Genomic DNA, 56,911 nt, shown 5'->3' with positions numbered 1-56,911 from the left:
CTCGGTCGTCAACCGTTTAGCATTTGTCAAACGGGCTCAATCTTTGGGTTTAAGTTTAAGTGAAATTCGAGAGATTTTAAATATTAGCGATCGCGGTGAACTTCCCTGTGAGGAGGTTAAACAACATTTAGCGATGAAAGTTGAAGAGATTAATCACCAAATAACCGCCTTAGAAATTTTAAAAAGTGAGTTACAACAATTACTCAACCATTGGCAAGATCATCCATCAAACTATCACGAGGATACCACGATTTGTCCCAATATTCAAGGAGAATGTTAATCCTAAAAAAATCGGGAAGGTATCTGATTGATCCTTCCCGTTGCTTTGGTTTTGATTAAGTTTGTTTCTGAGGGTTTGCCGTTGTTTTTTCAGTTGTCGCGCCCTCGCCGACCCCCCTTTTCCTTTAATATTTCTGCCTTGGGAGCGGGGAGATTCCCAACGTTTTAGTTGTCGTGCCATTTTTCCCTATATTTTTTTACAGCTTTTATTAAGTATAGCTCAATTTTCTGGTTTGTGTCAAGCAAAAACAGAATTATTTTAAGGATAGTGCTGTGCGATCACAACTCATCACAAGGCTTTTCTATCCTGTTCTGAGCCGTTCTCCCGTTGCTGATTTTTTCAAAACTTAATATTTAATGTTCAATTCTTAACATTAACGTCTTGATTCTTAATCATTTTTCTTCGATTCTTAATACTTTATTTAGGAATTTATACTCCTCAAATATGATAAAAAAGAATCATTGTTCTTAAAAGTTTTAGCAAGAGGAGCAGGGATTAGTGCTTGATGTGTATATCGTTTCAGCAGTCCGCACCCCCCTCGGTCGTTTTGGCGGTTCCTTAGCAGGTTTTTCTCCTTCCGATCTCGGGGCCCACGTCATCAAAGCTGCATTGGAACGCGGAGGAGTTCCCAGCGATGCCTTAGACCTCTACATTTTGGGAAACGTTCTCCGCGCCGGACACGGACAACTCATTCCTCGCCAAGCTGCCCTGAAAGCTGGAATTCCCGCCCATGTGGATGGATATGCGGTGGATATGGTGTGTTCCTCCGGTATGATGACCCTGATTAATGCCGCAACCGCCATTCGGGCCGGAGAAGCCGATCTCGTCTTAGCCGGAGGCATAGAATCCATGTCTCAAACCGGATTTTATCTCTCCCAACGGGCGAGATGGGGATATAAATTCCTCATGGGTGCACCGGAACAGTTAATTGATATTCTGGTGTATGACGGGTTAACTGACCCCACCACCGGAGAGGGAATGGGGGATGAAACCGAACGAGTGGCTGCTGAACATGGGTTCACCCGGCAAAATTTAGATGAAGTGGCGTTTTATTCCCACAAACGCGCGACAGAAGCGACTCAACGGGGAATCTTTAAAGCGGAAATTGCCCCGATAGAAATTGTGAGTAAAAAAGGCACCCAAATTCTCGATCAAGATGAAGGAATTCGCCCGGAAACAACCTTAGAAAGTTTAGCTAAATTACGTCCAGCTTTTAGTAAAGAGGGAATATTAACGGCGGGAAATAGTAGTCAACTTTCCGATGGGGCTGCGGCTGTCGTTTTAGCCAGTGCTCAAGCGGTGGAAAAATACGGTTTAACGCCCTTAGCTAAACTGATGTCAGGAACTTTAGCCGGAGGTGAAACTTGGCGATTTACGGAAATTCCGATACTGGCAACCCAGAAACTTCTGACTAAATTGAATATGACAATTGCTGATTTTGATTTAGTAGAAAATAATGAAGCCTTTGCGGTCAGTAGTTGTTTATTCAATCAAATGTTAGGCGTTCCTTTTGACAAAATGAATGTGAATGGCGGTGCGATCGCTTTAGGACATCCTATTGGCGCATCAGGAACCCGAATTATTGTCACCTTGTTGAATGCCTTAAAAGAGCAGGATAAAACCCTGGGGTTAGCCGCCTTATGTCATGGAACCGGAGGCGGTACGGCTTTAGCCATTGAACGAGTTTAAAAGCATTGAGCATTCAGACTAATCACTTAAATTGGAGTAAACAGTATGGTTTCTTTAGGTTTAGAAGATAAAGTCATTTTTGTCACGGGTGGCGGTCGAGGAATTGGGGCAACAATTGTCTCTTTATTAACCGAATTAGGGGCAAAAGTTGCTTTTGTCGATATTAATATTCCCGATGATCATCCGGCTGCCTTTGCAACGAAAGCCGATGTCACGAATTTAGAAGAAATGGAGGCTGTTGGCAAAAAAATTGCTAAAAAATTAGGGCCGGTTTATGGGGTTGTGGCTAACGCTGGGATTACCCGTGATAACTTTTTTGGGAAACTGTCTCCCGCCGATTGGGATGCGGTGATTAATGTTAATTTAAAAGGGGTTGTGAATACGATTAAACCCTTTGTTGCGGGAATGTATGAACAAAAATCTGGGTCAATTGTTGCCATTAGTTCGATTTCAGGTGATCGCGGTAATGCGGGTCAAACCAACTATGCCGCAACGAAAGCGGCTGTGATTGGTTTAGTCAAATCTTTAGCTAGAGAAGCGGCGCGTTATAATGTACGGGCAAATGCGATCGCCCCTGGATTTATTAATACCGAAATGACCAAAGTGATCGCCGATAATATCAAAGAAAAAATTATTGCAGAAATCCCATTCCGTCGCTTTGGAGAACCCGAAGATATTGCTTGGGCTTGTGCATTTCTGTTATCTCCAGTTGCTAGTAGTTATGTAACCGGAGAAGTCCTCAGAGTTAATGGAGCCCATCATACTTAAACATCACTCAAGACAGTGGAACAGGCATATTGCCTGTTTCATACCTATTTTGTTTGATTCAAGAAAATGATTAAAAACTCCTCCCGTCTTCAAAGGGAGGGAGGGTGGGGTTCCTCTTAAACAATTGAATTCATGGTGAAAAAAATGGATAAAGAAACCGCAACTTGGAATGATTTAACCGGAAATTGGGTGAATGCTTGGACAGATGCAGGAACTCAAATTTGGAAAGCTTGGTTTAATCAAATGGGAGTAGCAACCGAAGAAAACGGAAATGCGGAAACCAAACCCAATATGACCGCTTTAACAGAACGGTTTACGCAGAATCAACAGTTATTAATGCGTTTTCTGAAGTTGTCTTTTGATGCTTGGCAAGATATTTTACCGAAAGTTCAAGCCGGAGAGGATTGGCAAAAAACCTTAACGAATTATACCGCCCAAATTCGCAAACAATTAGATGATTTTTCCCTCGGAAATCAAAAAATCAATCAAGATACCACTCAACTTTGGCAATTATATTCTCAACAAATCCAAAAATTTAATCAAGTTTGGATGGCTTATATGGAGTCTTCCCTTGGGCCATTAAACCAAACTTGGACAGGAAATAGCCAACCTTGGATCGAACTGAATAACCTGTATTGGGAGATGTTTTATCAACCCACCTTTGGGAATTTTCTGCAAAGTCCCACCCTAGGAATTACACGGGAATTTAATAATAAAATTCTCAAAGGATTTGATCAATGGACAAATCTTTATCGCGCTAGTAACAATTATCAAATTTTATTATCCGATATTCAAGTTAAGTCCTTTGAAGCCTTAATTCAAAAGTTAGTTGAGTTAGCTGAAAAAGGCGAACCCGTTACCGACTGGAGGAAATTCCAAGATCTCTGGAGTATCGTTTCTGATGATATTTTTGAGAAGACTTTTGTTTCGGAAGAAAATCTCAAAGTTCATGGAGATTTTCTCAATGCTTTAAATGCCTATCGCATTCAACAACAAGAATTAATGGAATCTTGGATGAAAGCGATGAATATGCCCTCTCGCAGCGAAGTGGATGAAATTCATAAAACCGTTTATGAACTGCGAAAAGAAGTTAAACGGTTGAAAAAAACTTTGGCAAAGTATGAACCAGAAAGTTAACGGTTGACCTGTTTTGTTAATAGGTTTTTAACAGGCAAGATGCCTGTTCCCCATTCCACAGTCCCTAACTTGAATTAAACCTATGTTACCTTTTTTAACTCAATTAAGTTTGGAAGATACCACCCACGAATATGTGGAGTTAACGCAAAAACTCGTGAAAGGTATGGAAAATTTAAGCCGTTTACGAGAAGAAGATATTGAAGTAGGTTTTTCTCCTAAAGAAGTGGTTTATAAGGAAGATAAAGTGATTTTATATCGCTTTAAATCCCAAGTTGAAAAACCCTTTCAAATTCCGGTTTTAATTGTTTATGCCTTAGTTAACCGTCCGTTTATGGTTGACTTACAGGAAGATCGATCCTTAGTTGCTAATTTGTTAAAATTGGGATTAGATGTTTATTTACTCGACTGGGGATATCCGACTCGCGCCGATCGTTGGTTAACCTTAGATGACTACTTAAATGGTTATCTGGATAACTGTGTCGATTTTATTTGCAAAACCCATCAATTAGACAAAATTAATCTGTTAGGAATTTGTCAAGGGGGAACCTTTAGTCTCTGTTATAGTTCCATGCACCCCGACAAGGTGAAGAACTTAATTGTGATGGTGACTCCCGTTGATTTTAAAATGAAAAATACCCTGCTCAATATGCGGGGAGGTTGTACCCTAGGTTCTGATGCGTTAGATGTCGATTTAATGATTGATGCGATGGGGAATGTTCCCGGAGATTTCCTCAATCTTGAATTTTTGATGCTCAAACCGTTGCAATTGGGATATCAAAAATATTTGGATTTACCAGATATTATGAGCAGTCAAGATAAATTGCTGAATTTTATGCGGATGGAAAAATGGATTTTTGATAGTCCAGATCAAGCTGGAGAAGCCTATCGGCAGTTTTTAAAAGATTTCTACCAAGGCAATAAATTAATTAAAGGTGAAGTTGTGATTGGGGAGAAACAGGTGAATTTAAAAGCGGTGAATATGCCTGTTTTAAATCTGTATGCGGAGAAAGATCATTTAGTAGATCCATCATCTTCTATCGCCTTAAAACAATATGTGGGTAGTAAAGATTATACCGTCCAATCTTTCCCCGTCGGACATATTGGAATGTATGTGAGTGGGAAAGTGCAACGGGATTTACCCCCCACTATTGCCAATTGGTTAAAAGCCAGAGGTTAAGAAAATGTTCTAGGATCTATTGGGGTGATGACTAATCCGTATTGATACAGATTTTAGGAACGAACCCTCCCCAAAAACACCAAGGGGATACTGACTAAAGTTTAAGTTCAGTTCCCCTTTTTGAATATATCTTTCCCAATATTAAGAACTGTAACTAAAAACCTTCACAATCAGAATATTATTTCATTAATATTCATAGTTTATCTTTAAGCAACACTGGATTGAATCGGTAGCAAGCAAACATTAAAAAAACTAATCTTAAAGGTTCATCAGGAACTTTTTTTTCAACGAAAGCAAGGCTAGACTAGATTCATGTTAAAACTAGCAGTTTAAATTCCCTAAAATAGGCATTCTGCCTGCTAGTCAGGGATTTTAATGTGCTAAAATTTAACGCCTCGGTTTCAATGTGACCTCAAAAGAAGGCTTGTATGCGAACCCTTTCTCCTCAATCTTTTTCCCATTTTCCTAAGCCTTATCACCCCCATCTTCCCATGAGGATTGTTGCTCTCGGAGACAGTCTAATTTATGGATTTGGTGATCCCGTTGGTGGGGGTTGGGTAGAACGCTTACGTCGCCTGTGGATGTCTCCCAACCATCCCGGTCATGCCCTCTATAATTTAGGGGTGCGAGGAAATGGTGTCGCTCAAGTTTCCCAACGGCTGGAAAAAGAATGGAGTCACCGAGGAGAATTCCGAAATCGTCAGCCTGAATTAATGATTCTGTCCGTTGGGGTGAATGATTCTCCCCGGTTAGGACGAGCAAATGGAAGGCCATTTACAGAATTTGAACACTTTCATACCCAACTGAATCATTTGTTAGATCAAGCCGTCAATTTGTGTCCGGTTTTCTTTGTGGGAATGGTGCCTGTGGATGAAAGTAAGATGCCATTTCTCGATTGTTTTTATTATAATCACGCTGACCAGTACCGCTACAAACAAGCCACCCAGTTAGCTTGTGAACAACGTCAGATTCCCTATCTCGATATTTTTGACCTGTGGTTGAAACGAGGAGAACATTGGCGACGGCTACACTTAAGTGCTGATGGTCTTCATCCCAATATCCGAGGCTATCAAGCCTTATTACACGATATTCTCAACTGGGAACCCATGTCTGGTCTTCACACCTATCTGCCTTCTTGGGAAACCAGCGCTTGATAGGGATTAATAAAACTAATCACAGAATAGCAAATAGGGGGAAAACTTAAGGTACAGACGTGAAAAAAAATTATACAATATAAGAGTAAGGAGAAAAGCTAAGTTGTTTAGATTCCAGAAGATTAAGTTGTTCAAAATTAAACCTACTTAATTTCTGAGTCACAACGTTCTATTTCTACTCCACTATGGGGTTAATTCTCCTCAACTAACACCCGATTAGAGATAAGGCGGTGAGCAAAACAGTAAAAATAGACGAATTTCCCGCAAACGCAATGTTCGGGGAATACTCCACAAACTAACAAGACTAACCCCTATCAGGAGTTGAAACCATGACTAGCAAATTAGAATTTCAAGTATTTTTTGAATCTGCCCTCCTATTCTTCGGCTTTTTATTACTTTCCTTGCTTTTATAAGAAGATATAAGGGTATAGCACTACGCATTAAAATTGTAGTAGAGAGACGCGCCATGGCGCGTCTGTTCCCTGTTCGGTGTTCCCTAACGCTATAGATGGCACAGGTAGCGATCGCTATTGCCAACTTTAGGGTTTGTTCGCAGATAATCGTAAACCCAATCACAAGCTCGATCAATCAGGTTATCCAAATCGAGATTCCACATAATTAAGGTTTTATCCCGACTGGCGGACACTAAAACCTGACCATCGGGACTGAAGCTAATCCCCATGACGCCATCCCGATGGCCGACTAATGTTTTTAATAATGTGCCATCCTGACGACTCCAGAGTTTAACCGTACCATCAAAACTGGCTGAGGCAATTAACTGACTATCGGGACTAAACACTACACTGGTTACACTATCACTTGATCCCTTTAATAATGTTTTGAGATAGTTCCCCTTGCTATCCCACAGTTTAACCGTATTGTCATAGCCGGCGGACGCAATGACTTGACCATCGGGGCTAAAACTGACGCTGAGAATCAAACCTTGATGGCCCGCAATCGTTTTTAACAAAGTTCCCTGATGATTCCACAGTTTAATCGTTCCATCGTCACTAGAAGTCACAATCACTTGACCATCCGGGCTAAACGTAACACTATTAACCCATAAATGATGTCCAATTAAGGTGTGTAATAATTCCCCCTGGCGGTTCCACAATTTCACTGTTTTATCCTTACTGGCTGTGGCAATCGTTTCCCCATCAGGGCTGAAGGTAACACTCATAATGCTATCATCATGAGCAATCCAACTGTTGAGCAATTGAATTGATTCTACGGAAACTCGCTTTTTCTGAACAGGTAACGCCGTTGTCCTGCGATTAAACAGCCAAGGAATTCCCCGGAACATCCCAAACTGAAATAACCGCCTAGAGGATGTTTGGGGGGTTTCGGCATCAGCACTGAGTTGCCACAATTTCACCGTATGGTCATAGCTGGCTGTTGCTAACAGTTCACCATCCGGGCTAAAACTCACCGTCGCCACCCGATCTTGATGTCCGGTTAATGTCGTTAATAATGCTCCTGTACGACTCCACAACTTCACGGTTTTATCCTGACTCGCCGAGGCAAATATCTCACCATTAGGGCTAAAACTTACCCCTAAAACTCGATGTTGATGTCCAGTCAGGGTTTTCAGAGGAATGTGATCAATATTCCATAGTTTTACCGTTTTGTCATAACTAGAAGACGCTAAAGTCTTGCCATCGGGAGAAAATTGAACATTCGTGACTTTATCCCCATGTCCTTGCCATTGTTTTAATAACGTTCCTTCCACTGTCCATAAATAAATATTCTTATCGTCACTAGAAGTCGCTAATAATTTGCTATCGGGAGAAAAATGAACCCCATAAACTCTGGAGCCATCTCCCTTTAAGGTTTTTAACAGTTGACCGCGACGGTTCCACAGTTTCAGCGTTTGATCTTGTCCCACCGTGGCTATGAATTTACCATTGGGAGAAAATTGGACTTTATAAACCGTTTCCTTCGGATCTTGGGTATGGTCTAAATTGTAGAGAATTGTTCCATCCAATTCCAAAATGGTTACCATGCCATTAGCAAGAGCGATGGCTAAAACGCCACCATCAGGGCTAAACGCCACGGACGTTAACGCCGCCCCATTCACAAACGTTCGTAATAATTTCCCGTCTCGACTCCATAATTTTAATTGATGATCTTCAGATACCGAAGCTATCAAACGGCCATCCGGTGAAAAGGTGACACAGGAAACGCTTTTGTGATGACCTCGGAGTGTTACTAAGGGAACAGACATCTGGCCCCTAACTTTTGTTACCTCCGCCTCTAAAGACCAAAGTTTAATTATTCCATCCTGAGATGCAGAGGCGAGTAATTGACCATCGGGACTGAAACTAACGCTCGTGACACTGGCGGTATGACCGACTAAGGTTTGTAAAAGTTGACCTTCAGGTGTCCACAATTTAACGGTTTTATCAAAGCTCCCAGAAGCCATGGTTTTACCATCGGGACTAAAAGAGACATCCCAGGCGACATCCAGATGTCCTTCTAAACGGTTGCGTTCTCCAATACCATACACCGCCTGCTGTAATGTGGCTGCAATTCGAGTTTCCATCGTGGTCAGTTCAGGACTCTGGGCTGTTGTGGCTTTCAATTGTTGAAATTGTCGAGCCGCCCTTAAAGCTTCCATTAAGGCATCAAACTTATATTGTGAGAAGAAAAGTGCTTCGGAAGAAGCCGTTAAGGTTGCTAAATCTGCCAGTTGTTTTTGTTGATCAGCCCGTCGCTGTTGATGAGTCGCTACTTTTGTTGTAAAACCCAATAATAGGGCAACCACCATCGAAACACCTAACAACTGTTGTAAGAGTTGATTGCGTTTTAACAATTGCTCTCGACTCATTTTTTCTAAAGCGGCTTCTGCTTGATATTTTTCAGCTTGAACTTGGTTTAAACGCTGCTGAATATCTTGCTGGCGCTGTTGTTCTTGCAAGGCATATCGTTGGCGAATTGGTAATACTAAATAATCATGCAGCAATTGATATCGATCTTCCGGTTCCTCCCGTCTTCGTAACAGCAAACCGGATTCTAATATTACATCAATAAAGGCTTCAGGTTCCTCCCGATCTTCAACAATTGTTGACAGCTTGGCACTGAGTTTGCAATGCCCTGAGCTTGCCGAAGGGTCGAAGTGTTGACCACCCGCTAAAATCGTGTTGATCCCCCCATCTCCTAGTCCCCTAGTCCCCCCATCCCCTAGTCTCCCCGTCCCCTTGTCCCCCCATCCCCTTGTCCCCTTGTCCGCCTCTTCTTGTCTCCTCCTAGCGGCTGTAATTAATTCAGCTTTTGTTTTAATGGGGCGAGTAAATTTTTCATCTGTTAAGGCAAATAACACTTCCCACGCCGCATCTTCGTTTTCTTGACCACAATCTTGAATCACTTGTTCAATGGAATGTTTAATTAATTCGGCTTTGGGATTAAGTCCCAATTTTTGATAAGCCGATAAGGTGGTAATTCCATGTTCTCCTTCTTCCTGAAGTTGAGCACCCACAACTTGCAATTCAATGGGTCTAACTTCTTGACGTTCATCCGCTAAATCGGCGACTAAAGCATTAATTAAAGCGGGTTCTAATTTTAATTTAGCTCGTTGCGTTAATCGGTCAATCACTGTTTTTGCTTCAGCTAAAGTAAAATCTCGCAAATGATAGCGGATTTTTTTGTCCAAAATGTTATTATTAATTGCTTCTAAATTTAATAAATAATCACATTCCAAAAGATAGTGAAGATAATCTTCCCTTAAAGAAAAAATAATTTTAACAAACGGTAAATCCAAGCAAATTTTCAAAAAATCATAAAATATTTTTCGTCTAGCTTGATGCTGAGAGACAAAAAAGAATTCTTCAAATTGATCAAAAATCAAAACCGTTAGTAAATTTCGATCTGCATTTTGAGTCAATTGTTTTAACACAAAAGAAGACGAATCAAGAATAAAAGAATTAGCTGTTTCTGCGGTTTTTTGGAAAAAGTTAATCGGTTTAGTTGAGGATTGAGCAATCACGTTATACCAGAGTTTTTTAATGGATTCATCAGGATATTTGAAGGTATCACAATTCAGTAAAGCATTGGCTAAATTACGTTCTAATTCTCTGGCCCAATCCGTATAACCCTGAATCACAACGGGTAAACAACCTCTAGCACTAATCGCCGTATTCTTCAAGGCTGGAACTAAACCTGCATTGACTAAAGAACTTTTGCCCACGCCAGAACGCCCATGAACAATAATCAATTTGTGATCATCTCGACTTAATCGATGCAGCAAATTCTGAATATCCTGTTGGCGACAGGATGCCATCATTTCTTCCGCAATAGTTACGATATTTTCCCCATGAAGACTAGAGGGATTTATCGCTTGTTTAGGCGGTTGAAGTTGGGCAGCCCCAATAAACGCTCGGAATCCATATTGATGCTCAAGTTCTCGTTGTTTTTTCTTGATTCTAAACGCTTTACGATACTGACCTTGATGATAGTAAATATTCCGTAATTCTCCCAAAATATCCAGATACAACTGTGGATTATATTGAGGTTTTGTTTGCTCTAAAGCTAATTCTAATTCTTGCCGCGCTTGTAGCCATTCTCGCTGCTGTTGATAACAGCGTGCTAATAATAATAAACATTGTCCTCGACTTGCTGTTCGATTCAATTCGGGTAAAATTGTTAACGCCAATTGCGCTAAAGCAAGGGCTTGATTCCATTGCGACCGTCGTAACGCCACCTCTGCCATAAACCCATAATCTTGAGCGAGTTGGCTAGCGGTTCCATAAATCAGGTGCATTTTTAACCCAGAGATGGCTAATTCTTGTAACTCCTCCCATAATTGTAAACGTTGTAAAACTTCTCCTAAATGGGAGAGAACTCCTGCTGCTAAATCCGGTCGTCCAGCTTGTTCAAAAATCTGCTGACTTTGCTCAAAATAATTTTTAGCTTCCAGTAATAATGTGTGTTTTATCCCTGGATTTCTTGTAGCTTGAATGCAATAAGTTAAGGCAATATGAAAGAGAACAATTCCCTGACGGTTGACCGTGAACCAACACCCTACATCTTTCTGAAGACATTCATGTTGTAGAAAAGCTAAACTTTGTTGATAATGTTGGCGAGCTTTTTCACTGTGGTCATTAGCATCGCAATCTTGAGCGAAAATAAACTGACGAAACGCTTCTAACGCTGGGTCTAATTCATAACCTCGATTTTGTAAATCTTGCCAATGGAGTTCAAGTTCTCGGCGACGATTAGAATTGATGGCAAAGTCAGACGGATAACTCCGAGAAACGGAAGATTGAAAGGTTTGTTGTGTTTCCGGTTCCCAAGCTTTAATTTTGAGTTCTGCCAAGGTAAAAAGGGTATTAGCTTGTAATTTTAAATAATCTAATAACTCCGCCGTTGTTAATTGAAATTTAATCGTTGCGGCTGCCCAACTTTTAAAATCCGGTGCTAGACGAATTAACTGTGTTGCTATATCATCGGTAATCCATAAAATCACAGGAAAATTAAATTGTTTACGAAATTCATCCCGAACTTGATTCGTTGAACTCAGAAGAGCATCGAGATTTTCAACGGTTTCTAACCCTAGAATCATCAATGCTGACGGGGAATGGGTTTGAACGTATTCTGATAAGGTTGTATACAGGGTTGACGTTTGAGCAGAGAGGATGAGAAGTTCAATTGTAATTTCAGAATCAGCTTGTACAGCCTGAAGCACTTGTTGTCTGAGTTGACTAGAATTGCATCGCACTAAGACTAAGGAAAATTGTCCTTGAGATAGGGAAACCGAGCGCACTAATCGATGTAAACCTTGTTGATTAACTGAGGCTACTGCTTGAGAATCCAATAGTCTATTCATAGGAAGATTGCACACTGAGGGTAAAAATACTATATTGACGCTCAATCTTTAATTCTGTCGAAGTTTGGGTTTCTCCTGCCGAATTTTCTGCTTCCTATCAAACTGAAATTAACGAGTCAAGGAAACAATCGGTTAAGGAGGTGATTATCCATCAAAGTTCTGGGGGGTTTACTGGTAATATTATTGAGATTAAAACCCAGAAACACCCTAGAGCATTTCGCCATAGAAACCTAAAATTCCCCATCTCGGAAATTAGGTTTCTCTACATCCCCAAAGTAGAGAGTTTGAAAAAATAGATTGAGTGTACGGAAGTAATCTATACTTCACTATACTTTATTCCCATGAGTCTACTGTAGCGTAAATCATCACAATTGGAAAGAAAAAAACAAAAAAAGCAACATTAAGTTGAATTTAAACTACAATTGGCTACTGATGCAGCTTTTGGGAAGGGAATTAAAGCCCTCCATGCTCTAACAATTATAGCAAAAGTATATCATTAATCAAATACAAGAACAGGTTGAATATAAATTTAACTTTCCTTTACAATATTAAAAAAATATTAAAAAAAGTTATCAAAACACAGAGATTTTGCGCTTCTCCCCAAAATTCATCAAAGAATGGGGATCAAAAAATCACCTTTGTCGAGACAGGAAGCACCGGGGAGTAGGATGTGAACCGTTGAAGGTGTTTACCCTAACACACCCTACACCCCCCTAGCCTCTGACCCCCTAGACTTGTTTCCAAATTTCTTGAATATCGTCTGGAAGCCACCCTGTAATTTCTTCAATTCGTTCTTTAGAAAGTTCAGCTTTTGTTGCAGAAAATACAGCTTTAATCACGGTTTCTGCATTGGTTGTTGGAGGTAAACCCCCTTCATTGGCCACACGAACTAAAAATTTTTCCGAATCAATTCCTGATAGACCAGGCCCTTTTAAAGGGGGACGAATCCGGCTTAAAAAACCGACAATCGGATTAGTATCTTCCCATAACTCGGCAATTTCCATTTGGAGTCTTTTATTAGAAGTTGGCATCACTTCTTTATGTAATTCTTCAGCAACATGGTCGGCGGTTTCTGTACTCATAACATCCCGCATGACCCGAAAGACAACTTCTGTAATATCTCTGGCATCATAGAGATCAGAAAGACCTCCTTCAGTCATAACTTTTTCTAAAAATGGCTGATGTTTTTCTGAAATTTCAACATTCGCATCCGGTTGTTTTTGTTGGGCTTGTTGTGTCGTCATACTTTAACCTCTTTTAAAAGTTTAACTGTATTTAAGACAGTAGAGGAGAAACTGTAGAAGTGAATCTTTCAAAAGATAGGTGTATTAAGTTTTTTTTAAATTATATCTTTGGATATAACATATTAATTTTGGGGTTTGTCAAGATGAAATTATGAATACAAACCAACGTTTAGCGACTTTAAACCGTATCCGTAAACTCAGCCGTTTAATGGATACTTCGATTCGCCTTCCGGTAATTGGTTTTCGGATTGGTTTAGATCCGATTATTGGTTTAATTCCCGGTTTCGGAGATATCATTGATACTGCTTTTTCAGGGTATTTAATTTATTTAGCTGCCCAATTTAAGTTACCGAATTCAGTATTAGGTTGGATGGTTTTTAATATTGTATTAGAAGCTATATTAGGAACAGTCCCTTTGGTAGGGGATATCTTTGATGCTTTCTATAAATCTAATATTCGCAACTTGAATTTATTAGAAGAACACCTGAACAATACAGAACCCGAATTAAGCCAAGTTGAGCCAATGAATTCAGCTAAGAAAGAAAAAATAACGGTCTGATTTTAGCAGAAATCCTCTATTTTTATGTTCATCAACTCCCAATATGATTCAGTAGAATGGGGATAGCCCATCCTACTTGTTGATTTTATTTAATGGTATGGGTTTCTTTGTTTTTTAACCCTTCTTTTCCATGCTCTAAACGCAATTCTCCTGAAGGTTCAGACCGTTTCCAGAAGGGAGTCTCTTTACCCATTGGGCCTTTTGCAGGAGTCACACCGCCATCGACTAACCATAATGCACCTGTAACATAACTGGCTTCATCGGAGGCCAGAAACGCATAAACATTAGCAACTTCTTCCGGTGTACCTCTTCGCGCTATTGGTGTTGCTTGAATTAAAGTTTTTTCCATTTTTTGATCCATTGGGCCAGTTTCTTTATGTGTCCAAGCGGTATCAATTGCCCCCGGACACACACAATTTGCCCGAATTCCATGTTTAGCTTGTTCAACTGCAACCCCCATCATAAAAGAGTGCATCCAGCCTTTTGTACCTCCATAAGGTGCATTTTGAGCGAGTCCATTAAATCCCGCTTCTGACCCAGCCGAAATAATATTTCCGGCGGTTTTTCTTAAGTGAGGAATAGCATATTTAGTCATTAAAAATGCTGACCGAATATTCATCCGAATAGTCTGATCAAAATCGGTAATGGGATAATCATCAATTTCTGCATTGGTTAAGAATACACCCGCATTATTCACTAGAATATCCAGCTTTCCAAACCCATCAATTGTCGCATCAATGCACCCTTGAGCCTGGGTTTCAACGGATACATCCCCAGCATAAGCCATTGCTGAACCGCCAGATTTCCGAATCAATGCAGCGACAGATTCAATCGGATCATCGGGTAAACCATTAACAATTACTTTAGCACCTTCTTTAGCAAATTTATGGGCGATCGCTTCCCCAATTCCAGTTCCAGCCCCTGTAACAATTGCCACTTTATTTACCAGCCGTCCTGTTAACCCATCCATAATTTATTCCTAATAAATTCTCCTCTCCCACTGTTGTTAAATAGCATCAAACTTTCCTCTATCTTCAGTTAGATTCTGGAAGTTTATTAATTCCTGATTGCTCTTGTTGCATCTTAAACAGCAATCAACTATTGTCAACCTCAAGGCATTGCTGTGATCGAATTAATTTAAACGTTTAACAGCCTCTGAGTTCAGATCCTCGGAGGCTGTTAAACTTGGGCGTTTTTACTTTTAGGATTGAATATTTTAATCCCCTTTTATCAGAGGATTATTTACAAAGTTATTATACTGTTGAAATTTTTCATCCTTTCGGATTGCTTCAATTATAAGCATAAAAACTTGGGATTTCCCCCATTTCTTAATAAAAACTTTACCTTTTACTTAAGTTTACAATTACTTGAAACCCCTATGGATAATAGGGTAACAGGAGAATTAGCATAAATAATTCCATGATTTCAAAGCAGCAATCTAAGTGCTTTTTTTCGTCAGACTTCCGTATTTTCTCGTAGTGTCATCCCTTGGAATGCTACGGACATAGGATTTAATTTCGTCCAAGGTATAGCGCGTCTCTACTAAATCCAGCAAACTCATTTCCTGTTCCCTGCGAAGCACTGAGCTTGTCGAAGTGTTCCCTGTTCAATTAGAATTGTCAGATAGGTTCACAGGGGGTGAAACCCTTGATAGATGGGCAACAGAAAGAAGCTGAACCAGAAAATGTAACAGAAAATCAATCCTGTAGAGGTATTCCTAAAACTTTCTAAAAATAGAATAATCAAGCTAAATCAAATTGATTGGCATTAATTGGTGAGTACCTTTCTTTACAATAGGCACTTACCATTTCTTAGGGAAATCCATACAATTAATAAATATAATAAATAAAAGGGTATGAACAATCAAGGCAAATTGCAAATTTTATATTTTGCTTTAGAAGATGTAGTATCTTCAATTTGTAGTCTTAAAGATTGTTATTATAGTTTTGATTATAATTGTGAAAATTTATTGAGTGAACTCATTAAAGAAGGAGAAAACGCTTATCAAAATAATATCACTCTAATCCCGACAAAAAGGGTGATAGAGGGATACATGGGAAAACTAGAAACAGAATATTTAGATATCATTTATCTGCTCTGGTTTGCCTTAAGTTTTGGATTAGCTAAATATTTTTCGATTAAAGCCAAAAAACCTAATTTACTTCAAGAAATAGATGACAGGTTGAGATTAGCATATCATAAATATTCGTCAGAAAAATCTCCTGAGACTTGGGAAAAAATTTATTCAATAGTTAAATTCAACCTACATAAAGATTGACTTAAGGGAATGGGGCAACCCCAGAGTTAAGGTTGATGACCTCATGGAATTGAGTAGGATTTCAACTCCATAAAAAACCCCCTGGGTTGCCCTCTAAATAACTAACTTTGAAAGTTCAGGACTTAGGCTTCCCCGTGTTCTGGGTAAAAATGACGAGTGCCTAACACTCTGCAAATAAACACTCGTCTTGCTACCGCAATGAACATACGAAAGGATTAATTCATTATTTCATTTCTACAACGGTGAAGACATACCCCTACAGTAACGGTTTTCTGTTACATTTTTTGGTTCAATTCCCAATCAGGTCAAGATAAAATACGGGCAGAAATTATTCTGATATCAACTCAAGAATAGCACTCCATCTCAAACCCAGAGGCTTTACAGTTCAGATGGACAACCATTGGGCAAAATTGTTCGATTTAAAATAGCATGGTTGAGATTAATATCAGGGGGGATAACTTTAGTTAAAGCTGCCCACTTGAGATTCGTTCCGTTGAGTTTGGCTCCTGTTAAATTCGCTCTTAAAAGAATAGCTCCTCTTAAATCAGCATCCGTCAAATCTGCATCACTTAGGTTACAATCAGACAAATCTGCACCTATCAAATTTGCCTGACTTAAATTTTGCCCCATCGAGATTGGCTTGACTTAATGAAGCATGATTCAAATTGGTGTTTGATAAATTTGCTTGAGTCAGGTTGGCATAGGTTAGGTTTGCTTCTGTTAAGTCTAAGCCACTAAAATTTTTTCCACCTTCTAAATAGCGCTTCCAAAATATATTAAAGCTCATATTCTTAGAGTCGATTTTTAGGTTTAGGTTTTAATGTTCAACTTTAGCTTGTATTCCATTGAAGAAATCGGCATAGTATTTAACTCCCAATGAGCAGTTATTTATCAAGTGATTACTTCTCTTGATAGTCTAAGATTTACTGATAAACTGAATCACACAAAAGAATTAAAGTGTATATCCTCAGAATGTATTCCTCAATACCAAGTCTGAACCCAAAGGGAACAGGGAACAGGGATAATACTTCTGGCTGTTTCATATCCGTTGTAAATGAGCACAACCTCCATCTCGAAGGCGCGGATTGCTATATTTAAGTAAAGTTTAATCTTGCTGAAAGTTTCTATCAAGAGATAGAGGTAATTCTCAACTAATATTTTTATATTGAAAGATGATAAATAAAAATAAAAAAATAGGAGAATGACAATGGGTTGGTTAAGCCGATTATTTGGTCGTCATGAAGAAGAAAAAGCTAAAACTGCTCAACCTGTACAAAATGTTCAGGCGAGTGCTCCCGCAACAACAGCAACCGCTACAATTCCACCTGAACGGATGGGTTTAGATGGGAAATATGATCAAAGTGGTTTAGCAAAACGAGTGGCTTATGCGTTTGATCAAGATTCTGAATTAGATGATATGGATAGCGTTTGGGTTGCTCAAACTGATAGTACAGTTGTGTTAAAAGGGAAGGTTCCCAGTCAACAACTGTTTAGTAGAATGGTGACAGTTGCTAAAGGCGTTAATGGAGCAACTTCAGTTGATACTAGCCAATTAACGGTTGGTTAATTCTTAATTTTTAAATTCCTAAAAGCAGCAAGGTTGAAGTAATGCTTTAATCTTGTTGCTTTTCGTTTAAAAACAATCCGTTATTTTATGACTTCAGGAAGATTTTTATTGCTTTCCTTGCTGGTAATCTGAATTTGTCCAGGTAAAAAAAGAGATTAAACCGTGATTAATACGAGTTTATTCAAGGGTGCAAAGCCTCGTAATCTGCAAAAAAATTCATTTTATCAAATTCTGAGCCAAAAACTATTTTCCTTAGTTTTATTTCGTCCCTTCATTTTTTTAAGTCTACTTCAGGGTTTAGCATTGGTTGAGTTGATTACATTTTTGGCTTCAAATCATAATCAACCTAATGTGGGTTCAGAACAACCTATAACTGTTAAAATAGTATCCACTTCTGAACCTAAAAATCCTGTTAAAATCTCGAATTTTAAGGCAAATGAATTATTTTTAACTCCTAATTCCTTGGGTGTAATTGCAATTGGACTAGCAGAAGGGACACGAACCGTTCAGGGAGGATTTACACCCCAATATTTTGGACATCGAGATTCTGGAAATGCAGCGTTAAATTTAGGAACTTTTGCCTATCAACATGAAGCTTCATCACCTTTAGAAGCTGATTTAAAACAAATTAAAAAATTAAGGAAATCCACAGAGCGACTTCAGCAGGAAGCTCAACTTAAAAATTTGCGATTAGGATTATTTGAACTGTTAGCAGGGATTGATTTAATTAACCAATCTCCCGCAGCCGGAAATGCTTATATTTCGTCTCTTCAAGATTGTAAAACCCAATATCTCTTAGAATATGATGTTGTATTATGCGCTCGAATTCAATCCTATCGGAATCCCGATACAGGTGAGATAGAAGCGGCAGGATTTAATAATGATTTAGAACAGTTAAAACAAGATCAACAGCGACGGCTTCAGAAGATTTCCATTGTCCTATCTCAACACAATCTTGAACCTGCTCAAAATTAAAATCCTTTCTAGCAAAAAGTGAACAAATGGCAGTATTATAGAGGCTGTCACCCGTGAATGATGAATTGAGCAGGACATGACTGAACCAAAAACTGAAAAGTTAACTCGTGCTTTAAATCAACTAATTGAGGAACATGGAATTAGAAGTGTTGTCCATTCTTTAGCGGATCATTGTTTTAATGAAGCTGAATTTCTACGCCAAGATCGCAGTACAGATTTGGCTCAAAATTGGCAAGAGATTGCTGAGGGATTACAACGGATCATTGATCAGTGGGAATCCTAAATTTTGACAGATTGAGGGTATTTAAAAATAAAGCTTTTCAACACATTAAAGGGTGGTTTTGTTCCTTAAACCGCCCTGAATTTTAAATTAAACGTTATCGACAGAATGTGACACTTTAAACAGAAAACTCAAAAACTCATACGGAATCAAAACTCAATCCGGTGAAATAATATAACTATATTTGCTCTCTCTTTCCTTCTTAAGCTAATAATATGACCAGTTTCCAACCTGTTTTTTTAGATATTACCCAGCATTGGGCACGTCCTTTTATTCAACGGTTACAAGCTCAAGGTTTAATTAATGGGTTTAAAGATAACACATTTCGCCCAGATCAAAACCTAACTCGTGCGGAATTTGCGACTCTTCTAAAAGCTGCATTTCCTACTCCTGCTAAACGTCAATATATCCAATTTAGTGATGTTACCAAGGATTTTTGGGCTGCAAAAGCCATTCAAACCGCTTACGAATCTGGATTTATTTCGGGGTTCCCTGATGGACGGTTTTATCCTCAAAATCCGGTAACTCGTTTACAAGTTTTATTAGCATTAGTATCAGGTTTAAACTTGGCTACAGGTGATCATTTAAACTTAGAAGATCTTTATACTGATGCGGATCAAATTCCTAATTATGCAACTCAAGCAATCATTACAGCAACTCGTTCTCAATTGGTAGTTAATCATCCTAATCCTGAAACATTCAATCCTAATTTAAACGCTACTAGAGGAGAAGTAGCTGCTATTATTTATCAAGCTTTAGTGTTGCTTAAAAAAGCTGATCCTATCATTTGTCAATATAGTATAGAATTATCTAAACCCGGAATTATCCGCACCGGAACCCATCTTTCTGTCAATGGTCGAAAATGGAAGTTACCCTGGAGTCAGTGGAGTTCAGGAATTGCGACAAATACCGGAATTAGTGATAAGGGAATTATACAGGTTTTAGGGATTAATCCCTTAAATACAACCGATGAAAACTCGCAAACTGTCAGTTGGTTTTCTTCAACTCCCTATAAATTCCAGACAACTTGGGATACAGAATATCGCTATTTAAAAATTAATCAATTAGCGGAATTATCAGGATGGGATTTAGAAATACAGGATCAAACCTTAAATATTGTTTCTAAATTGGGAACTGTTCAAGCTTTAACCTTTGAAGAACAGCCTAATCGTTCTCAAATGATGGTAACATTAAATCAACCGACTCCTTGGGAACTTTATCAACAAAATACCCCATGGGAAGTTGTGGTTGATGCGGTCACTTCTGCGACCGTTGCTAAACCGTTTCAAGAACAATCTCAACCCACACCCACTTCAGGAACTTCTGAACAACAAAATGAAGGCGAAACCGCAGGAACCACAAAAAAACCCTCTCGACCTATTGTTAAAATTGCCAATAATCAAACGGTGATTCAAGGAACCTTACCCGATGGTTATGGGGTAAAAGTTTTTACCTTAAATAATCCTAACCGAATTTTAATTGAACTCCGACAAGATGCGTTAATTGAACGGGATATTACCTGGACAAAAGGATTGCGTTGGCGACAACAATATATCACCTTAAATAATAGCCGTTTTCCGGTGGTTTGGTTAATGTTAACTCCGGGTTCAAGTTTGAATTTACGTCCGATTTGGGCAAATCTAACGGGAATGAAAGGGATTGACAGTTTAGCGAAAACTGTAGATAATTGTCAATGTCTAGCAGCAATTAATGGAGGCTATTTTAACCGAAATAATCTCTTACCATTAGGAGCAATTCGTCGGGATGGAAAATGGTTTTCAGGGCCAATTTTAAATCGAGGTGCGATCGCTTGGAATGATGCCGGACAAACTAAAATTGCTCGTTTAACTTTAAAAGAAACCTTAATTTTATCATCGGGACAACGGTTAGATTGTGAATTACTGAATACAGGTTATGTAAAAGCTGGAATTGCTCGATATACTCCCGAATGGGGTGAAAGTTATACCCCTTTAACGGCGAATGAAATTGTTATTGTTGTGGAAAATAATATTGTTAAACAACAAATTGAATCAACAAATACTACCACTGCCATTGCAATTCCTAAAAATGGCTATTTGTTAACCTTGCGATCATTTCGTAGCGCCTTAAGTTCGTTTTCAGTGGGAACATCTATTACGATAGAATCCCAAACCACACCCTCGGATTTTAATTTATTTCCCCATATTTTAGGCGGGGGGCCATTATTATTACAAAATGGACAAGTCGTAGTTGATGCAGTCGCTGAAGGGTTTAATATTTGGTTTGCGGATCAATCTGCTATCCGTAGCAGCGTCGGAATTACCGCCAAGGGAGAATGGTTAATTGCCGCCGTCCATAACCGTGTGGGGGGTGTGGGTGCTAAATTAACAGAAATGGCACTCCTGATGCAGCAACTCGGTGCCACAGATGCGTTAAATTTAGACGGAGGAAGTTCCACCAGTTTAGTCTTAGGAGGTCAACTGTTAAACCGAATTCCCGATACAGCCGCCCCGGTTCACAATGGTTTAGGGGTATTTCGCCGATAAACAATACTCAGGGAGAGAAGAGTATGTTAAGCTATAACGCTAATATAGATTACAGTTCCTATCTCCCCTTAAGTCTGTTTTAATTACATCACAAATTAGGACAAAATTAGGAATAGAAAACTTTTTCTTTTCTGATTCTTAATTTTATAGCAGTCGCGCCTAACAGTGATTGACCAAGACTGATGCAGCCAACCAAGGGACGTAAAATCTTTTCCTCCCTGTTCCCTGTTCCCTGCTATAACTGCTAAATTCTTAATTGCGGACTCCTGCCATGATAACTCCGGGTGAATTGAATTATTACTATAAAGTGTTAGATCTTAAGCCTGGTGCCTCCTTAGAATTGGTGGATCAGGCTTATAAAGACTTAGCATTTATTTGGCATCCCGATCGCATTCCTGAAGAAAATCAACGATTAAGAAAAATCGCTGAGGAAAAACTCAAAGAAATTAATCAAGCACGGGATAAATTACGTTCTTTATTGCGTCGTTCTTCATCGAATTCAACTCAACGCTCATCAACGGTTCAGCGTTCAGAATCCTATGCTAAATCGTCCTCTAATGGTTCAGGACATTCAACTTATAACACCCATCAACGTGCGTCTTCTTCCTATCAATCTTCGACCTATCAAAGCCGCGTAAAAACTCCTGGAAATGAAACTTTTCAACGTCCACAAACTCCTGTAAATTCCCAACCACAAACGCCTCCTCGTCCTCCTTCTCCTTCTCCTTCTCCTCCACCACCTCCCCCTAAACCCACAGAATTAAGTGGATTAAGTTTTAAAGGAGAAGACTTAAAAGAACGGGATTTTTCCAGTCGAAATTTAAGCGGTGCAGACTTCAGTGAAGCCAATTTAAGTGATGCGTTTCTGCATAAAGTCAACTTAAGTGGGGCTTGTTTATATAAAGCCAATCTATTTCGGGCTAATTTTTTACAAGCCAATTTAACCTATGCAAATTTACAAGAAGCCAATTTAATTGGGGCTGATTTAAGCGGGGCTGATTTAAGATGTGCTAATTTAACTGGGGCAAAAGTTGGAATTGGGGATAAAGTAATGGTAAAATTAACAGGAGCTAAATTACAAGGTACTATTTTACCGGATGGCAGTGTTCATCCTCAATAAGAATTTAACGATTAATAGGAATAACGGGACGTTGACCGTTTTGAAACTGTTTCCAGGCGGTTTTTACTGGACTTGGGGCGGGAAAATTGCGATCATAAACGACAATTACATTCGTTAAATTTCGCCCTGGATTAATATAAATATCTCCGTGATACGCTAACCCTTCCGACGCACCACCATCTAAATTCATCGCTTCATAACATCCAATAGCTTTCATCACTTCCGCTTCTTGTTGTAAAGTTAAACTGGCTAAAAAAGAAACTAAAAACAGTTCTTTTCCCGTTTGAGAAAAACCAATAGCGGTGCGATATCCTTTATCTAAAACATGAGGATCATTAAACCCTTCTGTTTTGGGTGCTAACCAAATTTTACCTTGTTTTATTAATCGGGGGCCACAGGTTAGAGAAAACCAATGTTGATTCCATTCGGGTTTTCCTTCAAGTCTAGCAGTGATCATTTCTGGGCGATTTCCAGTTTTTAACCCTAATGTTGTTCCGAAATTTTCCCAACGACTATATTTTAAAAATTTGCCTTCCCCAACCAAATTTCCCATGACTCGTTTTTGAGCATCTTTACTAAAAAAAGTGCCATTCGCAACGACCGCCGCCGGATACCGTTTGACAAAATTAGTAAAGGATTCATCACCGTAAGATTTTTGGCTACTATTGGCTTGAGGCGCGTTATTGGCTAACCCCATCGTGATTATATTTTCAGGATCAGTTAAATTAATAATGGTTTGATAAAAAGAAATTCCCAATAGATCTTTTTGCAAGATTTGTACAGGTTGTACTGAATTTAAGTTAAGGTTAGGAGAAGGAGAGTTTGGAATAATCAGGGGTTGGGATGTTGGAAGATTAAAAGTAGGCGTTTTAACAATAGTAGGGGGAGAAATTGCAGGTTGGGGTGTTGGAGAATTAACCGCAAATCGTTCTGAAAAATAGGTTTGTTTAATTTGGTTAATAAATTGTAACGTGCGATCGCGATTTTCAGCAATAGAGAAAAAACCTTTTAACGCCCTAAAAATCAAAAAACCAATAAATAATAAAAAGGTACGCCGCGCCATCGTTTGACACCCTTTTTGTTTTTTAGCATTAGGCATATTTTTGAATCAGGTTTGAACATTAAACCAGAACCTTATAATTAAATTATAGCAATTCTAAATCGGCATAGGTTGTAATATTCACCTGTACGGGTGGTGTTCCTCCCAACCCAAATACCTAAAGGGTTTGGAAACCAAACCCCTACAATACTTTTTAAATCCTACATTTAAACGGGATTAGGATTGATTCAAAATAATATTAATTTGTTTCTGAACATCATCTAATTTTTGACGTTGTTGATCAATCCAAGCTTTTTCGGCTTCCCGTTGTTCAGGAGTTTCTTGTTCATATCGGTTTTGTTTTTCTAAAAAATCATTGTAGAAATTAATAAGTTCTGTTGTAGTAGCCAAAGCAAAATCAAAGCATTCAGAAAATCTTGAAGCCATATTTTCTTCTATAATTTCTTTAACTCTATTAACAAAAATGTCAAATCTTCCTCTACTAATTACCATCAATCTTTGATTTAAAAATGCACTCCAAGTTAGTTTTATCCACTCCGATAAAAAATTACTATGATTTCCTTTAGTATTAATTAAGTAATTTTTTTGATAAGAGTATGAAGCTGGTTTGACTGAAATATTAGCTCGCTCGTTGAAATCCAGCAAATTAATTATATTTTGAACAGAATCAAAGTTTAAATCTGATAAAGTTTGGCTTAAAAAGCCTAAATTATTATTGATTAGGCTGATCATCTCCTTGTTGATAATTTTTATTGTTTTATCTAATCCTTGAATTAAGCCATCTTTATCCGAAAAACCCAATTCTTTTTTTAAATTTCCGTTTTTACTGTCTCTAAACCACTCTTGTTGAAGCTGTTCACATTGATTTAACCATAAATTTTTAATGTCTTGAATCACTTCTGTCTGACATTTCTTCTGCAAATCCCGAATTCTAAAATCAATCGCTGCTAGTTTTCCTATTTCTTCCCAGAGTTCAGATGTGGGCACAGACATAATTCTAGCTTTACTATTCCAGACATCCTCAGCATGATATAAATGTTTATAACTAACCGCCATTAATTCTTTTAATCTAGCAGCAGACTGTCTTAACTCCTCAGTACAGGATTGAATCGACTGATTTAACTCCGTTGCGGACTGTTTTAACTCTGAAGATTCACCCGGATTATTTTGTACAGAAATCGTTGATTCAGTAATAAACTCGAAGACCTTTAAAAATTCATTCATTGCAGCCAACCTCAATAAAGCATACAGTTATACTGTACAAGATTAGAGATACAATTCACTCACTTAGTAATAAACTATAACCTATTGATCTGTATTTATACGGTTGAAAAAAAACAAATTTTCATATATTAATTAATTTTCCGTAAAAATACTTAAATCATTTAAACAAAATTTTTAAGTTGTAAAAATTTAGCAATATTCGTTAATTTTTAGAGGATAATGAGTTTACAATAATTAAAGAGTTAGGTCAAAAATGATGTCTTTTTTCAGCCCCTCCATGCAATTTGTATTTCCCCCTGCAATTCAAGAAGGTTTAGCCAAGGGTGTCTATGAGGTAGTTTCTTCCAACTCAGGAGTACCTTTAAGCATGGTTAGATGGGCGAAAGGAACAGCCAATGCGGGTCAGTTTGCAGGTCACGCCATTGGTACAATCATGAATGATAGTCCCCTAGCACCCATAACCGCACCCGTGGAAGTGGGTATGGGTCTAGCTCAAATGTATCAAGTTCATCGAGGATTTCAGAAAACTTATCAAGGAATTAACCAATTACAAGCAAGTCTCGGAGTTCTACAATCAACGACTGCGGTTATTGGTGTCGGTGTAGCGGTAACGGGTGTTCTTACGGCTGTAAATTTATATCAAACTTTAAAGTTAAGAGAAGATATCAAACAGCTTAAATTAACGGTAACGGGAGGATTTATTGATCTAAAAGCAGCTTTAAAAGATCAAGGTGATAGTATTATTAAACGAATTGATGAAGTTGCAGAAGATATAAAATATAATAGTCATCGATTAAGTTTAATTACAGCCTATGGCAAATTTATAACAGCATTAGATTGGTTTAAAAGAGCGATGAACATTGAAGGCGTAAATGCTAGAAATGAGCAAATTAATGGGGTGTTAACGATGCTCTATAATGCTTTAGCTGATTACTCTAACCCCAATTTATTAGAAAATACCTGTGCTGCGGGTCAACTGCGTCGGATGGAATGCGCTTGGGCAATTGAACAAGCTATTATTGCCGCTTATCAAGCTCAAAATCAATTAACAGCAGTTAATGAACACCTTGAACAACTGCAAAATAAAATTCATCAAGAGTTAATAAATATTATTAATCAATGTAGTTCCGAGGAAGAATTGGATTTTCTGTTTCCTGAAATCGCCCGCATTAAAATCCATGATTGTACTGCCTTAAAATCTTGGCAAGATCATACCAGTTGGTTTAAAAGTTTATCGGCTGATGAACGAGAACAATTAGCAATGTTAGAACCCGAAACCTCAGAAGCGGTTAAGGTTCAACTTCCGCAAAATGACTTAGCTGTAAAACCCTTAGAAATGCAAATCTATGAAGCATTAAAACAAAAATCTCACTATTCGGCTTTACGAAATCAATTAAAATTTATTGTTAAACCTGAATTACGCCGAGATTATGAATCTTATATTTTGAATCAAGCGGTCGCCACAGGTTTAAATGGATTAGCCCCTAAAAATTGGGAAGAAGTACCCGATTTAACCGTTGCTAATCTTTACCATTATTTTCAAGTTCAAGCTTGAATTTTAATAACGATAAAAGTAATATTTCATGGTAGGGGTTGGGTCTCCCAACCCAGACCCTAGAGAGGGTTTGAAAACCAAACCCCTACAGTTATTTTTTAGAAATTAAATAGGATTGCCATCAATAAATTTATTGAGTTTTTAACCTAAATAAGCTTGTTTAACTCGTTCATCTGTTAATAACTCAGAAGCTTTTCCAGTTAACGTTAAACAACCCGCTTCTAAAACATAACCTCGATCCGCAATTTCTAAGGCTAAATGGGCATTTTGTTCCACTAATAAAATCGTAACACCCGATTGATTCAGTTGACGAATAACTGAGAAGATTTCTCGAACAATTTGGGGGGCTAATCCTAAACTGGGTTCATCTAATAATAATAACTGAGGACGACTCATCACCGCACGAGCGATCGCTAACATTTGTTGTTCTCCACCGCTTAAAGTTCCTGCTAATTGATGTTTTCGTTCAGCTAACCGGGGAAAGGTGATAAATTGTTTTTCAATATCTGTTTTAATTCCTAAGCGATCGCTGCGGGTATAAGCTCCTAATTCTAAATTGGTTAATATGGTTTGTTGAGATAGAATTCTCCGACCTTCTGGACTTTGGGCGATCCCCATTTTAACGACTTGATCCGGTCGTAAATTCGTGATATCTTTTCCTTGATAAATTAGTTTTCCTTGACGAAGATTAATTAAGCGAGAAATCGTTTTTAATGTGGTACTTTTACCCGCCCCATTTGCCCCAATTAAAGTGACAATTTCTCCTTGATTGACGACAAGATTAATATCTTTTAAAGCTTGAATCGAACCATAATTAACAGATACATTCACTAATTCTAACATTATTTATTCATCTCCTAAATAAGCTTCAATGACCGCAGGATTATTTCTCACAATTTCTGGTTCTCCTAATGCAATGAGTTTACCAAAATCTAAAACCGCAATGTGATCGCACAACCCCATCACTAACGGAACATGATGTTCAATTAAAATTACCGTTAATTGGAATTGTTTAGCAATTTGGCGAATTAAATCACTGAGTTCTTTTTTCTCACTGGGGTTCATTCCTGCGGCTGGTTCATCTAATAATAATACTTTGGGTTCTAAAGCTAACGCACGAGCAATTTCTAAGCGTCGTTGGTCACCATAGGCAAAATTACGAGCTTTTTGTTCCACTCGATCTGCTAATCCAAAAATTGCTAATAATTCTCTAGCTTTTTCATAGTTTTTTTGTTCAATTTGTACCGCTTGGGGTAAACCTAAAATCCCTGAAATCAGATTAGATTGGTTGTGTATATGACGAGCGATCGCTACGTTTTCTAAAGCGGATAAATTACCAAATAACCGGAGATTTTGAAAGGTTCGGGCGATTCCTTTTTCTGCAATTTGATAAGGTTTTAATTGAGTTATAGGATGATTTTGATAAATCAATGAACCCTTAGACGGCGGAATTAACCCAGTAATTAAATTAAATAATGTGGTTTTTCCGGCTCCATTGGGGCCAATTAAACCGAATATTTCTTGCTCTTGAACCGTAAAAGATACCTGATCAACGGCTAATAAACCACCAAAATATCGCGTTAAACCTTGTACTTCTAAAATCGGTTGTACTGTTGATGAACTCATCGGTTAACCTTTAATGGATTGTTTGTTCAAAATTCCCCGAAATGGATTTTTTCGAGCGATTTTATTTAATAATTCAGGAGTAATTAAGCCTTGCGGATAAAAAATTGATCCCACAACCAATAACACCCCAAAAATAATTAAACGACCATCCCGTAAAAATTGAGCGAACCATAACGGTAAACTACTAATTCCCCCCATTCCTCGTAATACTTCCGGTAACGCAGTCAGAATAATTCCCCCTAAAACGGGCCCCCAAAAGGTTCTTGACCCTCCAATTAACACAAAAGCTAAATAAATAATACTACTATCAAAGGTTCCTTGACGTGCATTCCAAGTATTGAGAAAATGGGCGCTAATCGTTCCCACTAATCCCGCTAAAATTGCCCCCAATGTAAAGGATAATGCTTTATAATAAGTGGGGTTAATTCCCATCGAATCGGCGGCTAATTCATCTTCCCGAATGGCACTAAATGCTCGTCCCGCTTTAATTTTTTCTAAGCGGTATAAGAAAACCATGCTCAGAATTAACAAGGGAATGGCTACCCATAAATATTCTAAGGGAGTTGTAAAGGGTTGAGGAATTCCAAAAATACCAACCGCCCCACCTGTTATCTCTAAATTTAACGCTAAAACCCTTAAAATTTCGACAAAAGCAATGGTTGAAATCGCTAAATAAATCCCCCGTAATCTTAGCACTGGAATTCCTAATGCTATGGCTAAAACAGCAGAAACCAGAGCCGTTATGATGAGTTCTAACACAAAAAATGTAAAAGGAAAAATAGTCCCCGTGAATTTAAAGACTTGAGTTGATAAAATGGCAGCAATGTAACCGCCTAACGCATAAAATCCAGGGGTTGCTAAGGAAAGTTGACCCGCCATTAAGGGTAAATAAACAGACAACCCTAGAACCGCTCCCAATAGCATGGAAACGATTAAAAAGCCATAGGTGTTGAAAAAATTAATCATGAATTTTAATTATACCTTTTGAATCCGTTTACGTCCTAATAATCCTTCCGGTCGAACTAATAGCATAATAAAGAGAATAGCAAAAGAAATCGCCTCTCGATAGCCGGAAAAATCAGGAGGAACAAAGGCTTCTGCTAATCCTAATAATAACCCCCCAATTACCGCCCCTGGAATACTTCCTAACCCTCCTAAAACAATCACCCCTAACCCTTTTAACCCAAAACTAATCCCAAAATACGGCCCTGCGATACTCACACTAGAACCCACTAATGTTCCGGCTAATCCCGCTAAAAGTCCACTGACAAAAAAGGTTATTTTAATAAATTGTTCGGGGTTAATTCCTAATAAACTAGCGGTGGTTTCATCTTCGGCGACGGCTTGTAACGCTTTCCCGATTTTTGTGCCATTCACCAGATAGGTTAATAAAGCCACCATGACTGCACAAACCGCAAAAATAATCACTTGTACGGTTCTAATCATAATCGGTCGAGTCGCAGTTCCGAAATTAATTGCGACGGGAATATTTCCGTAAATATTATCAGGAAAAGTGTAAATTTCTGCCCCAACTAAATATTGAATCACGTTGACAATCACCACCGCAGCCCCTAAACTAGAAACTAGGGTTAATAAGGGATCAGCCCCTCTTATTCTTAACGGTTTAAAGGCTAATCGTTCTAACAAAATAGAGGCAAATCCCGCTAGAATACAGCCTAAAATTAAGGCTAGAAAAAATGGCAATTGAAACGGTAATTTTCCATTGGCTAATAATCCATTAAATCCAAAAACTCCACCAGATAGGGTATATGTAAAATAAGCTCCCAAGGTAAAAATAGCTCCATGAGCAAAATTAATCACCCCTAAAATTGAAAAAACCAAAGTATATCCTAAAGCAAAAATAGCGTAAACACTACCAATTGATAGACCATTTAAAAAGGATTGTAGAAATACATTAAAATCCATAATTATTATCAATATAAGGTTGTTTTTCTCTCATCTCTCGTTGCTAGGTTCTACCTAGCAATGCCATATTGCAGGCTCCGCCTGCTGGTTTATTATAGGAGGCAGAGCCTCCTTAATGATGTTCCCTGGTAGAACCAGGGGAACGAGGATATCAGCGTTATTTTAAATAGGTGAATTTGCCATTTTTTCCCGTTTCATCCATTTTAATTTGAGCAACATAAAATTTTTCTTGTACCACTTCCCCTTCAGGAGTAAAGGAAATATTCCCTAAAACCGTTTGATATTTCCCTGATAAAATTGCTTGATTTAATTGTTCTCTTAGCTGTTCTAAGGATAAACTACTAATTTTATTTTTCTGGTCAACCGCTTTTAACGCATCTACAAACACTTGAATTCCAGCAAACGCTTGGGCGGTAAATTGAGGCGGTTCTTTTTTGTTTTCAGCTACATAGGTTTCTCGGAAAGTTTTATTAATCGGATTATCAATTTCAGGACTATAAGCTTGAGCAATAATCACCCCATCACATTCTTTTTGACAGACGGGTAAAATATTAGAGGTATTTAAACCATTTCCGCCAATAATTAATCCTTGATAACCGAGTTGTCGCAACTGTTTGATTAAATTTCCCCCATCGGCAGCGAGTCCTGAAATAATAATTAAATCAGGATTTAAGTTAATGGCAGCAGTGGCTTGGTTTTGAAAATCGGTGTCTGTGGTTTGGAACTTTTGAACCGTTACTAAATCTAGGTTTAAATCTTTAACCGTTTGTTGAAACGTTTCCGTTTCTGATTTACTAAACGCATCATTTTGGGCGAAGAAAACCGCAACTTTTTTTAAGTTAGGGTTGAGTTTTAATGCTGCTTGCACCGCGTTAGGAGCAACCACCGCAACGGGTGCAGAAACCCTGGCAATATAATCTCCAATTTGAGGAATTCCTTTAGCGGTATTAGAAGGGCCTAAAACCGGAACTTTTGCCCGTTCTGCAATGGGGTCAGCCGCAAAGGCTTGTTGAGATAAAGAAGGGCCTAAAATTCCGACAACTTTTTCTTGAGTAATTAAAGTATTAAAGGCATTAATAGCACTTTGTTCATCGCCGCCGCCATCTTGAAGGGCTAATTTTATCGGAGTTCCATTCACCCCTCCTTGTTGATTAAAATATTTTTCAGCCATTTTCGCGCCGATAACTTGTTCTTGTCCTAATAATGCGGCGTTACTGGTTTGAGCAAGAACAACTCCGATGGGGATTCCATTCGCATTTTGACTGGCCGTTGTAGTTGAATTTTGACTCGAAGTTGTGTTAGTTCCAGATGGTTGAGAGGAATTACAGGCTACTACTAAAGAAAAGGTAATTCCTGATAAAAATAGAGGAATAAATTGGCGTCTTTTGATCATTAGGGTGCAAACCAAACAAGGAATAAGCGATCTTGCACCCAGAATTGAACTCGTGAGTGCAAGGGGGATGGCTGCTAATTATACAACTGTCTGGGATCGGAGACAAGCTAATTTCAAAAAAGCGATCACAACCTAGAAATATGACAGTTTGATAGTTAAATCAATTTGAATGGCTGATTAAACTCATGATTTGATTTTTGGCAGCTTTTGAAACCTCTTATTCTGTGGCTTAATCCTGACTAGGAAGGTAAATTAAAGTCAGAATCAAGAAGCTTTCGCTCTTTGAATATTTGTTGATAAGAAATACTAGAAAAATAAAAAAACCAGGTTACAATTCCCATCAATTTACTCCCATCTTCTAATAAAAATAACTGGTTATTTTTAGATCCAGTATAATCAAAAGAAATAGGTAAAATATCTATAAAAACAGACAATCCAAAAAGAAGTAAAGCCGTTCCTAAAATTTGAAATTGAGTAGAGTTTAAGATGATATTTTTATAGTAAATTAGAAGTAAAGAAAGCAAAGCAAACTCAGCACCAACAATAAACTTTTCAGGGACTTTCAAAAAGTAAGGAAGTAGCATCTCATGGAGCATAAAGAAATCATCCAACATGAACCAAAATGAAATTAAACCGGATAACCCAATAAAATTTTTCAACTTTTTATCTTTGTTGTTAATCGGTGACAGAATAAAAAATGAAAAAATACAAATCACCCCACTACTACCCCAGGTAAAAACACTTAAATTCGATATAAATCCCGTAAAAGGAGATAGGTTAGCAATCGCAAAAATATCTCTTGTTAATAGGGGAACAGGAATACGATTTTGCAACCCAGCCCCAATTAAAATGCTCAGGAAAGGAACATAGAACTTCAGCAAATTTAAAAAAGCTTGATTCCGTTTTTTGGGAGAAATATCCCTGGTCAACCCATGAGCAGGAACACTTTGTCGTCCTCTGACACTCAAAAATTTATTAAAAAAGAATACATAGGATTTGAGTAACATTAATGTCGTTTGGGTGGGGATAATTTTTCTAAAATTAGACACAGTAAAATCTCCTGTCATGACAATAGCAGCGGCGGCGGAAAGTGTTAGAAAGGGTTATCGAAAAGTAGAGATGCGTGTTCGCTGGTTGTTCTCTGGCTTTGGAAGATCAACCTGATCTTAATCTTCTGTTTAACTGATTTTAACTATTCTGAGGTTAATTTTTCCAACAGAAAATATAAATCCCTCTGTAGATAGATATTGGGACTTTAACGCTAATATGTTAATTTGATGTACAAGATTTTAGTTTTCTTGTTTTATCGAGGGGCTGTTTATGCCCGATTAAACAGTCATCAATCGGCGATCGCGAATTTTAATCAAGCCCTGAAAATTAATCCTGAAAGTTCCGAAGCTTATTTATTGAGAGGAGAGCAATATTTAGGAAATAAAGATTATAGTCTAGCCCTCTGGGATTATACTCAGGTAATTAAATTGAATCCCAATAATACAAATGCTTATTTAGATCGAGGCTATATTTATCGAGAATTAAATGAAACAGAAAAAGCGATCGCTGATTTTCAGAAAGCATCGGAATTATTGGGAAATAGTGGAGATGCTAAGACGCAACAATTAACCCTATCAATTATTCAAGAATTAGAAGCTTCTCGCCCGGTCATTATTGTAGAAGAAGATGACGATGATCATGATCACAAGTTAAGACGGAAGAAAAATACTTATTCTACTTCTACGAGTTCGAGTCGGAGTCGCAGTCGGAGAAGACGATAATACACTTAAAACCCACAATTAGGGTTAATTGACAGTCGCCAAGTCCGGTGAAAACCTGAACCAAAGGTATCATAACTATAGCCTAATCGATAGGGAAAATGCCCCAACGGAACCGTTTTAGGATCACTTTTCTCGTAGGTCATATCACGAGGATCAATACGCCAACCCACTGCTTTTTCAAATTGTTCATAACGGTCTTCAAGCTTTTCTGAAGAATGACCGATGGATTTTAAAATTTTACCTTGAACACTTAAACCAAAGCGCCCCTTGGAATATTTTACCCATAGCTGATCAATTCCCTGGAGTTCCGAACAGGGAATTTCAGAAATTACCAAAGGCGCCGGAACATCAGGAGAATTTTCAATCGGAATTCGATAAACTTCAAACAATTCTAAGGTTTTCCAGTCCGCTTTTATCCATTCACCCATCGCTAACGCATCAATAACACCACAGTATTTAACTCGATGGGTGATGGAGGCGACCCCATTCCAAACCCCCCCACTGACACCATTTCCGGTGGTAGCGGGTAAATGTCCATCGGGAGCTCTATGGGAAAAATTCAGTTGATCGTATTTTAGCCACTGACCTCCCCGACGCCAACCCACGCGATCGCCAAATTTCTCAGCCATTCCCGGGGTATAGTTACCAATTATTCCTCCTAAAGATGTCCAAATTTTTTCCTGTTGACTAAACCCAAACCGACCATCACTATAATAATTCCACAATCGATTTATTGTTTGTAAATCCTCACAAGCTAAACCTTCGACATCAGCTTGACTTAACCAACCTTCAGCTTGTCGGTTACTCAGTTTGAGTAAAATTTTAAAGGTTTCTTGATCCGCTTCTTTCAAGCGGTTTTCCCTTAAGAATTGTTTGAGTTGTTGATAGTGTATATTGGCATTTGATGTGAGTTCAAAAACCGGATCGGGTTTAGGGGATGGAGACGAGAACAGACAAGCCTGAAGACCCCAGGAAAACATCACTACAATCCACAAATATCGCCAAGTTGAAGATTTTTTTAACATAAGCTGGAATCATGATATTATCAATAATAAGATTCAGGAGGTATTGAGTCAAGAATTATGTCTTTTTTGAGAAAAGGATTGATCTTTTTCCTGACATGCTTAGTCTGTTTTAGCGTTAGTATTACCCATCATTTTCATTTTTCTCCGGTTTCTGCAACGCAAATCACTATTATTGCTCAAATTCCAACCGTTAATTTAAGTCAACTGCCAGCAGAAGCCCGGAATACTTTAAAATTAATTGAGCAAGGAGGCCCTTTCCCTTACCCCGAAAAAGATGGCTCAACTTTCTTTAACCGAGAAAAATTATTACCCAATAAACCCAATGGTTATTATCGGGAATATACTATACCCACTCCAGGGGAAAGAAGTCGGGGAGCTAGGCGCTTTGTCGTCGGTAGTCAGGGGGAAATTTATTACACCAGCAACCATTATCAAAGTTTTTTTAGGGTTTTAAGACAATGAATCAAATATTAAACCTCATACAAGGTGAAAGTCAACCGAATATTTATCAGTTTCCCTTAGATATTTCTCCAGAAGAATTATCTCAACTTTGTCAAGAGTATAGCTGTGAGTTATTTTATTTTGACGGCAGCACAATTAACAATAAAGCTGATTTTCTAAAAACAGCCAGCACGGTGATGAATTTACCTGAATATTTTGGCTATAATTGGGATGCTTGGGAAGATTGTCTAACTGATCTCAGTTGGTTTGAAGCGTCATCTTATTTGATTGTTTATGATCAATGGCAAAATTTCGCTGAGAATTATCCTGATGATTGGCAAATCTTAAATGATATTTTTTCAGAAGCAATCACCTATTGGTTAAAAAGAAATAAGCGATTTTATGTATTATTAACCAGTCCTTAATCCTCCTTATCCCCTCGTTGCTAGGTTACACATAGCAATGCTATTTTGCAGGCTCCGCCTGCTGTTTACATTCCCAAGGGAAATAGGGAAGACATAATGATTGATTTATGTTATCGTTTATAATTAGTAGATACATTTTGTATATACTCAATCATGCAGTTTGAATGGGATGTAAACAAAAATGCTCAAAATCTCAAAAAACATGGTATTAGCTTTGAAGAAGCTCAAGAAATATTTGACGGACTTGTTTTTACCGCCATTGATGAACGTTTTGATTACGGCGGAGAGATTCGAGAAATTAGTATCGGTGCAATACAGGGTGTTGTTATCGTGACCGTAGTGCATACTGAAAGAAGTGGAGTCATCCGAATCATATCTGCAAGAAAAGCTACTCGTCAAGAAAGAAAAACCTATTATGACTATCTCGCAAAAACGACTTAAAGAGTTAGAAAATCTCCCAGAAAATGCGATTGACACATCAGATATACCTGAATTAGATGCCAGTTTTTGGGAAAAAGCTAAACTCGTTAAACCGATTACCAAAAAAGCTATTTCTTTAAGAGTTGATAGTGATGTTTTAGATTGGTTTAAAAGCCAAGGAAAAGGCTATCAATCGATGATGAATTCCGTACTACGTTCTTATTTTGAACATGAGGTAAACACGACTAAAGAATAAGTCATTACTAATCAATACCTTGGTTTAATTAGGAGAATTAATAGAGTTAAATATCAAACTAATTTAGATTATTCTCAACAGCAAGTTATCAAGAATGATCCTTAATCCAAGTAAAGATGAGGTAATAATAATGGAGTTTTATAGCGTTGTTCTTAGGAAAAGTTCAGGATATTGGGTTGCATTATGTTTAGAAAATGGAATTGTTGCTCAAGGGGACAATCCTGAACAATCCATTAGTAAACTTCAAGAAGCGATTGAATCTTTTTTATTAGTATGTGAAACCGAGGAAAAAGTTGATCAATCTCCTATTTCGATTTTAGAACTTCATGAATTTTTAACTATTGATGAGGATAATAAATCAAATAGTTATGAATTAAGGAAGGTTTATGCCTAAAAACATCCCTTCATTAAAGCCGAGAGAATTGATTAAAATTTTAGAAAAAGGTGGATGTAGGTTTGATCGAGAAGGGAAAGGAGATCATTGCTTATATATTCGTTTAACTCCAGAAAGTAAACATATTGTTCCTATTGATATGGGTGCGAAAGAAATGTCACCTGCTTATGTATTAAGGATTTTTCGGCAATTTGGCTTTACTGATGAAGAAATCGATCAACTGTTAAAATAAAACCCAACTTTAAATCTTTTTAACATATTCTTTTAACAGAGGATTCACAATAAAAAATGTCACGTTATCTTGTTCTTCTCTGACCACTAAAAAACGCCTGATTAGAGATTGAATAGTATTTAATAACTCTGAATTTGATAGTTTAGTCTGAGTTGCAAGAGACTGTAAATTCATGATTTCTGAAGAATGAGAAAGAACAGTAATTACAGTTTTTTCCTGGGGAGATAAACGTTGAAAATGTAGCTTAAGTTGCTCTTGCAGGGAGTCGCATAAAATCGGCTCATCATAGTACAAAAACTCAGTTACTCTACTATTAAATAATTCTTGAATCAGAGTTGCTATCATTCCTAACCATAAAGGGTTGCCTTGATAAGTATTAATTAAGATATCCCATGTTTCAGGATTAGATAAATTTTTATCTCTAAAAATATTTTGAGCAGCTAGACCTAAACTTCCTAATATCAAAGTACGAACAGGAAGATTTTCAAATTCAATTTTTTCAATTTCTCTAGGTTTTTCCCAACTGTTTAAGATCACGCAACTCTGATGACAAACCTCGGCAATTTTTTTATAAAATAGTTGATAATTCTCATAACCAGATTGATAGTGACCTGCCAATTGTCCCTCAAAAAACAGCATTTGGATATCATCTAGGATGAGAAGACAGCGATATTGACGCAGATAATTAAACAGTTGAGAAAGTTTTGTTTCTAGCTTTAAAGGAATTTCTATTTTATCTGGATTGCCGAATATTTCTAACAAGTTCGTTAAGGTTTCATCTAGGGTAGGAGCAAAACCAAGGCTGCGATAAATTATATAATCAAAGTTAGTTTTAATTTCATCTATCAAATGAAGGGAAAGGGTTGTTTTGCCAATTCCACTTAAACCTAAAAGGGTTATTAACTGAACTCCATCTTCTATAATCCATTTTTCTAGGGTAGAAAGTTCTTGAGTGCGATCGTAAAATTTTGTTATTTTTGGTGCGTCGTTTAAATCGATATAGGGTTGATTAGGAGTTATTTCAGGATCATTTAGATGGGATTGCTTTTGTTGTTGAGCTTTAGCTCTTTCTGATTCAGAACAAATATTAATATGATGAACTGTAACTGTCTCACCAACAATAGCTGATGAAATTTTATTCTTATAAATTTTCCCTTTCTCAAATATAGCTCTAAAATTAGATTTTTTAACCGTTTCTCCTAACTCTTCAGAGATCATTTTCCATAATTCTGAACCGACCCATTTAACATGACTTTCACTGGCATAATGATCTTCAGCAATTTCCGAGTATGTACAGTTTTGTATAGTACCTCGCAGAATCGCTTGTTGGAGATGATCTAAGTGTTTTCCTGTCTTGGTAAAAATGAGATGATCTGCCAGTTCTAGGACTTCTTCAATATCCATAACCCAAGAAGATGTTAAAGGTGATCACATTTTACCCTACTTTTAATACTATTCGTACTTTGCGTACTTTTGCAACTTTGTCAAAATTCCTACTTTTCAGACTGACATTGATTTGAGTCTAACCTATTCTTAAATTAAAATTGAGTAAAGTAAAAATGAAAATATGGATATAGAAACTGTACCTGTAAAAATGTCGGATATTAGGATTCCTAAGAGAAGCGAACTTAATGAGCTTAAAATACGCGCATTAGAAAATTCTCCTAATTCGCTATCCAGTTTGCTTCATGACAAAAAAGAGCCTATTGTACTATACAGAGGAACACGACCTTACGAAATTTGTAATGGGAGACATAGAATTTATCTAGCTGCTCAACAGGGGATTAAGGTAATCCCAGCAGGTTTTAATTAATCAGCGACTGCCTTTTTCTGATGCAAATATTCAGATTTTTAGAAAAAGGCACTCTCAATAATCCCTGATTTCTAGGTAGAACCTAACAATACTAGATTCCACACTCCGCCTGCTGTTTTTTAATCGGAAGCAGAGCCTCTTTTTGCATTTATTAAGTCCTATTATCAAAATTTAAAATTTACAGCCGAATTTTTAGCGATTATTTCCAAAAATAAAACAACCTTGTGATTTACTTATGTCTCAGTTAATTCAATGTGCTCGATGCGGAAAATTATTTGACAGTAGTTTAAGAAGTTGTTTTCACTGTGGTGAAACAAAATTTAGATATGTTAATTGTAAAAAATGTCAAACAGCAATCCCAGAGTTTGAAGCGCAGTATTGGCAAATCCTTGACTATCCTTCTGACACTACAAGGAAGGTACCTATCGCTCTCTGTAAGAGTTGTAAACACAAGGCTCCAGAAATTATAAGTGATCTAGATGTCATATTTAATTCTGTTAAATTTACTTGCCAAACTTGTAAACATAATTTTACCAAGACTGCTAAATTTTGTAGTGAAGATACGAGGAGTAATAGTCGTAATGTCCATGCTCGTATCTGTTTAAACCCAAAGCTTGAAGATATGATTAGGTCAAAATCCGAGCTAGAAGATATGATTAATTTACCACGAAATTATGATGTTTGGAAATTAACTCCTGTTAGAAGTCATCGCTATCCTTTGCGTATCCAAGATACTGCCCAATGTCCTAAATGCGGTGGCCAAAGTGTTTCTACTTTGATGGATTATCCTTATGTTCGATGTAAATTTTGTGGAGGACTTACAGAAAGAAAAAATAGTTTTGTTAAATCTACTTATTTAACTAGAAAAAGATTTAATGAAAACACAAGTTGGAAAAATAGAAAATATTATTCTATTTATATAGATGGTTATTTGAAAGTGGAACCTTACTTTTTAGATTATTATCATAAATTTTGTTATGATTTTTCTCCCGAAGAACCATTGGTATCATTTGACGAAATCAACTTTTTTATATCTAAATACTATTCTAAAAAATGTCTTACAGAGAATTTTTACTTTGCTATAAGGTGCATTTTATATTATTCCCTGACAGGTATAATTTTAAGAAATCCTATTTATTTATTTTTAATAGGTAGTGCTTTGGTATTTTTCGATTATAGCGTTTTTTATAAAGAGCAAATAGACGAATTAAAAAAATACAATAAATCGATTGATATTCAAGAAATATATTTTATAGTTTCATTATATCATCCTGATGAACCTATTAGCTTTCCTAAAGTATGAATGGACAAATGAGCCAGAATCAAGTTCCCGAAATTATTCAAGGTCGCACTAATGTATTTGAAGATTTAGGCTTCGCACCTGAAGAAGCTCTCAATCTCAAAATTCGCGCTGATCTCATGTTAACAATTAAACATTTTATTCAGACAAAAGGATGGACTCAAAAGCAAGCTGCTGTATTTTTTGGTGAAACCCAACCTCGCATTAGTGATTTGATGAATGGCGATATCGAAAGATTTAGTATTGATAAATTAGTAATAATGATAGCTAAAGCAGGTATGGATATTCGTGTTGAAGTCAATATAAAAGCAGCCTAAAAGTTCTGTTAATCTCGTTGCTAGGTTCCACCTAGCAATACTATTTTGCAGGCTCCGCCTGCTGTTTTAATTGGAGGCAGAGCCTCCTACTTTAATTCCCTGGTAGAACCAGGGAATCAGGGAATTAGGGTACAGAATGATTGGGTTGATGTTATCGTTTATAATGAGTAGATACATTAGTTTAATCAGGAGCGTTGATATGGTTGTTCTTGATATAGAAAATATTAGAGATACAATTAAGGGGGTAACAATTCCCTTGAAATCATACCCTGATGATTTTCTGGGATTTTATCAAAGGATTAACAACAGTATTTATGCTGAAATAAATATCATTAAGCAGTTACATGGGATTGATTTAATTATTGTTGAAAATTTGTATAAAAATTATTATCGGTCAGAAATTAGTCCTCATGTCATTATCCAAAAACATGAACAGGAAACAATTAATATTTGGATTTTAGGCAATTTTGAGCCTGAGAATCAAATTATTTGGGAATTATCAGAAGTTTTTGCAGACTTTTATGTTGAATTCTTGTTAATGCCTATTTTTCATATTTTTAACTATGCTGATATTAATTCAGAATTAATACAGGAATTTAAACAGGGAATTATTGTCTATGAGTGCGAAGAAAATTTATCAAGAAATAGCGCAACGGTATATGGAGAGTGCTAAATCGAGAAAAGTTTCTCTATCCTGAGTTTCAATCTGATGATAGTTATAAAGCACCTCATGAGCAAATTACCATCACTCAGGCTAGATTATTAATTCAAGATGTTGATAGAATTGTTAATCAAATTATAAATCTAATTTAATACTATAAATCCAGTCACCCCTTTAGACGTACAATAGAAGAAATGAACCAAAACACTAACGCGGGGAAAGAATTGTCAGAATATCCTGACATTTTCCCCCCTTTGTCATGCTCTATCTGAATTGGAGACTTTAAACAGTGGTTGCACAATATCCTGACACTTACGAAGCCAAAACACAAGAGATTGCTAAACAACTTTTAGCAGCGACCCAAGAGAAAAAGCGCTCATTGTTCGGACAGTTACAAGACCAAATGCGCTTTGATGATAAACTCATGGACTGGGCAATGTCAAACCCCGGTTTACGAGTGCAATTGTTCCATTTTATTGATTGTTTACCCGCATTACGAAGTAAACCAGAAATTGCAGCCCATTTACAAGAATATCTGACCACAGAAGCAGTCGAACTTCCTGATGTTCTCAAAAAATTACTCAATTTTGCTAACCCTGACTCCCTCCCCGGACAACTAGCGGCGACAACGGTAGCGCCTGCGGTAGAAACCTTAGCCCAAAAATATATTGCAGGTGCTAATATTCCTAAAGTTATTAAAACTTTAGAACAGTTACGCAAAGATAAAATGGCGTTTACGGTTGATTTATTAGGGGAAGCCGTTATTACTGAAACTGAGGCACAATCTTATCTCAATAATTATTTAGAATTGATGGAAAGTCTCAGCGATGCGGCTAAAAAATGGTCAACTATTCCCCAAATTGATGAAGCCGATGGACAGCCCATTCCTAAAGTTCAAGTTTCCGTTAAATTAACGGCATTTTATTCTCAATTTGATCCCTTAGATGCAAAAGGAAGTGAAGAAAAAGTCGGAGAACGTATCCGAATTTTATTGCGTCGGGCGAAAGAATTAGGGGCGGCGGTGCATTTTGATATGGAACAATACGCCTATAAAGATTTAACCTTCAGCATTTTAAAAAATCTGTTGATGGAAGAAGAATTCCGCAGCCGCACGGATATTGGCATGACGGTGCAAGCTTATTTACGAGAGTCTCAAAAGGATTTAGAAGGCATTATTGAATGGGTAAAATTACGAGGTTATCCCGTTAGTATACGATTGGTGAAAGGTGCTTATTGGGATCAAGAAACCATTAAATCGATGCAAAATGACTGGCCCCAACCTGTTTATAATGATAAGGCCGCAACGGATGCTAATTTTGAACGATTGACTCAATTGATGTTAGAAAATCATCAATATATTTATTCTGCTATTGGTAGCCATAATGTTCGTTCTCAAGCCAGAGCGATCGCCATTGCAGAAACCTTAAATGTGCCTCGTCGTGCCTTTGAAATGCAGGTTTTATATGGCATGGGCGACCAACTCGCTAAAGCCTTAGTTCAAAAAGGATATCGGGTGAGAATGTATTGCCCCTATGGAGATTTATTACCCGGAATGTCCTATTTAATTCGGCGGTTATTAGAAAATACGGCCAATAGTTCTTTTGTGCGTCAAAGTTCAGAAAATCGCCCTGTTGAAGAGTTATTATCTGCCCCTAAAGATAACCCGAATAGCAATATTTTTGAGACTTGGAAACCCGTATTTCCAAATTCAGCCGATACGGATTTTTCTAATGCTGCGTTACGGGATAAAGGGTTACGGGCGTTAGAAATGGTGCGTCAACAATTAGGACAAACCTATCAACCGTTAATTAATGGTCAATATATTAATACCGCCCAAATGATAGACTCCTTAAACCCCTCTAACCCCTCAGAAATTGTGGGGAAAGTCGGGTTAATTAGCGTTGAACAAGCGGAAACCGCCATTCAAGCCGCGAAAGCTGCCTTTCCAGCATGGCGGCATACTCCAGTCCGAGAACGGGCAGGTGTGCTACGAAAAGCCGCCGAACTGTTTGAACAACGGCGGGCGGAATTATGTGCTTGGATGGCGTTTGAAGTCGGAAAACCCCTACATCAAGGGGATGCAGAAGTGTCCGAGGCGATTGATTTCTGTCGTTATTATGCCGATGAAATGGAACGTTTGGATCAGGGCTACCAGTATGACACTGCTGGCGAAACCAACCGTTACAACTATCAACCCCGTGGCATTTCGGTGATTATTTCCCCCTGGAATTTCCCCCTGGCCATTCCCGTTGGGATGACGGTCGCATCCTTAGTTACGGGGAACTGCACGTTATTGAAGCCTGCGGAAGTGTCATCGGTGATCGCCGTGAAAATTACCGAAGTATTAGTAGAGGCGGGTATTCCGGCGGGTGTGTTCCAATTTGTACCCGGAAAAGGCTCAACGGTGGGTTCCTACATGGTACAACACCCGGACGTTCACATGATTACCTTCACGGGTTCCCAGGAGGTGGGATGTCGCATTTATGCTGAAGCGGCACTACTCAAACCCGGACAGAAACACCTGAAACGGGTGATTGCGGAAATGGGGGGCAAAAATGCCATTATCGTTGATGAAAGTGCCGACCTTGACCAAGCAGTGGCAGGTGTGGTGTATTCTGCCTTTGGGTATACGGGTCAAAAATGTTCCGCCTGTTCCCGTGTGGTGGTGTTAGAACCTGTTTATGAGGCATTTGTCAAGCGGTTAACAGAGGCAGTGCGGTCTTTAAATGTGGGGAATGCGGTGTTACCCAGTACCCAGGTTGGCCCGGTGATTGATGCCAATGCTCAACAGAAGATTAAAGAGTATATTGAGATTGGCAAACAAGAAGCAGAATTAGCGATCCAAGTTGCGGCACCGGAAACGGGTTATTTTGTGGGGCCAACGGTTTTTATTAATGTTTTACCGACGGCAAAAATCGCCCAAGAGGAAATTTTTGGCCCGGTTTTAGCGGTGATCAAAGCTCAAAATTTTGAGGAAGCGTTGGATATTGCCAATGGCACTAATTTTGCTTTAACGGGGGGTTTATATTCCAGAACTCCGTCCCATATTCAGAAGGCAAAAGCTGAATTTGAAGTGGGAAATTTGTACATTAACCGAGGCATTACGGGGGCTATTGTTTCTCGCCAACCCTTCGGCGGGTTTAAACTTTCCGGTGTGGGTTCTAAGGCGGGTGGCCCCGATTATTTATTACAGTTCTTAGAACCCCGTCACATCACCGAAAACATTCAACGTCAAGGTTTTGCCCCCATTGAAGGTGTTGAATAACCCCGTTGTTGCGCTTTAGCGCATTAAAAAGCGATCGCTTTTTTTTAAGGGCGATCGCGCTATAATTAATATAGGATTATTGAGGAATTGAAAGAATATGAACCATAAACTCATCGATTCTTTAGTTCAAATCATTTCTTCATTAACACCGGAAGAAAGGCAAACCCTAGAAAAACAATTAGCCAGTCAACAACCCTCAATTCAACAGTCTTTTATTTCTATTAAAGATGATCCTTGCGTGGGAATGTGGAAAGATCGAGAAGATTTACAAGATAGTTCAGCATGGGTTCGTCAAATGAGAAAGCAAGAATGGATGGGTTAGCATGAAGCAAATTTTAATTGATACAGATATCTTAATTGATGTATTTCGGGGAATTGAACCCGCTATTAATCGACTTCAAGATGAATCCCACACAGCCTTGTTGTCAATTAGTGTGGTGACAGAGATGGAATTAATGGTCGGTTGTCGCAATAAATCTGAACAGCAAAAATTAACTGTTTTTTTAAACAACTATGTAATTCTTAAAATTAATGAATCTATTTCGGATCAAGCTGTTGAACTATTGAGGCAATACCGCCTCAGTCATGGTTTATTAATTCCTGATGCGTTAATAGCTGCGACAGCCATTAGTTTTAATATCCCTCTCCTCACTAAAAATCAGAGTGATTATCGTTTTATTACAGAAGTAAATTTGTTACCTTATCCTTAACTTTAATGAACGCCGTCATATTACCAAAAACATTCAACGTCAAGGTTTTGCCCCCATTGAAGGTGTCGAATAACTTCGTAGTTGCGCTTTAGCGCATTAAAAAGTGATCGCCCTTTTTAAAAGAGCGATCGCGCTCTAATTAATATAAAATTATTGAGGAATTAAAAGAATATAAACCATAAAATCATCGATTCTTTAGTTCAAATTATTTCTTCATTAACACCAAAAGAAAGACAAAGCCTATAACAAGAATTAGTGGAAAAATCGAGAGGATTTAAAGAATTATAGTAAACCTAATGGTCAATAATAACTGTAAAGACTTGACGATACATTGAATAAATGGTACAATTAAAATAAATTCAGAGAAGTTATTTGGTAAGACTATGAAAAATATAATTGAATTTAAAGATTATGTTCCATTTAATCTCAATACGGAATCTGCGTACTGATACTGCAAAATATCCTGATGTGAAAAAGCAGATTGATGATTGGTATGCAGTTGTCAAAAAAGCCAATTGGAAGAACTTAGAAGATGTTCGTAAAATTTACCGAGATGCTGAAGCCGTGAGTAATTTTACTGTATTTAACATCAAAGGTAACAATTATCGATTAATTGTAGGTATCGACTACGAAGAACAGATCGTTTACTACAAATATTTTCTGACTCATGCCGAATATGACAAAGGCAAGTGGAAAAATGACCCTTACTATTGATAAAACTGTTTATAGCAATCTGTTAGCTGAAGTCACTCCTCAAGTGATTGAAACGGAGGAGGAGTATGATCGTATTTTAGCCATTGTTGAACGATTAACCTTTGCTAAAACTCGCACCCCTGAAGAACGAGCGTTATTAAAATTGCTGGTTCAGTTAGTTGAAACCTACGAATCAGAACAGTATCCCATCGATGAGTCTACACCCTACGAGATCTTACAACATTTGATGGAAATGAGTGGAACTTGTGAAAGCGATTTAGTTGGTGCTATTGGCTCAAGTGATGTTGTCTCTGAAGTTGTTAATGGTAAACGTTCTATTAGTAAGGTGCAAGCAAAAGCACTGGCTGATTATTTTCAAGTTTCGATCAACTTATTTATTTAGTTAAATTTTAATTCAATCTTTAGTGGCACTTAAGTGTGAAAACAAGGGAGCGATCGCGCTATAATTAATATAAGATTATTGAGAAATTGAAAGAATATGAACCATAAACTCATCGATTCTTTAGTTCAAATTATTTCTTCATTAACACCAGAAGAAAGACAAAACCTAGAAAAATGAAGCTCAATCTAACCTACTTTTTATAGTAAAATTAGAATTCTGGAATATCCAAAATATTTGCTTGTGATAGTAACCTTCGTTCCTCAACTCGCTCTGGACGATTTATCTGTAACAATTTTACGGTCACTCGTGCAATCGCAGTTAACGGGATAATTTCGCCTTTTTCTAATTTAAAATGCTCCCGCCAGCGATCACGACGAGGATGATACAATCTCACAATTTCCCCATTCATGGGATCGATTGAAGCCAGATCGCTTCCTTTATATTTGTTGCAGATTGTACAAGCCAACGCCAAATTATTTTCGTTCGTTTGTCCGCCGTGCTTTTCTGCAATAATATGATCGATTTCATGGGGTACAAAAACAGAAATTTCTGGCATCAAACAATACTCACAAGCAAAATTAGCGCGATTACAAACCAAGCGTTTGAGAGCAGCAGAAACATAAGCCTTACTCATTTTTTAGCTGTGTTAAGTTTTAGCAATGCTTTAGCCTTAGCCACCCGCACCAAATGTTCAATATATTCATATTGTTGCCATGATCGTTCCTCTTCAGCCGTCAACCCAACGGTTCTATTTTTTTCTAGCAAATTGTTAATATGTTGTTGTAATGCTTCCGACGGCTTCAACGCCAAAATTTCCTCTGGAGTCGGAAGATTTGCCAGGAATTCTAATACATCTGCCAACCCAGAAAATCCAGATTGAGCATCTGCACTCCATTCCCGCAAACCCAGTTCTAAAATTTGTGTTAACTGCTCTTGCAGTGGACTTAACCGCATCGCCAATTCATCGGGAACTTCGACTTTAATCTGCATGATCGAGCTTTGCAACACTTAAAGAGAAATGTAAGTTAATTATAGCATCTTAGTAAATTGTATCAGAGGCGATCGCATTCCAACACATGAACCAGTCAGAAAAGCGATCATTCTTTTTAAGGTAAACGGCGATCGCAATTGATAATTCAACTCTGCTTAAATAAAATGATAAAACCTTCTTGTTGAAAGTGCTTATCATGGGTTAAAACTTCAGTAATATTAAGTTGATTCATCGTTACCATAGAAATACAATCTGTTAAACTGTATCCTTTATCAAATCGTTGACTAAATAACTCTAAACCTGCGGTAAAAGATTGATGGCTTTGAGGAATAACAGTTATATTCTGATCAGCGAGAACTTGGGTAATTAACTGAAAAACTGCTTTTTTCATAGGGGATGGAAAAGAGGCAAAAAAATTAATCGTTTCTATTAATACTTCTTCTGTTGTCACCAATTTAATATTATTGAGATTGCGACTATAATCTCTAACGGACTGATGCCATGAGTCAGCCACATTAATTAAAGCGACCCAATAAAACGTATCGACAAAAAGAGTTTTCATAATTCTTGATGGAGGTTTTTAGACAAGTAAAAATCATGATTTTCTGCCCCGTCTTTTGGTAATTGACTTATAACTTCTTCAGGAATATCTTTAATAATATCATCTGCTACTTCCCAAATGGGTTTATAAGCTTTCTCAGTCGGTTTAACAGTTTGCTTAAGAGAGCGAATGAAATCTAATACCTCATCCAGTTGAGAAGGGGTAATTTGTTCTAATTCTTGTAGAATTACTTCTTTGGTTGTCATAGTGTTTTTATTGATTAATGTAAGTTAATTATAGTATCTTAGTAAATTGTAGCAGAGGCGATCGCATTCCTACACATGAACCAGCCAGAAAAGCGATCGCTCTTTTTGAGTTAAAGGGCAATCCCACCCCGTAGTTGAGCTTTAGCGCATTAAAAAGCGATCGCTCTTGTAAAAAGGGCGATCACATTATAATTGAAAAAAAAGGTGGATAGCTCATGAGACAAATGATCGCCTATTCAGGTGAAGATGCGTATTAAGTGGTTGAATGTCTGAGTTTACCTACCTTGTTTTTTTTAGGTAGATAACGTATAATCAAACTTGAAGCTAGTTTGAAATTGGTGCTATGAAAAACCTACTGATCCCACTAGGTACTTTATGGAAAGCTTACAAAGCTCATGGTGAGATGGCTTTTAGAGATGCAGCCCTATTGTTAGGATACTCTCACGTTGAGATTAGAAATTTTTTATATAAAGAAAGTTTGATCAAAAATGGCTATTTTTCAATAGCTGAAACCAAGAGTGCTTCTCTACAACTATTATTTAAGAATTATCCAGACAATTTTATAGAAGCTGCTTCTCACTACGGTTACTCTCCTATAGAAATTAAAAGGTTTTTAAAATCACAACAGCCAGTAGATTTAATTGAGCAAAACGATAAACAAAATGATCAACTTCAAGAGCAGTATGCTAGTTAATAGGAGTTTATCAACTTATGAGCGACGAAGTTGTTAGTAAGTTAACTTACTATAATGGTTATATCTTTAGATCACTTTTAGAAGCTAAATGGGCAATTTTATTTGATTATTTGAAAATTCAATATCAGTATGAAAGCCAGAGATTTGATACAAAATATGGCTGGTATCTACCTGATTTTCATTTAAAGAATGTAAATTTATGGATAGAAATAAAACCAAAATTTCCTTCAAGTGAAGCAATAGATAAAATTCAAACTGTAGCTGATCAAACTAATTGTTTTGCCTGCATTTTAATATCATTTCCTGAAATTGACCTTTTTGGAAAGGAATGGCAACCAACTCAGTCTTTTGTCTTTCTCTTTAGTCCAGGGAGTAAAAAATCTGCACACATATCAATTAATCAAATCTATAATTTTATTTTTAATTCACCTATAAATAAAAATCAATATTTCATGGGATCTTGTTTGACAACAGCTATATATAAAGCAAAAGCATATAGAAAAAATGAATTAATAAGTATAAAAGAGATTTTATTAGAGGTTTTGGAAAAAGAAGGATTTTTAGATCGATACTCACGACATAGAGAAATTAATGAATCAAAGTTATCAATCAATAATGAATTATCTATTTTTGAAGAATTAATAATTGATAAACTCTTTTGGCTTAGACAAGGTATTAATAATAAGCCGAGACCAAACTAGAAACCGACTTCATGATAATAAATCTTAATTGATGTATCTTTTCTATTAATATTGTAACATAAATGAAACTGCTGTTAAATCGATTTGTTTCCAATCCTGAAGTAGTTCATTAATTTGTTCAGGACTGTTAAAATTTCCTGTAAAATAATGAAAATCATGAGTATAAATATTTAGAAAGAAGTTTAGAATTGTACAATGATCTTTAACTCCAAATCCTAATTCACAATCAACTCGCCAGTTATCAACAGTTGTAGCATATTCATATAGGGCTTGGGATGCTAATTGAGTTTCTTGAGAATAGTTTTTTGCTAAACGTAAAAAATGACTCGGAGACTGTGCAACCTCACAAAATAGTTCAATGGCTTGAAAGGTTAAATCAGTGGGTTTAGATTTCCACTCTGTTAAAGATTGGCAAATATTGATTGCTTGTAAAAATTTATTTTCTAATAAAGTGTTCATAGATTTTAACGTTGATTAATTAAGTAGACCAGGGATGCTGTTCCTCTAAGCACGTTTCAATATAAAACGCAGTGTGTTTAGGATCTTTTAACAATTCAAGAGAAAATTTCCCCCCACCCGCTTAACATAGAAAATACCTATTCCACGTCTTTGTGACGATGCAATCCTGAACTTTTCTATCCTTTTCTAGCCTGACTTGCTGAGAAAGATTGTATCCCGTCACAAGAAGAATTTAAAAACTCCTGAACTTATCCCTATCGACGGTTTGACGGTTATAGAACACACTTAAGGTATAGATGGATAGATGAAATTGGGTTTATTGGAGGGGCAAGACCATGATGAGAACCGTTTTGGTGGTTGAAGACAATATTATTAATTGGAAAGTCTTTGAACGAATTTTAACAAGACGGGGTGGGTTAGTGGCTAAACACACCGAAGATGTGGAAACCGTGATGCAAATGGCGGTTAATAAACAAGCCGATCTAATTTTAATGGATGTGTCTTTAACGAATAGTTATTACGACGGGAAAGCCGTTGATGGGATTAAAATTACCCAAATGTTAAAAGCCAACCCAGAAACAGCAAAACTACCCGTTATTTTAGTCACTGCCCATGCGACAACAGGTGATCGAGAAAACTTTTTAGCCCAAAGTGGTGCTGATGATTATATTCCTAAACCTGTTGTTGATCATAAAGCCTTTGTCGAACAAATTAAATCTAAATTACCTGTAGACGATTAAAGGTGATGTTAATTTTTTAACGCCTAAACGTTGTCAACATCATGATCTTACCAGAGTGCATTATTCTTCAACATGAAGCAGCAAACCCGACAACTTCTGGCGAACGTTTAGTCGAACTTGCTCAACAAAGTATAGAATTAGCGCGACTGGTTGCCAATAATTCTAATGCCCCCCAGAGGTGTTAAAAGCCTTGGGAATGAGTGTGGACGTGGCAACTCGCCATCTGGTTGCGACTAATCCAAATACCCCTGGAGAAACCTTACTTGAATTACTCAATGAGTTTCCTAAACCGGTTTTGAGTAATTCTCAGTTTTCGATTTTATGTTCAACAGATTCCCCATTATTATATCAAATTCCCCTCTCAACGATTTGTCTTTTGGTTCAGTTGAAGACAGCCCCAGATAGTTTTTTTAATGGGCGGCTAACCATCCAAATCCCAATGTTTTAGCTGTATTAAAACTTTCATCAAATCCTCATTGATTCACTGAGAAATCAGGGAAGACTGAATTTCCTCTATCTCCCCCTTAATTTAATCCCTTCAGTCCTCAATTTCACACTAAATTAGTGGTATTGAAAGGTTAAATATAGACTTTTGTACCTCTAATAATCCTTGTTTTTTATCCTTCATCTTTTCTCTAAATTTAACACCATTTTTATGAATCCTAATCACACAAAGGGGTAGTATTATGATGTCAGGGTTTAATGAATCTGTAAAAAAAGAATTAATTGATCGAGCAGAACTCTATCACAATGGGTCGGAGGATAGCAATTATTTAGATCAGTTATTTCAACTAGAGTTACTCCCTAATTTTATGATTGATGGATTAAATCTTAACGGAAGAGTAAATAATATTCGCTATTTAAAACCATCACTAAGCTTGTTGGAAGCACCTCTTAAAAAGGTAGCAAAAAAAAATAATTTTTTGGATATCTTAGAAATTGCTACTGATTGTAATAAACCTGGGCTATTATGGAAACAACTATCAGAATGTTCCCATGAAAATCGTCTGTTATTAGCGGCTCATTCCCAGACCCCAACGGTAATTTTACAAGGGTTATTATATGATATTGAAGCCCAAATTAGGACAATTGCTGCTCAATCTTTAGCTCAAACTCCAGAAGGAGTAGGACATTTAATTGCCTATTATGCTAAAACTTCCCCTCCGGTGATTCGTGCGATTGTTTTATTAGATTCTCAAACGTCTCCATCACTCTTATCAACAATAATAGAACAGGTTCAATATTCTAATTCTTGGTTGGTTAAATATGCGATCGCTCAACACCCCAATACCCCCATTTCTGTCTTAAAAACCCTAGCTATTGATCCTCATTCTCAAGTTCAGGAAGTAGCTAAACTTCAATTACAAGGGTATTCAAAATCATCGATCATTCCTGCTTAAACTATTATAGCAGAATATCATTAATTATCCCAGGACTTCAAGATGATAGAAAGCAGTCTAGTGTAGAGACGTGCCATGGCACGTCTCTACGTGAAATTTGATGATGATCAACGGTTTAAAAGTTGTAATTCCTCTCGAATAGATAAGGGTTGATATCCTAAATTAAACGCTTTAGAACTTTCTAAAGAAACATCAGGAGGACGGGGTGCAGACATTTTAATCTCTGCTTGAGAACAAGGTTTAATCAAATCAGCAGGAAGCTCTAAAATCTCAGCCATGAGTTTTCCCAATTCATAACGAGAGAGACGTTCTTTCCCGCCTAAATGAAGAATTCCTTGAGTTTTTTCTAACGCTAATAATAATCCCTTTGCTGCGGTTGTTCCACTCACGGGAGTTCTAAATTCATCGACAAATAACTTTAACTCTTTTCCGTCTTTTAGAGCTTGAATAAACGGTTGAATAAAATTGGTTGCATGGGGAGGAACATTCCCAAACATTAACGGCATTCTGCAAATTGCTGTTCTGGGGTATCGTTCTAACATTCCCTGTTCAGCTAATACTTTTTGCTCTCCATAATAACTCACTGGAGAAACCGGATCAGTTTCCCGATAGGGTGGATTTAACCCATTAAAAACTAAATCTGTTGATGTAAATACACAAGGAATATTTAAATCTGCACAGAAGTTAGCAATTAGAAGGGAAACTGTAACATTAATTTGATGAGAGAGTTCAGGATATTGTTGACAAAAATTGGGTTGAGATTGAGCCCCCGCATGGATCACTGCATCCGGTTGTATCTCTTGAAACATGGTTTTAAGAGCTTGCTCATCTGTTAAATCAGCTTGAATTAAATTAATATTAGGAATATTAATAGTTTTAGAATGGGTAATTCCATAAACTTGCCATTGAGCTTGAGCCAGTTGGCAAAGATGCCATCCCAAAAAACCGCTTGCTCCTGTAATTAATAGTTTATTCATAACAGGTAAAATTAAAATTAAATACATTAATAAAATTGGCTTTAGGGGCAAATTCTGATCGCTTTCTTCCTCTATTAATTGATTAGAATCAAACCCTGATAATAATATTTTACATTATTTTTTATGAACAAGATACCTTGAATCAGCCAACTAGGATAAAATTGAAAATTAAGAATAACCCGAAATCTCATTCAGTCAACCGAAATAGAAATCGTTATTTTAATGATTAATCCCCATGAACGAATTAACCCTAACTTGGACAGAAGCAGGTCAGTCCTGTACCCGAACCCTGAATGATCAATACCCCACCCAACATCCGGGAATGGTTCGCATTGGACGAGATCCAACACGTTGCGATATTGTATTATCCCATCCAACGGTATCAGGATTACATATTGAAATTTATTTTAATCAAGCTAAACAGAATTTCTATTTGAAAAATCTACGAGATACAAATCCTCCTTTAATTAATTATCAAAAGTTAATAACGGGTGAAGTTCTTTTAAGCCTCGGCAGCCATATCCAATTAGGACAGCAACAACTGGAAGTTACCGCAGTTTCTTTAGAACCTTTTTTAATTCCCCCAACCCAATTATTTTCCCCAAATGAACCAAACTCTCAAGCAATTTTTTATCCAAATCCTGTACAATATGGTTTACAGTGTCCCAAATGTGATCACGTTTCCTCTTATCAACAGTTAAATTCAGGGTGTCCTTGGTGTGGAACGTCGTTAGCCTCAGCAATTAGCGTGGTTTTATCCACTGAACATTAAACTATAACCCTCGAAATCGAAACTAAAAAACGGATGCAAATTCGACTGAGTTGGCAAAACTTAGAAACAGGAGAATGGCGAACCCCAGTTCTAACGCCTCCCATCGCATTAGGACGGGTTTTTGAACGAATGCCTTCTACGGTTAATGGAGAACGAGTTTCTCGTCTTGTTTTAAATGGCGAAAGAGTGTCCCGTTTTCATGGGTTAATTACCTGGGAAAACGGAACGTTAATGTTAACGGATACGGGAAGCCGTAATGGAATTTTAGTCAATGGAATTCCTCAAACCCGTTGTGTGCTTCAAGATGGAGATCTCTTACAAATTGCTCACTATAATATTACCCTTTCTTTAGTCACCAATTCTTTTAACACTCTCCCCCAAAACCAATCTCAAATTTCGTTTTCTCCGCCTACGAAATTACCGGATACTGATCTCTCATCTTCCACGGTTTCATCAGCAAATCGAGAAAATTTCCCGCCTCAATCTTTTGTAAATTCCTTACAAATTTCTGTACAACAATTACAAACCCTAGGATTACCAACGGATGAAATCGATTATCTCACGATTGGGGCAGGATTAGGAAGTTTTATCTGGGTAGATTTATTAAGAATTTCTGGGATTAAATCGAATCAAATTATCGCATTAGGGATAGATAATAAACCCTATACCCATTATCAACAATTGTGTTTAAATTCTCAAATCCCTCCCCAGGAACGGTTACGCTCAAACTCTGATTCTTGTCCCGATAATATTTGGGGATGGCCGAGTTATGCCTTACGCGAAGCTTATACAGAAGCCAGACAAGGGCAATTTTTAACAGCCTTAAAACTGCTGTGGCAAGTGTTTGCAGAACCTACCTTTGCCGAAACCTATACCCCCCGTTCAGGAGATGTTTTTAATTCAATTGATCGAGAAGCGCATCGAATTCAGTGGTCACAAATGTATCGTTATGGACGAGTCAAAAGTATTCGGAAAATGACCGATGGCCGTTATGCGATCGCCTATTCCCGTTCTACCGAAAATCGTCGAGACCATGGCTTTATCCTCGCTAGATATGTTCAGATTGCCACAGGCTATCCAGCCATTCAATTTCTCCCGGATTTACAAGCTTATCGAGAACAAACTAAAGATTTTAAAACCGTTGTGAATGCCTATGAAAATCATGACTATATTTATGAGAAGTTAGAACAATCAGGGGGAACCGTAATTATTAGGGGTCGAGGGATTGTTGCCTCTCGAATTTTACAGCGACTTTATGAAGCTAGACAGAAAAATTCTCAAATCCAAATTCTTCATTTAATGCGATCGCCTAAAGCCCAAGGAAATCAATTTGAAAAGGCAAAACGAACCGTTGAAAATCATTTTGAATTTCAACCCTTTAACTGGCCTAAATCTTGTTGGGGAGGTGACTTACGGCAACAATTAGAAGCTGCTAACCCTCAAGCTCGGTTAAAACTTTTAGAACAGTGGGGAGGAACAACCACCGCCCCCCGAAAAGATTGGCAAAATATTGTTAATCAAGGGCTGCGCCAAGGGTGGTATCGCATTACATTTGGAACCGTTGAACGAGTGGAACCCACGCCTCAAGGTCGCACGTTAACCACCATTCGAGAACATGGGTTAAATGCTAACCTTCAGTTGGAAGCCGATTTTATTATTGATGCCACAGGATTAGATGCCAAAGTCAATACAAATCCTTTCTTAAATGATTTAGTGACGCATTACAATTTACCCTTAAATACTTTAGGACGCTTGAGTGTTGCCAATGATTTTGAATTAGTAGAAATGCGAAATTCTAATAGTTCTGGAGAGGGTTTTGGGGGTCGTATGTATGCCGTAGGTGCAATCACTTTAGGGGGGCCCTATGCGGCAGTTGATAGCTTTTTAGGGTTACAATATGCTGCCTTAGTTTCTGTTGAAAATTTAGCTTCTCTTTCAACACCAAGCTTACGCAAATTGACGGGATGGCACTCCCTGTGGCAATGGTTCAAATGGGTTAATAATCAACCCCCTAATTAAAAAAACACGCCCAACGAATGAAGGGCGCTTGCCAGGGTGCATCTACTTATGATCTTGAGTATAGCTTAATGATGGGTATAACCCCTCATATCGCTTAACAAACTGTAATCTTTTGAGGAAGATAGGGCAATATAATCTTTATCTTAGAGAAGATAAGGGCCAAAACCCCTGGAAGTGACATCAATCACAAGATAGTTTCCGAAGAATCACCTACGCAACGTTAATCAATCACTACTCTAATTTGACAAACGGGGGATGATAAAAGTGTCGAGTTCAATCTCTAACCATGATGCCTAACCTTAATCTTTTACCCGGTGCGATTATAGAAATGCTGGCAACCACAGCCCATACCCATTCCTTAACCCAAGCTGACCGCTATGGATTGATGGCTGCAATTTTAGACGAATCCTTATCCGAAGAAGAACGCCGATGTATTGACCGGATGTTGAGATCACTCCTTCGGGGAAAAATTGAAATCGTTAATGAAGTCTCTGCACTTGCCTAAATTCAACCTGAAATCAATAATAGAGCCATGTTTTGTGAACTCGACAAACCCAGAACATGGCTCTAATTTTTTGATCTCAAAAATTATTTCTATTCCTGTTCCCTGTTCCCTGTTCCCTGTTCCCTGCTATAGAATTAAACAGACCCTCATTGCGGCTAAATATGTTTCCGAGTTTTCTACCCCAGTCTGTACAAAGGTTAACTGAAGCAACTTCTATCGCTTTTGCTCAAAATCTCAAATGTAAGGCAATTTCTACCCCTCTACGAGAGCAACCGATTCAAACGGTCTATATTCATCAAGGAACGGGAGGAACCCCCATTTTATTAATTCATGGGTTTGATAGTTCTTCTTTTGAATATCGGCGATTATTGCCGTTGTTAGCCACAGAGCAGGAAACCTGGAGCTTAGATATTTTAGGTTTTGGATTCACAGAACGGGGCGCAGAATTTCAGTTTAAGCGATCGGAAATTGTGACTCATTTATATTCCTTTTGGGAAACCTTAATTAATCAACCTGTTATTTTAGTCGGAGCATCAATGGGGGGTGCAGTTGCGTTAGATTTTGCCTTATGGTATCCCGCAGCCGTGAAATCCATCGTATTATTAGATAGTGCTGGAATGAAACCAGGGCCAGTGATGGGTAAATTTTTATTACCTCCCTTTGATTATTTAGCGACAGAATTTTTGAGAAATCCTAAAGTTCGTCAAGCCATTAGTGAAAGTGCTTATTTTGATAAAAGCTTTGCGTCTTTAGATGCTCAACTTTGTGCTGCTTTGCATTTAGAAGCGATGGGCTGGAATCAAGCGTTAATTCGGTTTAGTAAAACGGGAGGATATGGAAAGTTTGGTAATGAGTTAAATGATATTCAACAACCAACCTTGATTTTATGGGGAGATAATGATAAAATATTAGGAACGGCTGATGCTTATAAATTTGAAAAAGCCATTCCCCATTCTCAATTAATTTGGATTAAAAATTCGGGTCATGTTCCCCATTTAGAACAACCTGAAATTACAGCACAACATATTTTAGATTTTGCCAAAAATTTAACTCCCTAGGCATAGGTTAGGCTGCTCTCGCCGGAAGATCCTACTTCTGGCAACTGAAGGGAGAGCAACAGTAGCTAAAAAGCTAATAATTGTTCATGTTAGGGCAAATACCTATATATATTGAGCTAATCTTCTGTGAGGTGTTCGATGTTGAGCAATATTACAATCTTGAACACAACAGCAATGATCGCTGGCAATGGCAGGTTTATGATCGTTTGGATCAGTCAATTCGTCTCCATAGGAATGAAAAACCAATAAGGTGACTAATTGAGAAATAGTTTACAGTGGATCAAGGTTTCCAGGGTTTAGTTG

Annotated in this window: 62 protein-coding genes (1 of these 62 cut by a window edge); 41 read left to right on the top strand and 21 right to left on the bottom strand. The window is 37.6% G+C overall.

Translation table 11 applies throughout. The features are described from left to right. The 6 genes from PL9214_RS00480 to PL9214_RS00450 all read left to right on the top strand — a co-directional run. On the top strand, positions 1–280 hold the 3' portion of the coding sequence (locus PL9214_RS00480) for a heavy metal-responsive transcriptional regulator (protein WP_072716892.1). It extends 152 nt beyond the left edge of the window; 280 of the gene's 432 nt are visible here — the last part of the coding sequence; its start codon lies off the left edge, out of view; the stop codon is at positions 278–280. A gap of 498 nt (positions 281–778) precedes the next feature. After that, the gene (gene phaA, locus PL9214_RS00470) at positions 779–1,969 is read left to right on the top strand and encodes an acetyl-CoA acetyltransferase PhaA (protein WP_072716890.1); all 1,191 of its coding nucleotides are present in this window, start codon (positions 779–781) and stop codon (positions 1,967–1,969) included. Positions 1,970–2,014: 45 nt separating this feature from the next. After that, positions 2,015–2,737 carry an acetoacetyl-CoA reductase PhaB gene (phaB, locus tag PL9214_RS00465; protein ID WP_072716889.1) on the top strand — a complete coding sequence of 241 codons (723 nt, stop codon included), beginning with the start codon at positions 2,015–2,017 and terminating at the stop codon, positions 2,735–2,737. 144 nt (positions 2,738–2,881) lie between these two features. Next, a complete protein-coding gene (gene phaE / locus PL9214_RS00460) occupies positions 2,882–3,874 on the top strand; it encodes a class III poly(R)-hydroxyalkanoic acid synthase subunit PhaE (protein ID WP_072716899.1) in 993 nt (330 codons plus the stop codon). 82 nt (positions 3,875–3,956) lie between these two features. Further along, on the top strand, positions 3,957–5,051 hold the full coding sequence (locus tag PL9214_RS00455) for a class III poly(R)-hydroxyalkanoic acid synthase subunit PhaC (RefSeq protein WP_072716888.1): 1,095 nt from the start codon (positions 3,957–3,959) through the stop codon (positions 5,049–5,051). Between the two features lie 428 nt (positions 5,052–5,479). Beyond that, the gene (locus PL9214_RS00450) at positions 5,480–6,205 is read left to right on the top strand and encodes a GDSL-type esterase/lipase family protein (RefSeq protein ID WP_072716887.1); all 726 of its coding nucleotides are present in this window, start codon (positions 5,480–5,482) and stop codon (positions 6,203–6,205) included. Between the two features lie 502 nt (positions 6,206–6,707). Here the strand turns inward: PL9214_RS00450 and PL9214_RS00445 are convergent. Both PL9214_RS00445 and PL9214_RS00440 read right to left on the bottom strand, forming a co-directional pair. Further along, positions 6,708–12,026: a WD40 domain-containing protein gene (locus PL9214_RS00445; RefSeq protein ID WP_072716886.1), complete on the bottom strand. Its 5,319-nt coding sequence runs from the start codon at positions 12,024–12,026 to the stop codon at positions 6,708–6,710. Between the two features lie 728 nt (positions 12,027–12,754). Then, the gene (locus PL9214_RS00440; protein ID WP_072716885.1) at positions 12,755–13,270 is read right to left on the bottom strand and encodes a DUF2267 domain-containing protein; all 516 of its coding nucleotides are present in this window, start codon (positions 13,268–13,270) and stop codon (positions 12,755–12,757) included. Between the two features lie 151 nt (positions 13,271–13,421). Between PL9214_RS00440 and PL9214_RS00435 the strand changes: the two genes are divergently transcribed. Continuing rightward, positions 13,422–13,829, top strand: a complete 408-nt coding sequence (locus PL9214_RS00435) for a DUF4112 domain-containing protein (protein WP_072716884.1) — start codon at positions 13,422–13,424, stop codon at positions 13,827–13,829. An 85-nt stretch (positions 13,830–13,914) separates the two neighbouring features. Here the strand turns inward: PL9214_RS00435 and PL9214_RS00430 are convergent, their stop codons facing one another. Beyond that, positions 13,915–14,799: an SDR family NAD(P)-dependent oxidoreductase gene (locus PL9214_RS00430; protein WP_072716883.1), complete on the bottom strand. Its 885-nt coding sequence runs from the start codon at positions 14,797–14,799 to the stop codon at positions 13,915–13,917. 885 nt (positions 14,800–15,684) lie between these two features. On the opposite strand from PL9214_RS00430, the gene PL9214_RS00425 reads away from it, so the two are divergent. After that, entirely contained in the window at positions 15,685–16,107 is a 423-nt protein-coding gene (locus PL9214_RS00425; protein WP_072716882.1) for a hypothetical protein, read from the top strand. Between the two features lie 378 nt (positions 16,108–16,485). Here the strand turns inward: PL9214_RS00425 and PL9214_RS00420 are convergent, their stop codons facing one another. Then, positions 16,486–16,737, bottom strand: coding sequence for a pentapeptide repeat-containing protein (locus PL9214_RS00420; RefSeq protein WP_072716881.1), 252 nt, complete (start codon positions 16,735–16,737; stop codon positions 16,486–16,488). After that, the gene (locus PL9214_RS32970) at positions 16,688–16,894 is read right to left on the bottom strand and encodes a pentapeptide repeat-containing protein (protein ID WP_072716880.1); all 207 of its coding nucleotides are present in this window, start codon (positions 16,892–16,894) and stop codon (positions 16,688–16,690) included. The genes PL9214_RS00420 and PL9214_RS32970 overlap by 50 nt, the downstream gene beginning before the upstream one ends. A 420-nt stretch (positions 16,895–17,314) precedes the next feature. On the opposite strand from PL9214_RS32970, the gene PL9214_RS00410 reads away from it, so the two are divergent. The 5 genes from PL9214_RS00410 to PL9214_RS00390 all read left to right on the top strand — a co-directional run bounded on the left by PL9214_RS00410 (position 17,315) and on the right by PL9214_RS00390 (position 22,574). Further along, entirely contained in the window at positions 17,315–17,674 is a 360-nt protein-coding gene (locus PL9214_RS00410; protein ID WP_072716879.1) for a BON domain-containing protein, read from the top strand. Positions 17,675–17,836: 162 nt separating this feature from the next. Then, positions 17,837–18,649 (top strand): hypothetical protein, encoded by an 813-nt coding sequence (locus PL9214_RS00405; protein WP_072716878.1) that lies wholly within the window; start codon positions 17,837–17,839, stop codon positions 18,647–18,649. Positions 18,650–18,725: 76 nt separating this feature from the next. Then, on the top strand, positions 18,726–18,932 hold the full coding sequence (locus tag PL9214_RS00400) for a hypothetical protein (RefSeq protein ID WP_072716877.1): 207 nt from the start codon (positions 18,726–18,728) through the stop codon (positions 18,930–18,932). 212 nt (positions 18,933–19,144) lie between these two features. Further along, positions 19,145–21,454, top strand: a complete 2,310-nt coding sequence (locus PL9214_RS00395) for an S-layer homology domain-containing protein (protein WP_072716876.1) — start codon at positions 19,145–19,147, stop codon at positions 21,452–21,454. A 271-nt stretch (positions 21,455–21,725) separates the two neighbouring features. After that, on the top strand, positions 21,726–22,574 hold the full coding sequence (locus tag PL9214_RS00390; protein WP_072716875.1) for a pentapeptide repeat-containing protein: 849 nt from the start codon (positions 21,726–21,728) through the stop codon (positions 22,572–22,574). 4 nt (positions 22,575–22,578) lie between these two features. On the opposite strand, the gene PL9214_RS00385 is transcribed toward PL9214_RS00390, so the two are convergent. Together PL9214_RS00385 and PL9214_RS00380 are read right to left on the bottom strand one after the other, a co-directional pair. Further along, positions 22,579–23,673 (bottom strand): phosphodiester glycosidase family protein, encoded by a 1,095-nt coding sequence (locus PL9214_RS00385; protein ID WP_072716874.1) that lies wholly within the window; start codon positions 23,671–23,673, stop codon positions 22,579–22,581. Positions 23,674–23,850: 177 nt separating this feature from the next. Next, positions 23,851–24,858, bottom strand: a complete 1,008-nt coding sequence (locus tag PL9214_RS00380) for a hypothetical protein (RefSeq protein ID WP_072716873.1) — start codon at positions 24,856–24,858, stop codon at positions 23,851–23,853. Positions 24,859–25,111: 253 nt separating this feature from the next. Here PL9214_RS00380 and PL9214_RS00375 point away from each other — a divergent pair, with 253 nt between their 5' ends. Beyond that, positions 25,112–26,413: a hypothetical protein gene (locus tag PL9214_RS00375; protein WP_245824127.1), complete on the top strand. Its 1,302-nt coding sequence runs from the start codon at positions 25,112–25,114 to the stop codon at positions 26,411–26,413. Between the two features lie 141 nt (positions 26,414–26,554). Here PL9214_RS00375 and PL9214_RS00370 read toward each other — a convergent pair whose 3' ends face one another. The 6 genes from PL9214_RS00370 to PL9214_RS00345 all read right to left on the bottom strand — a co-directional run bounded on the left by PL9214_RS00370 (position 26,555) and on the right by PL9214_RS00345 (position 32,407). Next, a complete protein-coding gene (locus tag PL9214_RS00370) occupies positions 26,555–27,256 on the bottom strand; it encodes an ABC transporter ATP-binding protein (protein WP_072716871.1) in 702 nt (233 codons plus the stop codon). Between the two features lie 3 nt (positions 27,257–27,259). Further along, a complete protein-coding gene (locus PL9214_RS00365; protein ID WP_072716870.1) occupies positions 27,260–28,039 on the bottom strand; it encodes an ABC transporter ATP-binding protein in 780 nt (259 codons plus the stop codon). Between the two features lie 3 nt (positions 28,040–28,042). Continuing rightward, positions 28,043–29,005: a branched-chain amino acid ABC transporter permease gene (locus PL9214_RS00360; protein WP_072716869.1), complete on the bottom strand. Its 963-nt coding sequence runs from the start codon at positions 29,003–29,005 to the stop codon at positions 28,043–28,045. Positions 29,006–29,014: 9 nt separating this feature from the next. Continuing rightward, positions 29,015–29,965: a branched-chain amino acid ABC transporter permease gene (locus PL9214_RS00355; RefSeq protein WP_072716868.1), complete on the bottom strand. Its 951-nt coding sequence runs from the start codon at positions 29,963–29,965 to the stop codon at positions 29,015–29,017. Between the two features lie 157 nt (positions 29,966–30,122). Beyond that, entirely contained in the window at positions 30,123–31,358 is a 1,236-nt protein-coding gene (locus tag PL9214_RS00350; RefSeq protein ID WP_072716867.1) for an ABC transporter substrate-binding protein, read from the bottom strand. Between the two features lie 239 nt (positions 31,359–31,597). Next, the gene (locus PL9214_RS00345) at positions 31,598–32,407 is read right to left on the bottom strand and encodes a DUF8692 domain-containing protein (protein ID WP_072716866.1); all 810 of its coding nucleotides are present in this window, start codon (positions 32,405–32,407) and stop codon (positions 31,598–31,600) included. Positions 32,408–32,635: 228 nt separating this feature from the next. On the opposite strand from PL9214_RS00345, the gene PL9214_RS00340 reads away from it, so the two are divergent. Beyond that, positions 32,636–33,130, top strand: a complete 495-nt coding sequence (locus PL9214_RS00340; protein ID WP_072716865.1) for a tetratricopeptide repeat protein — start codon at positions 32,636–32,638, stop codon at positions 33,128–33,130. Between the two features lie 5 nt (positions 33,131–33,135). Here PL9214_RS00340 and PL9214_RS31920 read toward each other — a convergent pair whose 3' ends face one another. Further along, complete coding sequence (locus PL9214_RS31920) at positions 33,136–34,155, bottom strand: GUN4 domain-containing protein (protein ID WP_072716864.1); 1,020 nt, start codon at positions 34,153–34,155, stop codon at positions 33,136–33,138. 57 nt (positions 34,156–34,212) lie between these two features. Between PL9214_RS31920 and PL9214_RS00330 the strand changes: the two genes are divergently transcribed. The 6 genes from PL9214_RS00330 (at position 34,213) to PL9214_RS00305 (ending at position 36,323) form a co-directional block, all read left to right on the top strand. Then, positions 34,213–34,617, top strand: a complete 405-nt coding sequence (locus PL9214_RS00330) for a guanyl-specific ribonuclease (protein ID WP_072716863.1) — start codon at positions 34,213–34,215, stop codon at positions 34,615–34,617. After that, a complete protein-coding gene (locus PL9214_RS00325) occupies positions 34,614–35,021 on the top strand; it encodes a barstar family protein (protein WP_072716862.1) in 408 nt (135 codons plus the stop codon). Before PL9214_RS00330 ends, PL9214_RS00325 begins: the two co-directional genes overlap by 4 nt. A gap of 153 nt (positions 35,022–35,174) precedes the next feature. Then, on the top strand, positions 35,175–35,462 hold the full coding sequence (locus PL9214_RS00320) for a BrnT family toxin (RefSeq protein ID WP_072716861.1): 288 nt from the start codon (positions 35,175–35,177) through the stop codon (positions 35,460–35,462). Continuing rightward, positions 35,437–35,697: a BrnA antitoxin family protein gene (locus PL9214_RS00315; protein ID WP_083579835.1), complete on the top strand. Its 261-nt coding sequence runs from the start codon at positions 35,437–35,439 to the stop codon at positions 35,695–35,697. Before PL9214_RS00320 ends, PL9214_RS00315 begins: the two co-directional genes overlap by 26 nt. 130 nt (positions 35,698–35,827) lie before the next feature. Beyond that, complete coding sequence (locus PL9214_RS00310) at positions 35,828–36,091, top strand: type II toxin-antitoxin system HicB family antitoxin (RefSeq protein ID WP_072716859.1); 264 nt, start codon at positions 35,828–35,830, stop codon at positions 36,089–36,091. Next, positions 36,084–36,323, top strand: a complete 240-nt coding sequence (locus tag PL9214_RS00305) for a type II toxin-antitoxin system HicA family toxin (RefSeq protein ID WP_072716858.1) — start codon at positions 36,084–36,086, stop codon at positions 36,321–36,323. Before PL9214_RS00310 ends, PL9214_RS00305 begins: the two co-directional genes overlap by 8 nt. 9 nt (positions 36,324–36,332) lie before the next feature. On the opposite strand, the gene PL9214_RS00300 is transcribed toward PL9214_RS00305, so the two are convergent. Beyond that, positions 36,333–37,727, bottom strand: a complete 1,395-nt coding sequence (locus PL9214_RS00300) for a helix-turn-helix domain-containing protein (RefSeq protein WP_072716857.1) — start codon at positions 37,725–37,727, stop codon at positions 36,333–36,335. 163 nt (positions 37,728–37,890) lie between these two features. On the opposite strand from PL9214_RS00300, the gene PL9214_RS00295 reads away from it, so the two are divergent. From PL9214_RS00295 to PL9214_RS00255, 10 genes are all read left to right on the top strand, one after another. Further along, positions 37,891–38,136 carry a hypothetical protein gene (locus PL9214_RS00295; protein WP_072716856.1) on the top strand — a complete coding sequence of 82 codons (246 nt, stop codon included), beginning with the start codon at positions 37,891–37,893 and terminating at the stop codon, positions 38,134–38,136. Positions 38,137–38,371: 235 nt separating this feature from the next. Next, complete coding sequence (locus tag PL9214_RS00290; RefSeq protein ID WP_072716855.1) at positions 38,372–39,439, top strand: hypothetical protein; 1,068 nt, start codon at positions 38,372–38,374, stop codon at positions 39,437–39,439. Then, positions 39,436–39,753 carry a helix-turn-helix domain-containing protein gene (locus PL9214_RS00285; protein WP_245824125.1) on the top strand — a complete coding sequence of 106 codons (318 nt, stop codon included), beginning with the start codon at positions 39,436–39,438 and terminating at the stop codon, positions 39,751–39,753. The genes PL9214_RS00290 and PL9214_RS00285 overlap by 4 nt, the downstream gene beginning before the upstream one ends. Positions 39,754–39,952: 199 nt before the next feature. Further along, positions 39,953–40,426, top strand: a complete 474-nt coding sequence (locus PL9214_RS00280) for a hypothetical protein (RefSeq protein WP_072716854.1) — start codon at positions 39,953–39,955, stop codon at positions 40,424–40,426. Continuing rightward, on the top strand, positions 40,420–40,566 hold the full coding sequence (locus PL9214_RS31025; RefSeq protein ID WP_186440268.1) for a hypothetical protein: 147 nt from the start codon (positions 40,420–40,422) through the stop codon (positions 40,564–40,566). The genes PL9214_RS00280 and PL9214_RS31025 overlap by 7 nt, the downstream gene beginning before the upstream one ends. 137 nt (positions 40,567–40,703) lie before the next feature. Continuing rightward, positions 40,704–43,679 (top strand): L-glutamate gamma-semialdehyde dehydrogenase, encoded by a 2,976-nt coding sequence (gene pruA, locus PL9214_RS00275; RefSeq protein ID WP_072716853.1) that lies wholly within the window; start codon positions 40,704–40,706, stop codon positions 43,677–43,679. Between the two features lie 97 nt (positions 43,680–43,776). Then, positions 43,777–44,001, top strand: coding sequence for a hypothetical protein (locus PL9214_RS00270; protein WP_072716852.1), 225 nt, complete (start codon positions 43,777–43,779; stop codon positions 43,999–44,001). A 1-nt stretch (position 44,002) separates the two neighbouring features. After that, on the top strand, positions 44,003–44,389 hold the full coding sequence (locus PL9214_RS00265; protein ID WP_072716851.1) for a type II toxin-antitoxin system VapC family toxin: 387 nt from the start codon (positions 44,003–44,005) through the stop codon (positions 44,387–44,389). A gap of 411 nt (positions 44,390–44,800) precedes the next feature. Beyond that, the gene (locus PL9214_RS00260; RefSeq protein WP_072716850.1) at positions 44,801–45,103 is read left to right on the top strand and encodes a type II toxin-antitoxin system HigB family toxin; all 303 of its coding nucleotides are present in this window, start codon (positions 44,801–44,803) and stop codon (positions 45,101–45,103) included. Beyond that, positions 45,087–45,485, top strand: coding sequence for a helix-turn-helix domain-containing protein (locus PL9214_RS00255; RefSeq protein ID WP_072716849.1), 399 nt, complete (start codon positions 45,087–45,089; stop codon positions 45,483–45,485). Before PL9214_RS00260 ends, PL9214_RS00255 begins: the two co-directional genes overlap by 17 nt. A 208-nt stretch (positions 45,486–45,693) precedes the next feature. On the opposite strand, the gene PL9214_RS00250 is transcribed toward PL9214_RS00255, so the two are convergent. The 4 genes from PL9214_RS00250 to PL9214_RS00235 all read right to left on the bottom strand — a co-directional run bounded on the left by PL9214_RS00250 (position 45,694) and on the right by PL9214_RS00235 (position 47,283). Continuing rightward, positions 45,694–46,119 (bottom strand): HNH endonuclease, encoded by a 426-nt coding sequence (locus tag PL9214_RS00250; RefSeq protein WP_072716848.1) that lies wholly within the window; start codon positions 46,117–46,119, stop codon positions 45,694–45,696. Further along, positions 46,116–46,475: a restriction endonuclease subunit S domain-containing protein gene (locus PL9214_RS00245; protein WP_072716847.1), complete on the bottom strand. Its 360-nt coding sequence runs from the start codon at positions 46,473–46,475 to the stop codon at positions 46,116–46,118. The genes PL9214_RS00250 and PL9214_RS00245 overlap by 4 nt, the downstream gene beginning before the upstream one ends. Positions 46,476–46,621: 146 nt before the next feature. Beyond that, complete coding sequence (locus tag PL9214_RS00240; RefSeq protein ID WP_072716846.1) at positions 46,622–47,038, bottom strand: type II toxin-antitoxin system VapC family toxin; 417 nt, start codon at positions 47,036–47,038, stop codon at positions 46,622–46,624. Beyond that, positions 47,035–47,283: a hypothetical protein gene (locus PL9214_RS00235; RefSeq protein ID WP_072716845.1), complete on the bottom strand. Its 249-nt coding sequence runs from the start codon at positions 47,281–47,283 to the stop codon at positions 47,035–47,037. Before PL9214_RS00235 ends, PL9214_RS00240 begins: the two co-directional genes overlap by 4 nt. 343 nt (positions 47,284–47,626) lie before the next feature. Here PL9214_RS00235 and PL9214_RS00230 point away from each other — a divergent pair, with 343 nt between their 5' ends. Further along, on the top strand, positions 47,627–47,977 hold the full coding sequence (locus PL9214_RS00230; protein WP_072716844.1) for a hypothetical protein: 351 nt from the start codon (positions 47,627–47,629) through the stop codon (positions 47,975–47,977). A 17-nt stretch (positions 47,978–47,994) separates the two neighbouring features. Beyond that, a complete protein-coding gene (locus tag PL9214_RS00225) occupies positions 47,995–48,678 on the top strand; it encodes a PDDEXK family nuclease (RefSeq protein WP_072716843.1) in 684 nt (227 codons plus the stop codon). A gap of 45 nt (positions 48,679–48,723) precedes the next feature. Here the strand turns inward: PL9214_RS00225 and PL9214_RS00220 are convergent, their stop codons facing one another. Further along, a complete protein-coding gene (locus tag PL9214_RS00220) occupies positions 48,724–49,137 on the bottom strand; it encodes a hypothetical protein (RefSeq protein ID WP_072716842.1) in 414 nt (137 codons plus the stop codon). A gap of 338 nt (positions 49,138–49,475) precedes the next feature. Here PL9214_RS00220 and PL9214_RS00215 point away from each other — a divergent pair, with 338 nt between their 5' ends. From PL9214_RS00215 to PL9214_RS00205, 4 genes are all read left to right on the top strand, one after another. Continuing rightward, positions 49,476–49,877, top strand: coding sequence for a response regulator (locus tag PL9214_RS00215; protein ID WP_072716897.1), 402 nt, complete (start codon positions 49,476–49,478; stop codon positions 49,875–49,877). Positions 49,878–49,918: 41 nt separating this feature from the next. Beyond that, positions 49,919–50,062, top strand: coding sequence for a variant leucine-rich repeat-containing protein (locus tag PL9214_RS31020; protein ID WP_186440267.1), 144 nt, complete (start codon positions 49,919–49,921; stop codon positions 50,060–50,062). Positions 50,063–50,073: 11 nt separating this feature from the next. Next, positions 50,074–50,325, top strand: a complete 252-nt coding sequence (locus PL9214_RS00210; protein ID WP_186440266.1) for a hypothetical protein — start codon at positions 50,074–50,076, stop codon at positions 50,323–50,325. 238 nt (positions 50,326–50,563) lie between these two features. Beyond that, positions 50,564–51,277 carry a hypothetical protein gene (locus PL9214_RS00205; protein WP_139294917.1) on the top strand — a complete coding sequence of 238 codons (714 nt, stop codon included), beginning with the start codon at positions 50,564–50,566 and terminating at the stop codon, positions 51,275–51,277. A 107-nt stretch (positions 51,278–51,384) separates the two neighbouring features. Here PL9214_RS00205 and PL9214_RS00200 read toward each other — a convergent pair whose 3' ends face one another. Continuing rightward, positions 51,385–52,254, bottom strand: a complete 870-nt coding sequence (locus tag PL9214_RS00200) for an SDR family oxidoreductase (RefSeq protein WP_072716896.1) — start codon at positions 52,252–52,254, stop codon at positions 51,385–51,387. Between the two features lie 235 nt (positions 52,255–52,489). Between PL9214_RS00200 and PL9214_RS00195 the strand changes: the two genes are divergently transcribed. From PL9214_RS00195 to PL9214_RS00180, 4 genes are all read left to right on the top strand, one after another. Continuing rightward, positions 52,490–53,026 (top strand): FHA domain-containing protein, encoded by a 537-nt coding sequence (locus PL9214_RS00195; RefSeq protein ID WP_072716839.1) that lies wholly within the window; start codon positions 52,490–52,492, stop codon positions 53,024–53,026. Between the two features lie 33 nt (positions 53,027–53,059). Then, on the top strand, positions 53,060–55,045 hold the full coding sequence (locus PL9214_RS00190; RefSeq protein ID WP_072716838.1) for an FHA domain-containing protein: 1,986 nt from the start codon (positions 53,060–53,062) through the stop codon (positions 55,043–55,045). A gap of 289 nt (positions 55,046–55,334) precedes the next feature. Then, a complete protein-coding gene (locus PL9214_RS00185; RefSeq protein ID WP_072716837.1) occupies positions 55,335–55,550 on the top strand; it encodes a hypothetical protein in 216 nt (71 codons plus the stop codon). 161 nt (positions 55,551–55,711) lie between these two features. Next, positions 55,712–56,608, top strand: coding sequence for an alpha/beta fold hydrolase (locus PL9214_RS00180; RefSeq protein ID WP_072716836.1), 897 nt, complete (start codon positions 55,712–55,714; stop codon positions 56,606–56,608). Positions 56,609–56,911 lie beyond the last annotated feature (303 nt).

The sequence above is a fragment of the Planktothrix tepida PCC 9214 genome (assembly GCF_900009145.1).
In the GTDB taxonomy this organism is placed as follows: Bacteria; Cyanobacteriota; Cyanobacteriia; order Cyanobacteriales; family Microcoleaceae; genus Planktothrix; species Planktothrix tepida.
Note: the sequence above shows the minus strand (reverse complement) of the source record. Positions and strands in the feature narration are given on the sequence as shown.

Excerpts from the sequence above, each read along its gene's own strand:
- phaB (WP_072716889.1), top strand. The coding sequence starts at position 2,015 with ATGGTTTCTTTAGGTTTAGAAGATAAAGTCATTTTTGTCACGGGTGGC.
- phaE (WP_072716899.1), top strand. The coding sequence starts at position 2,882 with ATGGATAAAGAAACCGCAACTTGGAATGATTTAACCGGAAATTGGGTG.
- PL9214_RS00455 (WP_072716888.1), top strand. The coding sequence starts at position 3,957 with ATGTTACCTTTTTTAACTCAATTAAGTTTGGAAGATACCACCCACGAA.
- PL9214_RS00450 (WP_072716887.1), top strand. The coding sequence starts at position 5,480 with ATGCGAACCCTTTCTCCTCAATCTTTTTCCCATTTTCCTAAGCCTTAT.
- PL9214_RS00445 (WP_072716886.1), bottom strand. The coding sequence starts at position 12,026 with ATGAATAGACTATTGGATTCTCAAGCAGTAGCCTCAGTTAATCAACAA.
- PL9214_RS00440 (WP_072716885.1), bottom strand. The coding sequence starts at position 13,270 with ATGACGACACAACAAGCCCAACAAAAACAACCGGATGCGAATGTTGAA.
- PL9214_RS00435 (WP_072716884.1), top strand. The coding sequence starts at position 13,422 with ATGAATACAAACCAACGTTTAGCGACTTTAAACCGTATCCGTAAACTC.
- PL9214_RS00430 (WP_072716883.1), bottom strand. The coding sequence starts at position 14,799 with ATGGATGGGTTAACAGGACGGCTGGTAAATAAAGTGGCAATTGTTACA.
- PL9214_RS00425 (WP_072716882.1), top strand. The coding sequence starts at position 15,685 with ATGAACAATCAAGGCAAATTGCAAATTTTATATTTTGCTTTAGAAGAT.
- PL9214_RS00420 (WP_072716881.1), bottom strand. The coding sequence starts at position 16,737 with ATGGGGCAAAATTTAAGTCAGGCAAATTTGATAGGTGCAGATTTGTCT.
- PL9214_RS32970 (WP_072716880.1), bottom strand. The coding sequence starts at position 16,894 with ATGAGCTTTAATATATTTTGGAAGCGCTATTTAGAAGGTGGAAAAAAT.
- PL9214_RS00410 (WP_072716879.1), top strand. The coding sequence starts at position 17,315 with ATGGGTTGGTTAAGCCGATTATTTGGTCGTCATGAAGAAGAAAAAGCT.
- PL9214_RS00400 (WP_072716877.1), top strand. The coding sequence starts at position 18,726 with ATGACTGAACCAAAAACTGAAAAGTTAACTCGTGCTTTAAATCAACTA.
- PL9214_RS00395 (WP_072716876.1), top strand. The coding sequence starts at position 19,145 with ATGACCAGTTTCCAACCTGTTTTTTTAGATATTACCCAGCATTGGGCA.
- PL9214_RS00390 (WP_072716875.1), top strand. The coding sequence starts at position 21,726 with ATGATAACTCCGGGTGAATTGAATTATTACTATAAAGTGTTAGATCTT.
- PL9214_RS00385 (WP_072716874.1), bottom strand. The coding sequence starts at position 23,673 with ATGCCTAATGCTAAAAAACAAAAAGGGTGTCAAACGATGGCGCGGCGT.
- PL9214_RS00380 (WP_072716873.1), bottom strand. The coding sequence starts at position 24,858 with ATGAATGAATTTTTAAAGGTCTTCGAGTTTATTACTGAATCAACGATT.
- PL9214_RS00375 (WP_245824127.1), top strand. The coding sequence starts at position 25,112 with ATGATGTCTTTTTTCAGCCCCTCCATGCAATTTGTATTTCCCCCTGCA.
- PL9214_RS00370 (WP_072716871.1), bottom strand. The coding sequence starts at position 27,256 with ATGTTAGAATTAGTGAATGTATCTGTTAATTATGGTTCGATTCAAGCT.
- PL9214_RS00365 (WP_072716870.1), bottom strand. The coding sequence starts at position 28,039 with ATGAGTTCATCAACAGTACAACCGATTTTAGAAGTACAAGGTTTAACG.
- PL9214_RS00360 (WP_072716869.1), bottom strand. The coding sequence starts at position 29,005 with ATGATTAATTTTTTCAACACCTATGGCTTTTTAATCGTTTCCATGCTA.
- PL9214_RS00355 (WP_072716868.1), bottom strand. The coding sequence starts at position 29,965 with ATGGATTTTAATGTATTTCTACAATCCTTTTTAAATGGTCTATCAATT.
- PL9214_RS00350 (WP_072716867.1), bottom strand. The coding sequence starts at position 31,358 with ATGATCAAAAGACGCCAATTTATTCCTCTATTTTTATCAGGAATTACC.
- PL9214_RS00340 (WP_072716865.1), top strand. The coding sequence starts at position 32,636 with ATGTACAAGATTTTAGTTTTCTTGTTTTATCGAGGGGCTGTTTATGCC.
- PL9214_RS31920 (WP_072716864.1), bottom strand. The coding sequence starts at position 34,155 with ATGTTAAAAAAATCTTCAACTTGGCGATATTTGTGGATTGTAGTGATG.
- PL9214_RS00330 (WP_072716863.1), top strand. The coding sequence starts at position 34,213 with ATGTCTTTTTTGAGAAAAGGATTGATCTTTTTCCTGACATGCTTAGTC.
- PL9214_RS00325 (WP_072716862.1), top strand. The coding sequence starts at position 34,614 with ATGAATCAAATATTAAACCTCATACAAGGTGAAAGTCAACCGAATATT.
- PL9214_RS00320 (WP_072716861.1), top strand. The coding sequence starts at position 35,175 with ATGCAGTTTGAATGGGATGTAAACAAAAATGCTCAAAATCTCAAAAAA.
- PL9214_RS00315 (WP_083579835.1), top strand. The coding sequence starts at position 35,437 with ATGACTATCTCGCAAAAACGACTTAAAGAGTTAGAAAATCTCCCAGAA.
- PL9214_RS00310 (WP_072716859.1), top strand. The coding sequence starts at position 35,828 with ATGGAGTTTTATAGCGTTGTTCTTAGGAAAAGTTCAGGATATTGGGTT.
- PL9214_RS00305 (WP_072716858.1), top strand. The coding sequence starts at position 36,084 with ATGCCTAAAAACATCCCTTCATTAAAGCCGAGAGAATTGATTAAAATT.
- PL9214_RS00300 (WP_072716857.1), bottom strand. The coding sequence starts at position 37,727 with ATGGATATTGAAGAAGTCCTAGAACTGGCAGATCATCTCATTTTTACC.
- PL9214_RS00295 (WP_072716856.1), top strand. The coding sequence starts at position 37,891 with ATGGATATAGAAACTGTACCTGTAAAAATGTCGGATATTAGGATTCCT.
- PL9214_RS00290 (WP_072716855.1), top strand. The coding sequence starts at position 38,372 with ATGTCTCAGTTAATTCAATGTGCTCGATGCGGAAAATTATTTGACAGT.
- PL9214_RS00285 (WP_245824125.1), top strand. The coding sequence starts at position 39,436 with ATGAATGGACAAATGAGCCAGAATCAAGTTCCCGAAATTATTCAAGGT.
- PL9214_RS00280 (WP_072716854.1), top strand. The coding sequence starts at position 39,953 with ATGGTTGTTCTTGATATAGAAAATATTAGAGATACAATTAAGGGGGTA.
- PL9214_RS00270 (WP_072716852.1), top strand. The coding sequence starts at position 43,777 with ATGAACCATAAACTCATCGATTCTTTAGTTCAAATCATTTCTTCATTA.
- PL9214_RS00265 (WP_072716851.1), top strand. The coding sequence starts at position 44,003 with ATGAAGCAAATTTTAATTGATACAGATATCTTAATTGATGTATTTCGG.
- PL9214_RS00260 (WP_072716850.1), top strand. The coding sequence starts at position 44,801 with ATGTTCCATTTAATCTCAATACGGAATCTGCGTACTGATACTGCAAAA.
- PL9214_RS00255 (WP_072716849.1), top strand. The coding sequence starts at position 45,087 with ATGACCCTTACTATTGATAAAACTGTTTATAGCAATCTGTTAGCTGAA.
- PL9214_RS00250 (WP_072716848.1), bottom strand. The coding sequence starts at position 46,119 with ATGAGTAAGGCTTATGTTTCTGCTGCTCTCAAACGCTTGGTTTGTAAT.
- PL9214_RS00245 (WP_072716847.1), bottom strand. The coding sequence starts at position 46,475 with ATGCAGATTAAAGTCGAAGTTCCCGATGAATTGGCGATGCGGTTAAGT.
- PL9214_RS00240 (WP_072716846.1), bottom strand. The coding sequence starts at position 47,038 with ATGAAAACTCTTTTTGTCGATACGTTTTATTGGGTCGCTTTAATTAAT.
- PL9214_RS00235 (WP_072716845.1), bottom strand. The coding sequence starts at position 47,283 with ATGACAACCAAAGAAGTAATTCTACAAGAATTAGAACAAATTACCCCT.
- PL9214_RS00230 (WP_072716844.1), top strand. The coding sequence starts at position 47,627 with ATGAAAAACCTACTGATCCCACTAGGTACTTTATGGAAAGCTTACAAA.
- PL9214_RS00225 (WP_072716843.1), top strand. The coding sequence starts at position 47,995 with ATGAGCGACGAAGTTGTTAGTAAGTTAACTTACTATAATGGTTATATC.
- PL9214_RS00220 (WP_072716842.1), bottom strand. The coding sequence starts at position 49,137 with ATGAACACTTTATTAGAAAATAAATTTTTACAAGCAATCAATATTTGC.
- PL9214_RS00215 (WP_072716897.1), top strand. The coding sequence starts at position 49,476 with ATGAGAACCGTTTTGGTGGTTGAAGACAATATTATTAATTGGAAAGTC.
- PL9214_RS31020 (WP_186440267.1), top strand. The coding sequence starts at position 49,919 with ATGATCTTACCAGAGTGCATTATTCTTCAACATGAAGCAGCAAACCCG.
- PL9214_RS00210 (WP_186440266.1), top strand. The coding sequence starts at position 50,074 with ATGAGTGTGGACGTGGCAACTCGCCATCTGGTTGCGACTAATCCAAAT.
- PL9214_RS00205 (WP_139294917.1), top strand. The coding sequence starts at position 50,564 with ATGATGTCAGGGTTTAATGAATCTGTAAAAAAAGAATTAATTGATCGA.
- PL9214_RS00200 (WP_072716896.1), bottom strand. The coding sequence starts at position 52,254 with ATGAATAAACTATTAATTACAGGAGCAAGCGGTTTTTTGGGATGGCAT.
- PL9214_RS00195 (WP_072716839.1), top strand. The coding sequence starts at position 52,490 with ATGAACGAATTAACCCTAACTTGGACAGAAGCAGGTCAGTCCTGTACC.
- PL9214_RS00190 (WP_072716838.1), top strand. The coding sequence starts at position 53,060 with ATGCAAATTCGACTGAGTTGGCAAAACTTAGAAACAGGAGAATGGCGA.
- PL9214_RS00185 (WP_072716837.1), top strand. The coding sequence starts at position 55,335 with ATGCCTAACCTTAATCTTTTACCCGGTGCGATTATAGAAATGCTGGCA.
- PL9214_RS00180 (WP_072716836.1), top strand. The coding sequence starts at position 55,712 with ATGTTTCCGAGTTTTCTACCCCAGTCTGTACAAAGGTTAACTGAAGCA.